Source organism: Shinella daejeonensis, assembly GCF_024281235.1.
In the GTDB taxonomy this organism is placed as follows: domain Bacteria; phylum Pseudomonadota; class Alphaproteobacteria; order Rhizobiales; family Rhizobiaceae; genus Shinella; species Shinella daejeonensis.
In genome coordinates this window covers 284,281-340,519 of record NZ_JAHWXY010000003.1, presented here as the reverse complement: position 1 = coordinate 340,519, position 56,239 = coordinate 284,281, and the positions used below count along the sequence as shown (strand labels likewise).

General features: G+C 65.4%; 50 protein-coding genes and 1 pseudogene (1 of these 51 cut by a window edge). 26 read left to right on the top strand and 25 right to left on the bottom strand.

Annotated features, from left to right (window positions below; genetic code table 11):
- Positions 1-206: 206 nt before the first annotated feature.
- Together KYK29_RS12235 and KYK29_RS12230 are read left to right on the top strand one after the other, a co-directional pair.
- The gene (locus KYK29_RS12235) at positions 207-1,700 is read left to right on the top strand and encodes a leucyl aminopeptidase (RefSeq protein WP_254691170.1); all 1,494 of its coding nucleotides are present in this window, start codon (positions 207-209) and stop codon (positions 1,698-1,700) included.
- Between the two features lie 7 nt (positions 1,701-1,707).
- Positions 1,708-2,157, top strand: coding sequence for a DNA polymerase III subunit chi (locus KYK29_RS12230; protein WP_254691169.1), 450 nt, complete (start codon positions 1,708-1,710; stop codon positions 2,155-2,157).
- Positions 2,158-2,196: 39 nt separating this feature from the next.
- Here KYK29_RS12230 and KYK29_RS12225 read toward each other — a convergent pair whose 3' ends face one another.
- The 3 genes from KYK29_RS12225 to KYK29_RS12215 form a co-directional block, all read right to left on the bottom strand.
- Positions 2,197-3,123 carry a Gfo/Idh/MocA family protein gene (locus KYK29_RS12225; protein WP_254691168.1) on the bottom strand — a complete coding sequence of 309 codons (927 nt, stop codon included), beginning with the start codon at positions 3,121-3,123 and terminating at the stop codon, positions 2,197-2,199.
- 93 nt (positions 3,124-3,216) lie between these two features.
- Positions 3,217-5,115 carry an ABC-F family ATP-binding cassette domain-containing protein gene (locus KYK29_RS12220; RefSeq protein ID WP_254691167.1) on the bottom strand — a complete coding sequence of 633 codons (1,899 nt, stop codon included), beginning with the start codon at positions 5,113-5,115 and terminating at the stop codon, positions 3,217-3,219.
- Between the two features lie 58 nt (positions 5,116-5,173).
- Complete coding sequence (locus tag KYK29_RS12215; RefSeq protein WP_254691166.1) at positions 5,174-6,253, bottom strand: GGDEF domain-containing protein; 1,080 nt, start codon at positions 6,251-6,253, stop codon at positions 5,174-5,176.
- Between the two features lie 260 nt (positions 6,254-6,513).
- On the opposite strand from KYK29_RS12215, the gene ndk reads away from it, so the two are divergent.
- Entirely contained in the window at positions 6,514-6,936 is a 423-nt protein-coding gene (gene ndk / locus KYK29_RS12210) for a nucleoside-diphosphate kinase (protein ID WP_254691165.1), read from the top strand.
- A gap of 83 nt (positions 6,937-7,019) precedes the next feature.
- Here ndk and KYK29_RS12205 read toward each other — a convergent pair whose 3' ends face one another.
- From KYK29_RS12205 to KYK29_RS12185, 5 genes are all read right to left on the bottom strand, one after another.
- Positions 7,020-7,511 (bottom strand): molybdenum cofactor biosynthesis protein MoaE, encoded by a 492-nt coding sequence (locus KYK29_RS12205; protein WP_254691164.1) that lies wholly within the window; start codon positions 7,509-7,511, stop codon positions 7,020-7,022.
- A gap of 1 nt (position 7,512) precedes the next feature.
- The gene (gene moaD, locus KYK29_RS12200; RefSeq protein ID WP_254691163.1) at positions 7,513-7,767 is read right to left on the bottom strand and encodes a molybdopterin converting factor subunit 1; all 255 of its coding nucleotides are present in this window, start codon (positions 7,765-7,767) and stop codon (positions 7,513-7,515) included.
- A 1-nt stretch (position 7,768) separates the two neighbouring features.
- Entirely contained in the window at positions 7,769-8,353 is a 585-nt protein-coding gene (gene pgsA, locus KYK29_RS12195; RefSeq protein ID WP_254691162.1) for a CDP-diacylglycerol--glycerol-3-phosphate 3-phosphatidyltransferase, read from the bottom strand.
- A gap of 259 nt (positions 8,354-8,612) precedes the next feature.
- Complete coding sequence (uvrC, locus tag KYK29_RS12190; protein WP_254691161.1) at positions 8,613-10,655, bottom strand: excinuclease ABC subunit UvrC; 2,043 nt, start codon at positions 10,653-10,655, stop codon at positions 8,613-8,615.
- On the bottom strand, positions 10,652-11,416 hold the full coding sequence (locus KYK29_RS12185) for an SDR family oxidoreductase (RefSeq protein ID WP_254691160.1): 765 nt from the start codon (positions 11,414-11,416) through the stop codon (positions 10,652-10,654). Before KYK29_RS12185 ends, uvrC begins: the two co-directional genes overlap by 4 nt.
- A gap of 361 nt (positions 11,417-11,777) precedes the next feature.
- Here KYK29_RS12185 and KYK29_RS12180 point away from each other — a divergent pair, with 361 nt between their 5' ends.
- The gene (locus KYK29_RS12180) at positions 11,778-12,413 is read left to right on the top strand and encodes an outer membrane protein (protein WP_254691159.1); all 636 of its coding nucleotides are present in this window, start codon (positions 11,778-11,780) and stop codon (positions 12,411-12,413) included.
- A gap of 60 nt (positions 12,414-12,473) precedes the next feature.
- Here KYK29_RS12180 and KYK29_RS12175 read toward each other — a convergent pair whose 3' ends face one another.
- The 3 genes and pseudogenes from KYK29_RS12175 to KYK29_RS12165 all read right to left on the bottom strand — a co-directional run.
- The gene (locus KYK29_RS12175) at positions 12,474-13,064 is read right to left on the bottom strand and encodes a glutathione S-transferase family protein (RefSeq protein WP_254691158.1); all 591 of its coding nucleotides are present in this window, start codon (positions 13,062-13,064) and stop codon (positions 12,474-12,476) included.
- A gap of 65 nt (positions 13,065-13,129) precedes the next feature.
- Positions 13,130-13,864: a ribonuclease T2 family protein gene (locus tag KYK29_RS12170; RefSeq protein ID WP_254691157.1), complete on the bottom strand. Its 735-nt coding sequence runs from the start codon at positions 13,862-13,864 to the stop codon at positions 13,130-13,132.
- Between the two features lie 76 nt (positions 13,865-13,940).
- Positions 13,941-14,690, bottom strand: a pseudogene (locus KYK29_RS12165) (23S rRNA (adenine(2030)-N(6))-methyltransferase RlmJ); the annotation flags it as partial.
- A gap of 169 nt (positions 14,691-14,859) precedes the next feature.
- On the opposite strand from KYK29_RS12165, the gene KYK29_RS12160 reads away from it, so the two are divergent.
- A complete protein-coding gene (locus KYK29_RS12160) occupies positions 14,860-16,974 on the top strand; it encodes a molybdopterin-containing oxidoreductase family protein (RefSeq protein WP_437437249.1) in 2,115 nt (704 codons plus the stop codon).
- 28 nt (positions 16,975-17,002) lie between these two features.
- On the top strand, positions 17,003-17,611 hold the full coding sequence (locus KYK29_RS12155; protein ID WP_254691155.1) for an NUDIX domain-containing protein: 609 nt from the start codon (positions 17,003-17,005) through the stop codon (positions 17,609-17,611).
- Here the strand turns inward: KYK29_RS12155 and purN are convergent.
- Both purN and purM read right to left on the bottom strand, forming a co-directional pair.
- Positions 17,589-18,275, bottom strand: a complete 687-nt coding sequence (gene purN, locus KYK29_RS12150) for a phosphoribosylglycinamide formyltransferase (protein WP_254691154.1) — start codon at positions 18,273-18,275, stop codon at positions 17,589-17,591. The two genes, KYK29_RS12155 and purN, sit on opposite strands and share 23 nt — an antisense overlap.
- Positions 18,272-19,345 carry a phosphoribosylformylglycinamidine cyclo-ligase gene (gene purM, locus KYK29_RS12145; protein WP_254691153.1) on the bottom strand — a complete coding sequence of 358 codons (1,074 nt, stop codon included), beginning with the start codon at positions 19,343-19,345 and terminating at the stop codon, positions 18,272-18,274. Before purM ends, purN begins: the two co-directional genes overlap by 4 nt.
- Positions 19,346-19,556: 211 nt before the next feature.
- Here purM and KYK29_RS12140 point away from each other — a divergent pair, with 211 nt between their 5' ends.
- The 6 genes from KYK29_RS12140 to KYK29_RS22495 all read left to right on the top strand — a co-directional run bounded on the left by KYK29_RS12140 (position 19,557) and on the right by KYK29_RS22495 (position 27,171).
- Positions 19,557-20,693, top strand: coding sequence for an AI-2E family transporter (locus KYK29_RS12140; RefSeq protein ID WP_254691152.1), 1,137 nt, complete (start codon positions 19,557-19,559; stop codon positions 20,691-20,693).
- Positions 20,694-20,724: 31 nt separating this feature from the next.
- Positions 20,725-21,420, top strand: coding sequence for a DnaA regulatory inactivator HdaA (gene hdaA, locus KYK29_RS12135; RefSeq protein WP_254691151.1), 696 nt, complete (start codon positions 20,725-20,727; stop codon positions 21,418-21,420).
- 136 nt (positions 21,421-21,556) lie between these two features.
- The gene (locus KYK29_RS12130; protein WP_254691150.1) at positions 21,557-23,770 is read left to right on the top strand and encodes an RNA degradosome polyphosphate kinase; all 2,214 of its coding nucleotides are present in this window, start codon (positions 21,557-21,559) and stop codon (positions 23,768-23,770) included.
- 10 nt (positions 23,771-23,780) lie between these two features.
- Positions 23,781-25,301: an exopolyphosphatase gene (gene ppx / locus KYK29_RS12125; protein ID WP_254691149.1), complete on the top strand. Its 1,521-nt coding sequence runs from the start codon at positions 23,781-23,783 to the stop codon at positions 25,299-25,301.
- A 7-nt stretch (positions 25,302-25,308) separates the two neighbouring features.
- Positions 25,309-25,908, top strand: coding sequence for a DUF922 domain-containing Zn-dependent protease (locus KYK29_RS12120; protein WP_254691148.1), 600 nt, complete (start codon positions 25,309-25,311; stop codon positions 25,906-25,908).
- A 63-nt stretch (positions 25,909-25,971) separates the two neighbouring features.
- Positions 25,972-27,171 carry a calcium-binding protein gene (locus KYK29_RS22495; protein WP_302795509.1) on the top strand — a complete coding sequence of 400 codons (1,200 nt, stop codon included), beginning with the start codon at positions 25,972-25,974 and terminating at the stop codon, positions 27,169-27,171.
- 158 nt (positions 27,172-27,329) lie between these two features.
- Here KYK29_RS22495 and rnd read toward each other — a convergent pair whose 3' ends face one another.
- The 4 genes from rnd to KYK29_RS12095 all read right to left on the bottom strand — a co-directional run bounded on the left by rnd (position 27,330) and on the right by KYK29_RS12095 (position 32,562).
- Positions 27,330-28,475 (bottom strand): ribonuclease D, encoded by a 1,146-nt coding sequence (gene rnd / locus KYK29_RS12110; protein WP_254691280.1) that lies wholly within the window; start codon positions 28,473-28,475, stop codon positions 27,330-27,332.
- Between the two features lie 159 nt (positions 28,476-28,634).
- Complete coding sequence (locus KYK29_RS12105; protein WP_254691147.1) at positions 28,635-30,017, bottom strand: multicopper oxidase family protein; 1,383 nt, start codon at positions 30,015-30,017, stop codon at positions 28,635-28,637.
- Positions 30,018-30,103: 86 nt separating this feature from the next.
- The gene (locus tag KYK29_RS12100) at positions 30,104-31,348 is read right to left on the bottom strand and encodes an MFS transporter (protein ID WP_254691146.1); all 1,245 of its coding nucleotides are present in this window, start codon (positions 31,346-31,348) and stop codon (positions 30,104-30,106) included.
- Between the two features lie 68 nt (positions 31,349-31,416).
- Complete coding sequence (locus KYK29_RS12095; RefSeq protein ID WP_254691145.1) at positions 31,417-32,562, bottom strand: glycosyltransferase; 1,146 nt, start codon at positions 32,560-32,562, stop codon at positions 31,417-31,419.
- Positions 32,563-32,820: 258 nt separating this feature from the next.
- On the opposite strand from KYK29_RS12095, the gene aspS reads away from it, so the two are divergent.
- Both aspS and KYK29_RS12085 read left to right on the top strand, forming a co-directional pair.
- Positions 32,821-34,611, top strand: a complete 1,791-nt coding sequence (aspS, locus tag KYK29_RS12090; protein WP_254691144.1) for an aspartate--tRNA ligase — start codon at positions 32,821-32,823, stop codon at positions 34,609-34,611.
- Between the two features lie 80 nt (positions 34,612-34,691).
- Positions 34,692-35,018 (top strand): DUF1236 domain-containing protein, encoded by a 327-nt coding sequence (locus tag KYK29_RS12085; protein WP_254691143.1) that lies wholly within the window; start codon positions 34,692-34,694, stop codon positions 35,016-35,018.
- A gap of 22 nt (positions 35,019-35,040) precedes the next feature.
- Here KYK29_RS12085 and KYK29_RS12080 read toward each other — a convergent pair whose 3' ends face one another.
- The 3 genes from KYK29_RS12080 to KYK29_RS12070 form a co-directional block, all read right to left on the bottom strand.
- Positions 35,041-36,045 carry a lysophospholipid acyltransferase family protein gene (locus KYK29_RS12080; RefSeq protein WP_254691142.1) on the bottom strand — a complete coding sequence of 335 codons (1,005 nt, stop codon included), beginning with the start codon at positions 36,043-36,045 and terminating at the stop codon, positions 35,041-35,043.
- Between the two features lie 10 nt (positions 36,046-36,055).
- A complete protein-coding gene (locus KYK29_RS12075; RefSeq protein ID WP_254691141.1) occupies positions 36,056-37,468 on the bottom strand; it encodes a cytochrome P450 in 1,413 nt (470 codons plus the stop codon).
- Positions 37,469-37,593: 125 nt separating this feature from the next.
- Complete coding sequence (locus KYK29_RS12070) at positions 37,594-38,790, bottom strand: aq_1923 C-terminal domain (protein ID WP_254691140.1); 1,197 nt, start codon at positions 38,788-38,790, stop codon at positions 37,594-37,596.
- A gap of 208 nt (positions 38,791-38,998) precedes the next feature.
- Between KYK29_RS12070 and parC the strand changes: the two genes are divergently transcribed.
- Complete coding sequence (parC, locus tag KYK29_RS12065; RefSeq protein ID WP_254691139.1) at positions 38,999-41,251, top strand: DNA topoisomerase IV subunit A; 2,253 nt, start codon at positions 38,999-39,001, stop codon at positions 41,249-41,251.
- A gap of 114 nt (positions 41,252-41,365) precedes the next feature.
- Here parC and KYK29_RS12060 read toward each other — a convergent pair whose 3' ends face one another.
- The 4 genes from KYK29_RS12060 to hemB form a co-directional block, all read right to left on the bottom strand.
- Complete coding sequence (locus KYK29_RS12060; RefSeq protein WP_254691138.1) at positions 41,366-42,280, bottom strand: DMT family transporter; 915 nt, start codon at positions 42,278-42,280, stop codon at positions 41,366-41,368.
- Between the two features lie 41 nt (positions 42,281-42,321).
- A complete protein-coding gene (locus KYK29_RS12055; protein ID WP_254691137.1) occupies positions 42,322-43,074 on the bottom strand; it encodes an arginyltransferase in 753 nt (250 codons plus the stop codon).
- A gap of 94 nt (positions 43,075-43,168) precedes the next feature.
- Complete coding sequence (locus tag KYK29_RS12050; protein ID WP_254691136.1) at positions 43,169-43,636, bottom strand: RDD family protein; 468 nt, start codon at positions 43,634-43,636, stop codon at positions 43,169-43,171.
- Between the two features lie 68 nt (positions 43,637-43,704).
- Positions 43,705-44,721 (bottom strand): porphobilinogen synthase, encoded by a 1,017-nt coding sequence (gene hemB, locus KYK29_RS12045; protein ID WP_254691135.1) that lies wholly within the window; start codon positions 44,719-44,721, stop codon positions 43,705-43,707.
- 200 nt (positions 44,722-44,921) lie between these two features.
- Between hemB and KYK29_RS12040 the strand changes: the two genes are divergently transcribed.
- The 3 genes from KYK29_RS12040 (at position 44,922) to KYK29_RS12030 (ending at position 47,548) form a co-directional block, all read left to right on the top strand.
- Positions 44,922-45,320, top strand: coding sequence for a DUF6163 family protein (locus KYK29_RS12040; protein WP_254691134.1), 399 nt, complete (start codon positions 44,922-44,924; stop codon positions 45,318-45,320).
- Between the two features lie 130 nt (positions 45,321-45,450).
- On the top strand, positions 45,451-45,960 hold the full coding sequence (gene ldtR, locus KYK29_RS12035) for a transcriptional regulator LdtR (protein WP_254691133.1): 510 nt from the start codon (positions 45,451-45,453) through the stop codon (positions 45,958-45,960).
- A 256-nt stretch (positions 45,961-46,216) separates the two neighbouring features.
- Entirely contained in the window at positions 46,217-47,548 is a 1,332-nt protein-coding gene (locus tag KYK29_RS12030; RefSeq protein ID WP_254691132.1) for a L,D-transpeptidase family protein, read from the top strand.
- 69 nt (positions 47,549-47,617) lie between these two features.
- On the opposite strand, the gene chrA is transcribed toward KYK29_RS12030, so the two are convergent.
- Positions 47,618-48,835 carry a chromate efflux transporter gene (chrA, locus tag KYK29_RS12025; RefSeq protein ID WP_254691131.1) on the bottom strand — a complete coding sequence of 406 codons (1,218 nt, stop codon included), beginning with the start codon at positions 48,833-48,835 and terminating at the stop codon, positions 47,618-47,620.
- A gap of 250 nt (positions 48,836-49,085) precedes the next feature.
- Between chrA and glyA the strand changes: the two genes are divergently transcribed.
- From glyA to KYK29_RS11985, 8 genes are all read left to right on the top strand, one after another.
- A complete protein-coding gene (gene glyA, locus KYK29_RS12020) occupies positions 49,086-50,384 on the top strand; it encodes a serine hydroxymethyltransferase (RefSeq protein WP_254691130.1) in 1,299 nt (432 codons plus the stop codon).
- Positions 50,385-50,453: 69 nt separating this feature from the next.
- The gene (gene nrdR / locus KYK29_RS12015; protein WP_254691129.1) at positions 50,454-50,933 is read left to right on the top strand and encodes a transcriptional regulator NrdR; all 480 of its coding nucleotides are present in this window, start codon (positions 50,454-50,456) and stop codon (positions 50,931-50,933) included.
- Complete coding sequence (gene ribD, locus KYK29_RS12010; protein ID WP_254691128.1) at positions 50,934-52,064, top strand: bifunctional diaminohydroxyphosphoribosylaminopyrimidine deaminase/5-amino-6-(5-phosphoribosylamino)uracil reductase RibD; 1,131 nt, start codon at positions 50,934-50,936, stop codon at positions 52,062-52,064.
- Positions 52,049-52,666 carry a riboflavin synthase gene (locus KYK29_RS12005; protein WP_254691127.1) on the top strand — a complete coding sequence of 206 codons (618 nt, stop codon included), beginning with the start codon at positions 52,049-52,051 and terminating at the stop codon, positions 52,664-52,666. The genes ribD and KYK29_RS12005 overlap by 16 nt, the downstream gene beginning before the upstream one ends.
- A gap of 109 nt (positions 52,667-52,775) precedes the next feature.
- Positions 52,776-53,930, top strand: coding sequence for a GGDEF domain-containing protein (locus tag KYK29_RS12000; protein ID WP_254691126.1), 1,155 nt, complete (start codon positions 52,776-52,778; stop codon positions 53,928-53,930).
- A 115-nt stretch (positions 53,931-54,045) separates the two neighbouring features.
- Positions 54,046-54,507, top strand: coding sequence for a 6,7-dimethyl-8-ribityllumazine synthase (gene ribH / locus KYK29_RS11995; RefSeq protein WP_254691125.1), 462 nt, complete (start codon positions 54,046-54,048; stop codon positions 54,505-54,507).
- Positions 54,504-54,989: a transcription antitermination factor NusB gene (gene nusB, locus KYK29_RS11990; RefSeq protein ID WP_254691124.1), complete on the top strand. Its 486-nt coding sequence runs from the start codon at positions 54,504-54,506 to the stop codon at positions 54,987-54,989. The genes ribH and nusB overlap by 4 nt, the downstream gene beginning before the upstream one ends.
- Positions 54,990-55,034: 45 nt before the next feature.
- A protein-coding gene (locus KYK29_RS11985; protein ID WP_254691123.1) for an MFS transporter crosses the window boundary here: on the top strand, positions 55,035-56,239 show its 5' portion. Its footprint extends 28 nt past the window's final position; only the first 1,205 of its 1,233 coding nucleotides appear in the window; the start codon lies at positions 55,035-55,037; the stop codon falls past the right edge of the window.

Here is a 56,239-nt window from a genome sequence, read left to right as displayed (position 1 = left end):
CAACGGCCATATAGGCTTTGCTTCAGGCCGGCGCCATGGCCAGGATGCCGGCCGCATGGAAAAAAACATGGCGTACAGGCTCGAAGGTCATTCTCTATACAAGGGCTCGCATCTTGCCAAGCGTCGTAAAACCGACAAGGAATGGGGCAGACTTGCCGCCGGCATTCGCAGATGCGTTGTCCGGCCGCGCTTTTTTGGAGTAGATCATGGTTTCGAGCCTCGACATCGGTTTTGCGAAAACGGCCCCGTCCAGGGACGGCCTGACGATCCTTCTTCAGGCCGCCGGCCAGCCTGCGGCGGCGCAGGCGGAGGTGGACCCGCAGGGGGTTCTGTCGCAGGCGGCGAAGGTTGCGAAATTTTCGGGCAAGGCGCTGAAGAGCCTCGACGTGCTGGCGCCCCATGGCGCAAGCGCCGACCGGATCATCGTGCTCGGCCTCGGTTCCGCCGACAAGCTGACCGCGCAGGACTGGCTGAAGGCCGGCGGCGCGGCGGTGGCGAAATTGCGCGGGGTTGAAAAGGCGACGATCCATCTCGACGCGCCGGGCGTCGATCCGTCCGCGGAAAACGCCGCCGATTTTGCGCTGGGCATGCGCCTCGGCGCCTATCGGTTCGACAGCTATAAGACGAAGAAGAAAAGCGATGAGGACGAGGAAAAGACCGGAAAATCCGTCAAGGTGACCCTCGTCACCGCCGAGGCTGCGGCTGCGAAAAAGGAAAAGGCGGTCACCGACGCCATCGCCGAGGGCGTGATTCTGGCCCGCAATCTCGTCAACGAGCCGGCCAACGTTCTCGGGCCGGTGGAATTCGCCGACCGCGCGAAGGCGCTGGAAAAGCTCGGCGTCGAGGTGGAGATCCTCGACGAGAAGGATATGCGAAAGCTCGGCATGGGCGCGCTTCTCGGGGTCGCCCAGGGATCGGTGCGGCCGCCGCGCCTTGCCGTGATGCAGTGGAAGGGCGGAAAGGCGAAGGAGCAGCCCATCGCCTTCGTCGGCAAGGGCGTCGTCTTCGATACGGGCGGCATTTCCATCAAGCCTGCGTCGGGCATGGAGGACATGAAGGGCGACATGGGCGGCGCGGCCGCCGTCATCGGCCTCATGCATGCGCTTGCCGCGCGCAAGGCCAAGGCGAATGTCGTCGGTATCCTGGGCCTGGTCGAGAACATGCCGGACGGCAATGCGCAGCGCCCGGGCGATATCGTGACGTCGATGTCGGGCCAGACCATCGAGGTGATCAACACCGACGCCGAGGGCCGCCTCGTGCTCTGCGACGCGCTCTGGTATTGCAACAAGACCTTCAAGCCGCAGTTCATGGTCAACCTTGCGACCCTGACCGGCGCGATCATGGTGGCGCTCGGCAGCCATCACGCCGGCCTGTTTTCCAACGACGACACGCTTGCCGCGCGCCTGACCGCGGCGGGCCTTGTGACCGGCGAACGGGTCTGGCGCATGCCGCTCGGCAGCCAGTACGACAAGATGATCGACAGCAAGTTCGCCGACATGAAGAATACCGGCGGGCGCTATGCGGGATCGATCACCGCCGCGCAGTTCCTGCAACGTTTCGTCGAGGATACGCCCTGGGCGCATCTGGATATCGCCGGAACGGCCATGGGCTCGCCCACCGACGAGATCAGCCGGACCTGGGCGTCGGGCTATGGCGTGCGACTGCTCGACGAACTGGTGCGCGCCAACTACGAGGGCTGAGGAAACGGTGAGCGAGGTCCTCTTCTATCACCTGACCGAATCGAAGCTGGAGGATGCGTTGCCGCCGCTCCTGGACAAGAGCCTGGAGCGCGGCTGGCGCGTCGTCGTGCAGACGGGCGATACGGCGCAGCGCGATGCGCTGGACACCCACCTGTGGACCTATCGGGACGACAGCTTCCTGCCGCACGGAACCGACGAGCAGGCATTTCCGGCCGAACAGCCGATTCTCCTGACGGCGACGCCGGACAACCTGAACGCTGCGACCGTGCGCTTTCTGGTCTATGGCGCCGAACCGCCGGCGCTGGACGCCTACGAGCGCGTGATCTTCATGTTCGATGGGTACGATCAGGCCGAGGTGGAGGCCGCGCGCGAACACTGGAAGCGCCTGAAGACCGGCGGCCACCAGCTCACCTACTGGCAGCAGGACAGCGACAGGCGGTGGACGAAGAAGGCTTGAGCGCCCGAGGGGCAGGGGAGCGGCGTTTCCGCCGCATCCTCAATCGTGGAATGCCGCGACCGGTTTCCGCCGGCCGAGCATGAAGGCGTCGGCGACATGGCGGAGCGGCGCGAGGTCGACGTCGGATATGCCGGCCGCCACGATCTCGGAGAATCGGCGGTAGAGCATCGGATATTCCTGTTCCGGCTCCGCGTGGATCGTCCGGCCGTCCACGGAAAGCTTCGCGCCGCCCTCCGACAGGACCATCTCTCCCGCATCCGTCCGGGCGACGATGTCCCAGCTTTGCCGGCCGGTCTGCCGCCAGTCGAATTCCGCCGAGAGATCGAGTTCGTCCGCATCGGAAAAGCGGATGGAGGCGGCGATGGGGGCATCGCGGTTTTCCGGGAATTCCAGCGTCGCGGCGGTGATGAAGACCGGACGCGGCAGGATATGGGTGACGATGGAAAGCGCGTTGATGCCGGGGTCGAAGACGCCGAGCCCGCCCGGCTGCCAGATCCAGTCCTGATTCGGGTGCCAGTGGCGCACGTCCTCCTTCCAGATCACCTGCATCGAGCGGATGGTCGTGCCGGCGAGAAAGGCCTTGGCGGCCTCGACGGCCGGCGCATAGCGGGAATGCCAGCTTGCGAAAAGCGACAGGCCCCGGCCGGCGGCCAGCGCCTCGAGGTCCGCGACCTCGGAAAGCGTCGCCCCGGGCGGCTTTTCGAGAAAGACGTGCTTGCCGGCCGAAAGCGCCTTTTGCGCCGCCGTGTAGCGATATTGCGGCGGCATGCAGAGCGCCACCGCGTCGATGGCCGGGACGGCCGCGAGCATGGCCTCGATCGACGGGAAATTGTCGATGCCGTCAACCGTGCCGTGACGGCTGGCGGCGGCGATCAGCCGGAAATCCGGGTTCTTCGCGATGGCGGGAAGATGCTGGTCGCGCACGATCTTGCCGACGCCGACGATTGCGAGATTGATCGGTGACATGGCTCCGCCCTTCATTAGTATGATAATTGCGGCCTGTTGTATCAGAACAGATGCGGCGGGCAAGGGCGTTGCGCGAGGGGGTGCGGAACGCGGTCAGGCGTCGAGGGTCATCGCCTCCTCGTATTCGGCCGAAAGCTCCAGCCATTGCTCTTCGGCATCGTTCAGCCGGTCGGCGGCGGCGGCGCGCAGCCGCGCCTTCTCGGCGGCCTTTTCCGGGTTCTTGCCGTAAAGCGCGGGATCTGCAAGTTCTCCGTCAAGAAGCTGAATCTGCTTGTGCAGTTTTGCCGTCAGGGACTCGATTTCATTGATCTTTTTCTTCAGCGGCGCGAGCTGGGCGCGCCGGTCGGCGTTTGCCTTGCGCTGCCCGGCCTTGCTGGCCTGTTCGCCGGCTGCCTGAGCGGTCTTCTCCTTCTCGCCCCTGCCGCGCGCCGATTGCACGATCAGGCCGCGATATTCCTCCATGTCGCCGTCGTAGCTCTTCACCGTGCCGTCGTTGACGAGCCAGAGCCGGTCGACGGTGGCCTCGATTAGGTGACGGTCGTGGGAGATCAGGATGACCGCGCCCTCGTAGTCGTTCAGCGCCTCGATCAGCGCCCGCCGGCTGTCGATGTCGAGATGGTTGGTCGGCTCGTCGAGGATCAGCAGGTTCGGCGCGTCGAAGGCGGCAAGGCCCATCAGCAGGCGCGCCTTCTCGCCTCCCGACAGGTCCCTGGCGGCGGTCGCCATCTTCTCGGTGGCAAGTCCCATCTGCGCCACCCTGGCGCGCACCCTGGCTTCCGGCGCGTCGGGCATCAGCCGGCGGACATGGTCGACCGCCGATTGCTCCGGCACGAGGTCGTCGAGCTGGTGCTGCGCGAAGAAGCCGACCTTCAGGCCGGGCGCGCGCCTGACGGTCCCGGCTTCCGCCTCCAGCCGTCCGGAGATGAACTTGGCGAAGGTCGACTTGCCGTTGCCGTTGGCCCCGAGCAGGGCGATGCGGTCGTCATTGTCGATGCGCAGGTCGATGTTCCGCAGGATCGGCGCGCCCGGTGCATAGCCGACGGCTCCGCGCTCGATCGCCACGATGGGGGAGGCGGGCTGCTTTTCCGGCTTCGGAAAGGTGATCGGCTGCACATGGGCCTCGACGACGGCGGCGACCGTGCCCATGCGCTCCAGCGCCTTGATGCGGCTTTGCGCCTGCCGGGCCTTCGTCGCCTTGGCGCGGAAGCGGTCGATGAAGCTCTGGAGATGCTTTCGGGCGGCTTCGTTCTTGACCTTGGCCTTGGTCTGCAATTCGTCGGCCTCCGCCTTCTGGCGCTCGAACTGGTCGTAGGAGCCGCGATAGAAGGTGAGCTTCTGCTGGTCGAGATGCACGATGGCGTTGACGGCGGTGTTGAGAAGGTCGCGGTCGTGGCTGATGATGATCACCGTATGCGGATAGTGCCGCACGTAATCCTCCAGCCACAAGGTGCCTTCGAGGTCGAGATAGTTGGTCGGCTCGTCGAGCAGCAGCAGGTCCGGCTCCGAGAACAGGACGGCGGCGAGCGCCACCCGCATCCGCCAGCCGCCGGAAAAGCTTTTCGCCGGGCGCTGTTGCGCCTGCTGGTCGAAGCCGAGGCCGGCGAGAATGCCGGCGGCCCGAGCTTCGGCCGAATGCGCGCCGATATCGGCAAGCCGCGTCTGGATCTCGGCGATGCGATGCGGGTCGGTCGCCGTCTCGGCCTCCGCCATCAGGGCCGCGCGCTCCTTGTCGGCGGCCAGCACGATTTCGATCAGCTTTTCGTCGGTGCCCGGCGCCTCCTGCGCCACCTGGCCGATGCGGGCGTTTCTCGGCAGCGTCACCGCGCCCGCCTCCGGCGCAAGCTCGCCGGTGATGATCCGGAACAGCGTCGACTTGCCGGTGCCGTTGCGCCCGACGAGACCCGCCTTGGTGCCGCTCGGCAGCGACAGCGAAGCATTGTCGATGAGAAGACGCCCGGCGATGCGGGCGGTAAGGCCGGAAATCGTGATCATTCCGGGTCTATAGGGCGGTGCGGGCCGCCAACGCAAGGCCCCCACAGGCCTCCATGCATCATCCGGCCCGTCCGGAACGATAGGCGGACGCACGCCGCGCGGCGACCTCGGCGGAATAGAAGCGCATCGCCGCTCCGCTTTCGCGCGCCGCGTCGAGGGCCTGGACGGCCTGATCGTGCAGGGCGCAAGCCGTATCGGCGGCGTCGCTCATGGTGATGCCGGCCGTCAGTGTCAGGAAACCCGCCGGCAATGCGCGATCCTGGAAGGGGAAGGCGGTTTCGGCGACCTTCGCGGCGATCCGGTCCGCAATCGTCGCGGCGATTGCGCGGTCGACGTCCGCCAGCAGCAGGCAGAAGAGGTCCGCGCCGGTGCGGGCGACAAAGTCGTTCTTCTTCACCGACTGGCGGAAGAGGGCGGCCAGCCGCTCCAGCGTGGCGCCCGCCGCGCCGGGCGCATGGGTTCCGGCAAAGTCGTTCAGCCGCTCGACGCGAAAGAGCACGAGCGCCGCCGGATTCGCCGTTTCGTCGCGCAAAAGCGCGTCGATCCGGCCGAGCAGGGCGGCATGATTGCCGAGCCCGGTCGCCGGATCGTGCATCAGCGCGTCGCGGCTTGCCGCAAGGCCGCCGCGCAGGACATCGAGACGCGCCTGAAGATCGCCGATGCGCGCGGTGGCCGCCCGATCGGCGCTGAGCAGGTCGCGGGCGAGCGACAGGAGCCGTCCGGCATCCTGCGCGAAATCGGAAAGACCGAGCACGGGATCCTTGCCCATGCGCGCGGCGACCTCTTCCAGTTCCAGCAGCATCGCGCCCCGGTCCCGATGGCTGGCTGCGCCCACCTGCGCGGCCGTCGCCAGCAATTGTGCCGCCTCCGCCGCCGCCTGTCCGGCGGCAAGCGCGTTGTGGCCCGGCAGACCGTGACGCAGCGCGATGGCGTCGAGCGCGGACTGGGCGGGCGTCCTGCCGAGCGCGCCGATCTCCCGGGCGATGACGCTGTTGCCGGTCAGGGCCTCGAACAGCAGTTCGTAGTTGCGCGGCAGCCCGGCGATGCCGCGATCGGCCATCAACTGACCGATACGCGCCATGACGGACGGCTGCGCGAGGGCGGGATCGTGGGAAGGCAAAGCGGCTTTGCTGGTCATGATGCGCCGTGAAGCAGGCGGCCGCGCACGGCCGACGCCCTGGTTGGAGTGAATGCTGCAACTATCGGCTCCGGCCGTTAATTTTGCGTTCTTGCGGAAAAACCGCCGCAAGGCCCGGAAGTCCGCGTCCCGGAAAGGCCACGGGAGAATGGAAACGGGAGGGCGTGGGGCGCGCCTTTCGTGGCGGTCCCCCTTGTTTTGCAGGACATTGGAAGGTAAGGAACCGCCACTTTCACCGGAAACCAAGGGAAACGGGAAACATGGCGATTGAACGCACATTTTCGATGATCAAGCCGGACGCCACGAAGCGCAATCTCACCGGCGCCATCACCAAGATGCTTGAGGATGCGGGCCTGCGCGTTGTCGCATCCAGGCGCGTCTGGATGAGCCGCCGCGAGGCCGAAGGCTTCTACGCCGTTCACAAGGACCGCCCGTTCTTCGGCGAACTCGTCGAGTTCATGTCCTCCGGCCCGACGGTCGTGCAGGTGCTGGAAGGCGAGAACGCGATCGCCAGGAACCGCGAAGTCATGGGCGCCACCAATCCGGCCAACGCCGACGAGGGCACCATCCGCAAGGTTCACGCCCTGTCGATCGGCGAAAACTCCGTTCACGGCTCCGACGCTCCGGAAACCGCCGCGGAAGAAATCGCCTACTGGTTCTCCGGCACCGAGGTCGTCGGCTGAATCAATTTCTCCGGCGGTTGCCGGAAGCCATTGCGACAGATAGTAAAACCGGGGTTTGCGCCCCGGTTTTTTTTGTCTCCCGGTCAGCCGCCGGACGGCTGGCGGGACCATGCCGCGCGTGCGCGCGCGTCGCTTTCCCGGGCGTCCACCCAGTCGCCTGCGCGCCCGTCCGCCCGATGTTCCTTCTTCCAGAAGGGGGCGGACGTCTTGAGGAAGTCCATGACGAAGGACGCACCGTCGAAGGCGGCGTGGCGATGGGGAGCCGCCGCGATGACGAGCACGATATTGGCGCCCGGCGCGATGCGTCCGATCCGGTGGACCGCCGTTATGCCGGAAAGCCCGAAGCGTTCGATCGCCGTCCGGCAGATGCGGGTGATCTCCGCCTCCGCCATGCCGGGATAGTGCTCCAGTTCGAGGGCGGCGAGCGTTCCGCCTTCGTCGCGGCACAGGCCCGTGAAGGTGACGAGCGCACCGATATCGGCGCGGCCGGCCGTGAGGGCGGCGCATTCCGCCGCCGCATCGAAATCCTGCGTCTGAATGCGGACAGTCAGCGCAACGGCGGCCCCGGCCGGCATCTCAGCCGCCCGTCATCGGCGGGAAGAGGGCGATCTCGCGCGCACTGCCAAGCGGCTCGTCGTGTTCGACATGCTCCTGGTCGACGGCGATGCGGATCGCCGTCTCATGTTCCAGCGCATAGGCATATTCGTCGCCGAGCGACTTCAGATGCGAAAGCAGGTCGCTCCCGGTGCGCACGCCGGCCGGCAGTTCGATCTGCTCCTCGTTCTTGCCGATACGCTCGCGAACCCAGGCGAAATAGACGATCCGGGTCATGTCACTCCCCCACGATGTGTTTCAGGCCGCTGCGGAAATAGTCGTAGCCGGTATACATGGTGATGATCGCCGCGATCCACAAAAGGCCGATGCCGATTTCCGTCGTATAGGGAAGGATCTTGTCGCCGGCCGGCCCCGCCAGCAGGAAGCCGATGGCCAGCATCTGGATCGTCGTCTTCCATTTGGCGATGCGGGTCACCGGAACGCTGACCTTCAGGTCGGCGAGATATTCGCGCAGGCCCGAAACGAGGATTTCCCGGCACAGGATGATGATGGCGGCCCAGATCGACCAGCCGCCGATGGTGCCGTCGGCCGCCATCAGCAGCAGCACCGAGGCGACGAGAAGCTTGTCGGCGATCGGATCGAGCATCCGGCCGATATTGGAGGTCTGGTTCCAGATGCGGGCGAGATAGCCATCCAGATAGTCGGTGATGGAGGCGGCGACGAAGATCCAGAAGGCCGCCCAGCGCGCGAAGTCCGAGGGCTCCAGCCGTCCTTCCACGAAGAAGCAGAGCACGATCAGCGGAACGGCGAGAATCCGGCCGTAGGTGAGGAGGTTGGGGATGCTGTATGTGCGGGAGGCCATGGTATCTTCAGTCTCGATTGTTTGGGGTAGATGAGGTCTTTGCTGACGCGCCGTCAACCTTTGTTTCCGGCAATTTCGGTTGAATTTACGGTATGCCGCCGAATGCCGCCGCCGGGAGGCTGCTTCTTGCGGTGAACATCGAAAACCTCGCGCATCGACGGAAGGACAATGCGGGCATGCTAGCCCATAACCGCCGGGATCGGAACCGCCGCGAGGACCGGCCGGGCCGTCGCGGCCGGATCGGCGCGGGAGCGACGCTCTACGAGCCGGCATCCTCGTGGAAATGGTTGTAGACCAGACGGGCGACGCTTTCCGAAATGCCGTCGACGGCGGTGAGGTCCGCCATGGCGGCGCGCGAGACCGCCTTGGCGGTGCCGAAATGCTGGAGCAGGGCGCGTTTCCTCGCCGGGCCGACACCGGCGATCTCGTCGAGAGGGTTGCGGACCATTTCCTTCTTGCGGCGTGCACGGTGCGAGCCGATGGCGAAGCGATGGGCCTCGTCGCGCAGGCGCTGTACGAAATAGAGCACGGGGTCGCGCGGCGGCAGCGAGAAGTCCGCCAGCCCCCGCATGAAGAAGCGTTCGCGCCCGGCCTCGCGGTCGGCCCCCTTGGCGACGCCGATGGCGATGACCTGGTCGGTGATGCCGAGGTCCTCGAGGATGGCGCGCACCGCCGTCATCTGCCCCTGTCCGCCGTCGATCAGGATCACGTCCGGCCAGGCGGGGAAGGGCAGGTCGTCCGCCTCCGCGCCTGCCTCCGCGCTCCTGTCCGGCAGGCCTTCCTCCCTGATCAGGCGCGTGAAGCGCCGGGTCATCACTTCCTTCATCATGCCGAAGTCGTCGCCGGGCGTGATGTCGGTCGATTTGATGTTGAACTTGCGGTACTGGCCCTTCACGAAGCCGTCCGGCCCCGCCACCACCATGCCGCCGACGGCATTGGTGCCCATGATGTGGGAGTTGTCGTAGATCTCGATGCGGCGCGGCACGTAAGGCAGCTTGAACGTCGCGGCGAAACCCTCCAGCAGACGCGATTGCGACGCCGTTTCCGCCAGCTTGCGTCCGTGCGCCTCGCGGGCGTTCGCCACCACATGGTCGACGAGGTCCTTCTTCTCGCCGCGCTGCGGCACGGCGATGGTGACCTTGTACCCCGATCGCTCGGTAAGCGCCCGTGACAGCAGATCGATCTCCTCCACCGTTTCGGAGAGCAGGATCTGCCGGGGACAGGGCTTGTCGTCGTAGAACTGGGTGAGGAAGGCGTTCAGCACCTCCGCTCCGGAAAGCTGGGGATCGGCCTTCGGGAAATAGGCCCGGTTGCCCCAGTTCTGCCCGGTGCGGAAGAAGAACACCTGGATGCAGGAGATGCCGCCCTCGTGGTGGATGGCGAAGGCGTCGGCCTCTTCCACGCCCGCCGGATTGATGCCCTGATGGCTCTGGACATGCGACAGGGCGGCCAGCCGGTCGCGATAGACCGCGGCCCGCTCGAAATCGAGGTCTTCGGCCGCCGCATTCATCGCCTCGGCGATGCGGGCCTTCACGTTCCGGCTCCGGCCGGAGAGGAAGTCCCTGGCCTCCTGCACCAGCACGGCATAGTCGGCGTCGCTGATCTCATGGGTGCAAGGGGCCGAGCAGCGCTTGATCTGGTAGAGCAGGCAGGGCCGCGTGCGCGTCTCGAACACGCTGTCGGTGCAGGTGCGCAGCAGGAAGGCGCGTTGCAGCGAGTTGATGGTGCGTCCCACCGCGCCGGCCGAGGCGAAAGGGCCGAAATAGTCACCCTTGCGGCTTCGCGCGCCGCGATGCTTGAAGATCGCCGGCGCCCGGCTGTCGCCGGTGAGAAGGATATAGGGAAAGGACTTGTCGTCGCGCAGAAGCACGTTGAAGCGCGGGCGCAGCCGCTTGATGAGGTTCGCCTCCAGCAGCAGCGCCTCGGTCTCCGTGCGCGTGGTGACGAACTCCATGTTCGCCGTCTCGCGGATCATCCGCGTGATGCGGTTGGAATGGCCGCGCCCCTGTGCGTAGTTCGTCACGCGTTTCTTCAGGCTGCGGGCCTTGCCGACATAGAGCACGTCGCCCTCGGCGTTGAACATGCGGTAGACGCCGGGGCTGTTCGGCAGGCGCTTGACGAAGCCCTGGATCAGTTCCGCGCCGGTGAGCCCTTCCGGCGGCGCGCCGCCCTCGTTCCAGTCGATCCCGGGCGTGGCGGAGGTTGCGCTCTCCACCGCGCTTTCAGGGGCGAATTCGTCTTCCTCGTCCGTCTCGTTCTCGTCGTAGAGGATGCCGCCGTCCTTGACCTTCTGTCCGTTCATTCCGCGATCCCCGCCACATCCGGCGTTTCCCAGGCAAGATGCTGTCCGCCGTCGAGCGCGATCATCTGTCCGGTGATCGAGGGACTGTCGAACAGGAAGCGCACCGTCCGGCCGAATTCGGCAAGCTCCGGCCCGCGCCTGAGGATAAGCCCGCCGACCTGCGCCTGGAAGGCCGCATCGTCCTGCCGCTCGTTGGGAAGCGACGGGCCGGGGCCGACGGCGTTGACGCGCACCCGCGGCGCGAAGCTCTGCGCCATGGTGCGCGTGGCCATCCATAGGGCCGATTTCGACAGTGTATAGGAATAGTAGCGCGGTGTCGGGTTCCAGACCCGCTGGTCGATGATATTGACGATCGACCCGCCGTGCTCTCCCGGCAACTGGCGCAGGAAGTCCCGCGCCAGGATGGAGGGAGCCTTGACGTGGATGGCGAAATGCCGGTCCCACAGCGCATCGGAGAAATCCGCGGCGGTATCGGGCTTGAAGAGCGAGGCGTTGTTGACGAGGAGATCGATGGGACCGAGCGCCGCGTTCACCTCGCCCATCAGCCGTGCCGTTGCCGCGCCGTCGGAAAGATCGCATTGCACCGCGACCGCCTCGACGCCGTCGGCGGCAAGGGCGGCGGCCATCTCCTCGGCCTCCGCGAGCGACCGGTTGGCGTGGATCGCCACGGCGAAGCCGTTTTGCGCGAGATCCATCGCGATGGCCCGTCCGATGCGTTTCGCGCCGCCCGTCACAAGGGCTTTTTTCAGGGGCGTCTTCAAGAAATGTCCATCCTGCCGAATCTGTCGTTCAACCAACCTGAATATAGTCTGGAACGCGGCGGCTTGAACTCCCCATGGCGGTGGATTGCCAAAAAGTTAACAGGGAAAGGATATTTGAAGTATTTTTGAGTATTACTTTCATTGAATTGGCCGTTATTGAATTTATGGTTAACGAATTGCCTGTTGCTCAAAAGACGCATCCAATTTGTGACACGTCGCCGCCACGAATATTTCACAATTTGGCTCTTCCATCTCCTCAATCTTTATTCAAGTTCGCCTCAATCGGATGGGGCACGAAACTCATAACGCTGTTCCGGCCAGCCTCCCAGCGCCGGCATCGTTTAGCACCAAGGAGAACAACATGCGCAACGTCATCATCACCGCTCTGGCCGCTTCGGCCGTTACCCTCTTCGCCTTCCAGGGCGCGCAGGCCGCCGACGCGGTCATGGACATCCCGGAAGCGCCGGCTGCGGACTATTCCGCGCCGGTCGTGAAGGACTGGTCGGGCGCCTATCTCGGCGGCACCGCTTCCTGGCAGAAGGGCAAGTTCAATCGCCAGGGCAACAAGCACGCCAACGGCTTCGGCGGCGGCGTCTACGGCGGCTACAACATTCAGGATGGCCAGATGGTCTATGGCGGTGAAGCCGACGTGAACTACTCGGGCGTCGACGCCACGGCCAACGGCTTCAAGGCGCAGCAGGGCGTCAACGGCTCGATCCGTGGCCGCGTCGGTGTCGACCTGAACCCGGTTCTTCTCTACGGCACGGCCGGCATCGCCGCCTCGGGCGTCGAGGTCAAGAGCCCCGTGGGCAAGGACGACGCGACGCTTCTCGGCTGGACGGCCGGTGTCGGCGCCGAGACCTTCGTCACGGACAATGTCACCGCCCGCCTCGAATATCGCTACAGCGACTACGGCACGAAGAACTTCCGCGGCGCCGGCGTCACCAGCGGCTTCGAGGACCACAGCGTCCGTCTCGGCCTCGGCGTCAAGTTCTGAGCCGATCGCCTGCAAGCTTTAGGAAGGGCCGGGGAAACCCGGCCCTTTCGCGTTTCCGTGTCAGTCCCTGAACAGCGCATAGTCCGGGAATATCGTTTCGAAACGGCCGGGGAAGCGTTTCAGCTTCGGGCGGCCGCGTTGCCACTGGCCGGGAAAGCGCAGCTCGATATAGCGCAGCATCGCCGCCAGCGCGAAATGACCGGCATGGGGCTTCCTGCCGAGGCGGGGCATATTGGCCTCCAGATGGTCGAGCGCGCGCTCCACCTTCGCCCACTGGCGGTCGATCCACGGCTGATGCACTTTTTCTTCCGGCCGCAGGCGGCGCTCGTAGACGATGGAGAGCAGGCAGTCGCAGACCCCGTCGGCCGTCGCCTCCAGGATGTCGACTTCCGTGCGCTTCGCCGCATTGCGCGGATAGAGCGCGCCCCGCGTCTGGCGGTCCATGTAATGCATGATGGCGCGGCTGTCGTAGACGGCGAGCCCGTCGTCGGTCACGAGCGTCGGGATCTTGCCGAGCGGATTGGCGGCCAGAAGCCCGGCGGGATCGCTGGCCGTGTCGGTCGGTATGCTCTCGGCCGCAAGGCCCGCATAATGGGCCGCCATGCGGACCTTTACGGAATAGGGGGAGGCGTCGGCGTAGAAGATCTTCATGTCGGATAGCTCCTGTTCCTTGATGGTGTCTGGCGTTGAGGGGCCGGCCTTGTCCTGCCGGAACGTCACTGGACGGGTGGCTGCCCGATCTCCTTTGCGCGGCAGGCGGCGCGGTCGACTTCGGCGCAGGGCCGGAAGGACAGGCCGGCGGTGAGGCAGATGCGGACTTCCGCCAGCCGGCCGGCCTCGCAGGTGACGGCGATGCCCTGCCGGGACAGCCCGGGGTTGGCGGCGATGAAGGCCTGCTCCACCGCCTCCGCGCTGATCCGGCGCGGATTGCGCGGCTGCGCCAGCCCGGCGGGAATGGAAATCCCTTCATAGGCCCGGCGCACGGTCTGGAAATAATCCTTCTGGCCAAGACCCGAACAGCTTCCATGCTTGCGCCATTGATGGCCGATGAGCCCCATCGACGGGATGATGTCGAGATAGGCGCGGCCGAGGTCGGCGGGAACGCGCTCCGGCTGGCGGGAGGGGCAGAATTCCGGATAGCCGCGCTCGTACTGCGGCCAGAGCCCGTGCACGATGAAACCGTGGCCGGCGCCGCGCCGGCATTGGGCGCCGTCGCCGCCGGGATCGTTTTCCGCGCACCAGCTGGGCGACCACGACAGCGACAACACGTAGAAATCGAAGCCGCTGCCGGCCGGAACGGGGGCGGCGTTTTCCGACGAGATGCTGCCTGTCGTGCTGCGGCTGCCCGTGGGCGTCTTCTCCTCGCAGCCGGCTGCCGCCAGCAGCGCGAGGGCCGAAAAGCCGGCAATGGCCAGCTTGCGGATTGCCGGAAGAGGGGAATGTCGCGTCATGGTCTTCTCCGGTGGCCCTTCGTTGCCCGGACGGGGCTGCGAAGGATCAGGCGGCCTTGTCTTCGGTGGCGATCCAGAAGGCGCGCGCCGAGGCGAAGCGATCCTGCGCCAGCCGTCCCTTGAGGAAGGGAAGCAGCGTGTCGAGGTCCGCCTTCAGCGTATAGGGCGGATTGACCACGATCAGGCCCGAGCCGGCAAGTCCCGTCGTGTGGCGATCGCTTCGCACGGAAAGCTCCGCGCAGAGGATCTTGGGGATGCCCGTCTGCTTCAGCGCCTTGTGGAAAGCAGAGACGGGCGCGCCTTTCTTCAGCGGATACCACAGGCAGTAGACGCCGCCGGAAAAGCGGCGCCAGGCCTTTTCCAGCCCCTCGGCCAGCCGCTCGAATTCACCCTCGATCTCGAAGGGCGGATCGACGAGAACGATGCCGCGCTTCTCCTTGGGCGGCAGATGCGCGCCGAGCGCCAGCCAGCCGTCGAGTTGGGTCACCCGGCTCTGGAAGTCGCCGTCGAACAGCCGCCGCAGCGTCTCGTGGTCATCCGGGTGCAGTTCCATCGCCGACAGCCGGTCCTGCGGGCGAAAGAGCAGGCGCGCCAGTTTTGGCGAGCCCGGATAATAGGTTAGGCCGCCTTGCGGATTCAGTGTGCGAACCGCTTCGAGATAAGGTGCAAGCAGGGCGGCGGCATCGGCCGGCATGTCGCCGTCAAGAAGACGGCCGATCCCCTCGCGCCATTCGCCGGTCTTCTGCGCCTCTTCGCTGGAAAGGTCGTAGAGGCCGGTGCCGGCATGGGTGTCGAGGACGCGGAACGCCTTGTCCTTGCCCTGCATATAGGTGATCAGGCGGGCGAAGACGGCGTGCTTGAGGACGTCGGCAAAATTGCCGGCGTGATAGATGTGGCGATAGTTCATGCCTTCTCCGCTCTGGCCGGCGATCGATTCCCGCCGTGGCGGCAATATAGGGCTTTTGGCCGCTTGCGCACTGCCATATAGAAAACCCATGAACGTTGCGACCCCGAATCCCGCAAAAGCCCGGATCGGCCATTCGGCCTGTCCGCATGATTGCCCCTCCACCTGCGCGCTGGATATCGAGATCGATGCGGACGGACGGATCGGCCGGGTGAAGGGCGATCCGGAAAACAGCTACACCTCGGGCGTCGTCTGCGCCAAGGTCGCCCGCTACGCCGAGCGGCTCTATCATCCCGCCCGGCTTCTCAAGCCGCGGGTGCGCCGGGGCGGCAAGGGCGAGGGAGGCTGGGGCGAGATTTCCTGGGAGGCGGCGCTCGACGCCATCGCCGAGGCCTTCGTCCGGGCCGAGCAGGCCCATGGCAGCGAGGCGGTCTGGCCCTATTACTACGCCGGCACGATGGGGCTGGTGCAGCGCGATTCCATCGATCGCCTGCGCCATGCGCGGCGCTATTCCGGCTTCTTCGGCTCGATCTGCACCAATACAGCCTGGACCGGCTATACCATGGGGGCCGGGACGCTGCGCGGCTCCGACCCGCGCGAAATGGCGAAATCGGACTGTATCGTCATCTGGGGCACCAATCCGGTCTCGACCCAGGTCAACGTGATGACCCACGCGATCCGGGCGCGCAAGGAGCGGGGCGCGAAGATCGTCGTCGTCGACGTCTATGACAACCCGACCATGAAGCAGGCCGACATGGCCCTGAAGCTGCGGCCCGGCACGGATGCGGCCCTTGCCTGCGCCGCCATGCATGTCGCCTTCCGCGACGGCCATGCCGACCGCGCCTATATGGCGGCCTTCACCGACGATCCGGCCGGGCTCGAAGCGCATCTGGCGACGCGCGACCCCGCCTGGGCGGCGGAGATCACCGGGCTTTCCATCGCGGAGATCGAGGCCTTCGCGGCGCTGGTCGGGCGCACGAAGCGCAGCTTCTTCCGCCTCGGCTACGGGTTCACGCGCGGACGTAACGGCGCCGTCTCCATGCATGCGGCGCTCTGCGTCCCGACCGTGCTCGGCTCGTGGCAATATGAAGGCGGCGGGGCGTTCCACAGCAATTCGGATATCTTCCGCCTGCGCAAGAGCGAACTGACCGGCGAAACGCTCGCCGATCCCGATATCCGCATGCTCGACCAGTCGCAGATCGGCCGGGTGCTGACCGGCGACGCCGTTGCCCTGCGCCATCGCGGCCCGGTCACCGCCATGCTGATCCAGAATACCAATCCGGCCAATGTCGCGCCCGAGCAGCGGCTGGTGAAAAGGGGCTTCCTGCGCGACGACCTGTTCGTCGCCGTCCACGAGCATTTCATGACCGATACGGCGAAGCTTGCCGATATCGTCCTGCCGGCCACGATGTTCGTGGAACATGACGACATCTATCGCGGCGGCGGGCAGCAGCACATCGTTCTCGGCCCCCGGCTGGTCGAGCCGCCGCCGCTCGTGCGCAGCAATCTCTTCGTCATCGAGGAGCTTGCGCGCCGGCTGGGCGTCGGCCACCTGCCGGGATTCGGGCTGACGGAGCGCGAGCATATCACCCGTATGCTGCCGTTCTACGAGATCGACTTCGACGGCCTGAGGCAAGAGAAGTGGATCGACTGCCAGCCGGATTTCGAGACGGCGCATTTCCTGAAGGGGTTCGGTTTTCCGGACGGCCGGTTCCGCTTCCGCCCGGACTGGACCAATACGCCCGCGCCCAACAAGCCGCCGAAACCGCTCGGCGCGTTTGGTCCCCACGCGGCCCTGCCGGTCTTTCCCGACTATGTGGCGGTGATCGAGACTGCTGACGCGGACCATCCGTTCCGGCTGGCGACATCGCCCGCCCGCAACTTCCTCAATTCGTCCTTCACGGAAACCCGGGGCTCGCGCCAGCGGGAAGGCCGGCCGGAGGTGATGATCCATCCCGAGGACGCCGCCGCCTGCGGCGTCGATGACGGCGAGATCGTGCGCCTCGGCAACGGGCGCGGCGATATCCGCCTGCATGCGAAGGTCACGGATGCGGCGAAAGCCGGCGTCCTCATCGCCGAAGGGGTCTGGCCGAACGACGCCCATCTCGACGGCGAGGGCATCAATGTGCTGACCGGGGCCGACCCGATCGCGCCCTATGGCGGGGCGGCCTTTCACGACAATCGCGTCTGGCTCCGCAAGGGCTGACGCCGCGTCACAGGCAGGAACTTCCATCATGGCCGAGACATCCTCCACGATCCGCATCCTCGACCGCAAGACGGTCTGGAAGCGCTTCATCCATCTCCAGACGCTGGTGCTGGAACAGAGGCGCGCGGACGGCCGTATCGAGCGTCTCGACCGGGAGGTGCACGATCACGGCCACGCCGCGGCCGTTCTCCTGGTCGATCCGGCCCGCCGGTCGGTGGTGCTGGTGCGCCAGTTCCGCCCCGGCGCGTTCCTCGGCGGCCATCCGGACGGTTATCTGCTCGAGGTTCCGGCGGGACTGCTCGATGGCGACAGCCCGGAGGCGGCGGTGAGCCGCGAGGCGATGGAGGAGACCGGCTATGCCGTTTCCGGCGTCCGCTTCCTGTTCGACACCTATGTCAGTCCGGGCACGCTCACCGAGCGGGTGAGCTGCTTCGTGGCGACGGTCGATGCCGGCCGGCCGGACGGAGCGGGCGGGGGCGTGGAAGGCGAGGGTGAGGATATCGAAATCGTCGAAATGCCGGTCGACGAGGCCTGCGCCCTGATTGCCTCCGGCGGTATCGTCGACGCCAAGACGATCCTGCTGCTGCAATGGCTGATGCTCGAGCGCGCCGGTCTTATGCCGGCCGGTCCGGCGTGAGGATTTCGGGCGAGATCAATCGCGCGCCGTCGGCGATCGGCAGGGGTGTCGCGAAAATCGCCTTGCCCTCCTGCATCCGCACCTTGCCGCCGGCGACCAGATCGAGCGCCAGCGGATAGCTGCGATGCTCGACCGCAAGCACCCGCAAGGCGAGCGTATCGGCGGTATCGGCGGGCAGGATCGGCACGGCTGCCTGCACGATGGCCGGCCCTTCGTCCATGCCTTCCGTCACGAAATGCACGGTGCAGCCGGCGATCCGCATGCCGGCGTCGATGGCGCGCTGGTGGGTGTGGAGGCCGGGAAACAGCGGCAGCAGCGAGGGGTGGATATTGAGGATGCGGCCCTCGTAAGGGCGGATGAAGGTTGCGCTGAGCAGCCGCATGTAGCCGGCAAGGCAGATGAGGTCCGGCGAAAAGTCGGAAAGCGCCTCGACGATTGCCGCCTCATGGGCTTCCTTGCTGACGAAATTCCGGCGCGCGAAGACACGGGTCGGAATGCCGAGGGCTTCGGCCTTCGCAAGCCCGCCGGCATCGGCTCTGTCGGAGAAGACCGCGACGATTTCCGCCGGATAGTCCGGCGCGGCGGCAGCCCCGGCCAGCGTCAGCATGTTGGATCCGCCGCCGGAGATGAAGACGACGACCCGCTTGCGCGCTGCTCCGCTCATAGGGCGAGGCTGCCCTTGTAGAGGGTGCCGGCATCGCTTTGCGCGCGCGCGACGATGCGGCCGAGACGGAAGACGCGCTCGCCTTCGTCCGCAAGGACGGCGCAGACCGTGTCGACCTTGTCGGCCGGCACGACGGCGATCATGCCGACGCCGCAATTGAAGGTGCGCAGCATTTCCGTCGCCTCGACGCCGCCGGTGCGGGCAAGCCAGGAGAAGACGGCCGGCGGCTTTACCGCGGCAAGGTCGATTTCGGCCGCCAGATGCTTCGGCAGCACGCGCGGAATGTTTTCCGGGAAGCCGCCGCCGGTGATATGCGCCAGCGCCTTGATCGCACCCGTCTCGCGGATCGCCTTGAGAAGCGGCTTCACATAGATCCGTGTCGGCGTCAGCAGCGCTTCGCCGAGGCTCTTTTGCGGCTCGAACGGCGCCGGCGCGTCCCAGCCGAGGCCGGAGAGCGCGACGATCCTGCGCACCAGCGAATAGCCGTTGGAATGAACGCCGGAGGAGGCGAGGCCGAGGATCACGTCGCCCTCGACGAGATCGCCGGAGGGAAGCAGGCGGCCGCGTTCGGCCGCACCCACCGCGAAACCGGCAAGATCGTAATCGCCGCCGGCATACATGCCGGGCATTTCCGCCGTCTCGCCGCCGATCAGCGCCGCGCCGGCCTGTCGGCAGCCTTCCGCGATCCCCTCGACGATGGCCGCGCCCTGTTCGGGATCGAGCTTGCCGGTCGCAAAATAGTCGAGGAAGAACAGCGGCTCGGCGCCCTGCACCACGAGGTCGTTGACGCACATGGCGACGAGATCGATGCCGACGGTATCATGGCGGTCGGCGTCGATGGCGATCTTCAGCTTGGTGCCGACGCCGTCGTTGGCGGCGACCAGCACCGGATCGGTGAAGCCGGCGGCGCGAAGGTCGAACAGGCCGCCGAAACCGCCGATCTCGCCATCGGCGCCCGGCCGGCGCGTGGAACGGACGGCGGGCTTGATCTTCTCGACCATCAGGTTGCCCGCGTCGATGTCGACGCCTGCTTGGCTATAGGTCAGGCCGTTCCCGTCAGACTGGCTCATGATCGCATCTCCGCTCCGGATTGTCCGCGCCCGATTGGCACGCCGGGGCCGCAAGCGCAAGCGCAATGCCGGGAAACCCGGGATTTTTTCACCGATTTGCCCGCTGTCCGTAACCGCCCGGCCGCGCAGCCTTGACCCGTCCCGTCCCCCGTCATATCTCCTGCGGATGACGAGCGACGGACCGGCCGGGCCGGAAGACGGGAAAAATCGCATGACAGGTTACGTCAGCGGCGCGGGGCTGAAGCGGCAGATCGTCTTCTGGCTGCTGGCGCTTACGGCCTTCATCCTTTTCCTGTTCGTTTTCAGCAACATCCTGCTGCCGTTCATCGCGGGGCTGGCGCTGGCCTATTTCCTCGATCCGGTGGCCGACCGGCTGGAACGGCTGGGCCTCAGCCGCACCATGGCGACGGTGTTCATCCTGTTCGCATTCCTCGTGGTCTTCGCCCTGTCGCTGATGATCGTCATCCCGCTTCTGGCGACGCAGGCGGCGGATTTTTTCGCCAACCTGCCGGGTTACATCACCCAGTTGCAGCAGCTCGTCACCAGTTTCGACCCGTCGCTGCTTCCGGGCTGGATCAGCGGCCAGATGGACACGATCAAGCAGAGCTTTTCGACCATCCTCGGCGAAGGGGCGGGCTTCCTCGGCACGCTGCTCAAGCAGATCTGGAATTCGGGCATGGCGCTGGTCAATGTCGCCTCCCTGCTCGTCATCACGCCGGTCGTCGCCTTCTACATGCTGCTCGACTGGGACCGGATGGTGCTGCGGGTCGACGACATGATCCCGCGGGACCACCTCGACACCGTGCGGCGCCTTGCGCGCGAGATAAACGACGCCATTGCCGGCTTCGTGCGCGGGCAGGGGTCGATCTGTATCATCCTCGGGCTGTTCTACGGCGTGAGCCTGTCTTTCGCGGGGCTCAACTTCGGCCTGCTGATCGGCCTTTTCGCCGGCCTCATCAGTTTCATCCCCTATGTCGGGTCGCTGGTCGGCCTGCTGTTGTCGATCGGCGTCGCGGTCGTGCAGTTCTGGCCCGATTACATCTCCATCGGCATCGTCGTCGCCATCTTCTTCGCCGGGCAGTTCCTGGAGGGCAACATCCTCCAGCCGAAACTGGTCGGCTCCCGGGTCGGCCTGCATCCGGTCTGGCTGATGTTCGCGCTGTTCGCCTTCGGCGCGCTCTTCGGCTTCGTCGGGCTGCTGGTCGCGGTGCCGGCGGCGGCGGCCGTCGGCGTGCTTGTCCGCTTCGGGGTGGAGCGATACCTTGACAGCGATCTCTATCATGGCCACAGCCAGGCCGGGCCGCTTCTTCGGGGTCGGCCCGCCCCGCGCGACGATGGCGATGCGTGAGGCGATCCGTGAAGACCACGAGTAGAGTTCAATGACATCGCGCAAGTCCGCCGAACAGTTGCCGCTGGCCTTCGGGCACGACCCCGCGACGGGGCGTGACGACCTTCTGGTCGCCGGACCGGTCAACGCCGCGGTGTCGCTGGTCGACGCCTGGCCGCACTGGCCGTCGCCGGTCGCGGTGATCGCCGGTCCCGCGGGGTCGGGAAAGTCGCATATCGCCGCCGTCTGGCGGGAAAGGTCGACCGCCGCGCTGGTGACGGCGCGCCCGGGCGTCGGCGCCGAGGAGGCGGCGGCGCGCGGGCCGGTGCTGGTCGAGGACGCCGATCGCGACGGTTTCGACGACCACACGCTTTTCCACATGATCAACAATATCCGCCAGAACGGTCACACCATGCTGCTCACCGGCCGGCTCTGGCCGATGTCCTGGCCGGTCGACCTGCCGGACCTGCGCTCGCGCCTCAAGGCCGCGACGGTGGCGGAAATCGGCGAGCCGGACGACGGGTTGCTGTCGCAGGTGATCGTGAAGCTGTTCTCCGACCGGCAGCTCCAGGTGGACGATCGGCTGGTCGCCTATATGGTTGCGCGTATGGAGCGCTCGATGGAGGCGGCGCAGACGCTGGTGGAGCGGCTCGACCGGCTGGCGCTTGCCCGCGGCAGCCGCATCACCCGCCGGCTCGCGCAGGAAGTTCTCGGCGAGATGGTGGATGGCGAGGAATCCGCGCCTTAGGTCTCGCAACGGCATTGACTGTCACAGTTCCGTCGTCAAACTGCGCTAAGCGGTTCCAGGTAAAGCGGAAAGCGGATTTCCGCCCGGAGCCGGGCAAACGCAGGGCGACCGGAAACCGAATGGCGGGCGGGACGACATGGACACAGTGACTTCGCAGGATTCGACCGGGACGGTGGAGACGGCCGAGACGGTCGTGGAGGCCCAGCCCGATGTCGAAGGGCTGATGGCGAGCCCCGAGCGTTTCGTTAACCGCGAGTTCTCCTGGCTGCAATTCAACCGGCGTGTCCTTGAGGAAACGCTGAACACCGCGCATCCGCTCCTGGAGCGCATCCGCTTCCTGTCGATCTCGGCGGCCAATCTCGACGAATTCTTCATGGTGCGGGTCGCCGGCCTTGAAGGCCAGGTGCGTCAGGGGATCGCCATCCGCAGTCCCGACGGCAAGACCTCGGCCGAACAGCTCGACGAGATCCTGAAGGAGATCGACAATCTTCAGATGGAACAGCAGGCCTCGCTTGCCGTTCTCCAGCAGTATCTGGCGAAGGAAGACATCCTCATCGTGCGTCCGACGGCCCTGTCCAACGAGGACAAGGTCTGGCTGCAACAGGAGTTCACCCAGTCGATCTTCCCGGTGCTGACGCCGCTGTCGATCGATCCGGCCCATCCGTTCCCCTTCATCCCGAACCTCGGTTTTTCCATCGGCCTCCAGCTCGACAGCACCATGGGCAAGGAGCCGATGACGGCGCTCCTGCGCCTGCCGGTCGCGCTCGACCGGTTCATCCGCCTGCCGGATGCCGGGCGGACTATCCGTTACATCACGCTGGAAGATGCGGTGGGGCTTTTCATCGGTAAGCTCTTCCCGGGTTATATCGTGCGCGGTCTGGGGACGTTCCGCATCATTCGCGACAGCGACATCGAAGTGGAGGAGGAGGCCGAGGATCTTGTCCGCTTCTTCGAGACCGCCCTGAAGCGCCGCCGCCGCGGCTCGGTGATCCGCATCGAGACCGATTCGGAAATGCCGGATTCGCTGCGCCGTTTCGTGGTGCAGGAACTCGGCGTGCCGGACGACCGCGTCGCCGTCCTTCCCGGCCTGCTCGCTCTCAACACGCTGGCGGAGATCACCAAGGCGCCGCGCGACGACCTGAGGTTCACGCCCTACAACGCCCGATTTCCCGAGCGCGTGCGCGAACACGCCGGAGACTGCTTCGCCGCCATCCGCGAGAAGGACATGGTGGTCCACCATCCCTACGAAAGCTTCGACGTGGTGGTGCAGTTTCTTCTCCAGGCTGCGCGCGACCCTGACGTTCTGGCGATAAAACAGACGCTTTACCGCACATCGAACGACAGCCCCATCGTGCGTGCGCTGATCGACGCGGCGGAGGCCGGCAAGTCGGTGACGGCGCTGGTGGAACTGAAGGCCCGTTTCGACGAGGAGGCCAATATCCGCTGGGCGCGCGACCTTGAGCGCGCCGGCGTGCAGGTCGTCTTCGGCTTCATCGAACTGAAGACCCATGCCAAGATGTCGATGGTGGTGCGCCGGGAGGAGAACCGGCTTCGCACCTACTGCCACCTCGGCACCGGCAACTATCATCCGGTCACGGCGAAGATCTACACCGACCTGTCCTTCTTCACCTGCAACCCGACGATCGCCAGCGACATGGCGAACATCTTCAACTTCATCACGGGCTACGGCGAGCCGGAAGCGGGCATGAAGCTCGCCTTCTCGCCCTATACGATGCGCCCGCGCATCCTGCGTCACATCGACGAGGAGATCGCGCACGCCGGGAACGGCGCGCCGGCGGCGATCTGGATGAAGATGAATTCGCTGGTCGACCCGGACATCATCGACGCGCTTTACCGGGCGAGCCAGGCGGGTGTGGAAATCGATCTGGTGGTGCGCGGCATCTGCTGCCTGCGTCCGCAGGTCCCGGGGCTTTCCGACAATATCCGCGTGAAGTCGATCGTCGGGCGCTTCCTCGAACATTCCCGTATCTTCTGTTTTGGCAACGGCCATGGGCTTCCATCGGACAAGGCGCTGGTTTATATAGGCTCCGCGGACATGATGCCGCGTAACCTGGACCGGCGGGTCGAGACACTCGTGCCTCTGATCAACCGGACTGTGCATGAGCAGGTTCTTTCGCAGATCATGTTGGGCAATCTCATCGATAACCAGCAGAGCTACGAGATTCTTCCGGACGGAACGTCCCGGCGCATGGAAGTGCAGTCCGGGGCCGAGCCGTTCAACGCTCAGCACTACTTCATGACCAACCCCAGCCTGTCCGGCCGGGGCGAGGCCCTGAAGTCCAGCGCACCGAAGGCGATCGCGGGCTGGCAAGGCCGCCGGAAGAAGTAACTGGACCTGCATGGTTGAATCAGAAGCGCAGGGGCGTTTGCCTGGAATTGCCCCCGTGTCTGTCGTGGATATAGGGTCGAACTCGATTCGGCTGGTTATCTACGAAGGCATGAACCGCACCCCCGCCATCCTTTTCAACGAGAAGGTGATGTGCGGTCTCGGCAAGGGGCTCGCCAGAACCGGCCGTATGGACGAGGCGAGCGTCGCCCGGGCGCTGGCCGCGCTGCACCGGTTCAGGGCGCTGTCGCATCAGGCCCGCGCCTCGACGGTCTATGCGCTTGCGACCGCCGCCGCCCGCGAGGCGGAAAACGGCCCCGATTTCATCCACCGCGCGGAAATGATCCTCGAACGCAAGATACGCGTGCTGACCGGCGAGGAGGAAGCCCATTTCTCGGCGCTCGGCGTCGTCAGCGGCTTTCACGATCCCCGGGGCGTCGTCGGCGATCTCGGCGGCGGCTCGCTCGAACTGGTCGATATTGCCGGAGACCGGATCGGCCGGGGCGTCACGCTGCCGCTCGGCGGCATCCGGCTTTCGGAAACCTCCGGCGGCTCGGCCGCCCAGGCGCGCCTCGTCGCCCGCCGCCACCTGCATCGGGCGGACGTGTTGCGGGCGGGGAGCGGCCATCCGTTCTATGCGGTCGGCGGAACCTGGCGCGCGCTTGCCAAGCTGCATATGGAGATGCGCGGCTATCCGCTGCACATGCTGCAAGGCTACGAAATCGATTATGCCGAAGCGATGGAATTCCTGACGGACGTGGTGACGGCCAAGGATACGAAGGATTCCGCCTATTCGGCGATCTCCAAGGTGCGGCGCAACCTGCTGCCCTTCGGAGCGGTGGCGATGCAGGAGGTGATCGCCCTCATGAAGCCGTCGCGCATCTTCTTTTCGGCGCAGGGCGTGCGCGAGGGCTATCTCTATTCGTTGCTGCCGGAGCGGGAGAAGGGGCGCGACCCGCTGCTGGCGGCGGCAGGCGAACTGGCGATCCTTCGCGCCCGTTCACCCGAGCATGCTCGCGAGACGGCCGCCTGGACCGGCCGCATGATGCCCTGCTTCGGCATCGAGGAGAGCGAGGAGGAGGCCCGCTATCGGCAGGCCGCCTGTCTGCTGGCCGACATCAGCTGGCGCGCGCATCCGGATTACCGCGGCCTTCAGGCGTTGAACATCATCGCCCACGGCACGTTCACCGGTATCAGCCATCCGGGCCGCGCCTATATTGCGCTTGCCAATTATTATCGCTTCGAGGGGCTGAACGACGATGGCGAGACCGGCGCTCTCGCCGGCGTCGCCACGCCGCGCCTGCGGGCGCTGGCCAAGCTTCTGGGCGGCCTGCTGCGCATCGCCTATCTGTTTTCGGCCTCCATGCCGGGCGTCGTGCCGAAACTTGCCTTCCGCCCGTCCGCCGAGCCGGATATCGATCTGGAACTCACCGTGCCGTCGGAATTTTCGGAACTGGCCGGCGAACGTCTCAACGGGCGCTTGCAGCAGCTTGCCAAGCTGACCGGCAAGAAGCTCGCCTTCCGGTTTCTCTGAGGGCGGCATGGCGGGCGTGCGGCTGCTTCTCCTCGTTCTCGCCCTGACGGGCGCGGCGCCTGCGGCCGCATCGGCATCCGACTGGCAGGCGGTCGAGGAGGTGCGGACCTATACGGTGGAGGGGACGAGCGGCCTGGAGCTTTATCGCTCGATCGGCGCGCGCGGACCGAAGCTCGGGCCGGTGCGGGCTATCGCGCACACCGCGTTCAAGCTCACCTGGACGCGCAAGTATGAAAAGCGCGGCGCCGCCTGCGTCATCGCCGTCAACCGGCCGAAGCTCGTCATCACCTATATGTTGCCGGCCGTGAAAAAGACGCTCGCCGAGCCCCTGAAGACGCGCTGGGAAACCTTTCTCGCCGGCGTCGCGGCGCACGAGAAGGTTCATGGCGATTTCATCCGGGACATGGTGCGCGAGATCGAGGCCGCAAGCGTCGGTCTCACCGTCGACGACGATCCCGATTGCGGCAAGACCCGCCGGGAGCTCCAGACCCGCCTCGGCGCGTTGTCGCAGGCCCAGCGGGCGCGCAGCCGCGAGTTCGACCGGGTCGAAATGGGCGATGGCGGCAATGTTCATCGGTTGATCCTCGCGCTGGTCAATCCTGAGTAACCGACACTTTTCTTTTCTCATAACCCAAGGTAGTATTTCCCGTCCGTTTCCGGGCACTCGGTGATGACAGGGGAGAGTTTCACCATGGCGATCTTCAAGACGAAGCCGGTCGGCACGACGGGGGTGGATTTTTCCTCGCTCGACATCACCGCGCTCGCAGACTATGACTATATGACGGGGAACAGAACCTCGGTTAAATTCTACGATAACAATCGGGACTATACGCTCTTCCAGGGCTCGGGCTTTGTCTTCAAGACCAAAGGTGACGAGGTCACCGATGTCACCGCAGGCACGGTCACGAAGCTCAAGGTCTCGATCGACGGCGTCATCTATGCCGATGTGTCAGGGCTCAATCTTTCGGCAGCGAAGATCTTCGACTTCTACGTCGCCGGAAACTCCAAGGGCGCGCTGGCCTATCTTCTTTCGGGCAACGATACGATCACCGGGACGAAATATGCCGACAATATCAACGGCGGGGCGGGGAACGATACGCTGAACGGCGGCGCCGGCAACGACACGCTCAGGGGGGAGGGCGGCCACGACAGGCTGAACGGCGGCGCCGGAAACGATACGCTGGACGGCGGCGCTGGCAACGACACGCTGATCGGCGGGGCGGGGGCGGACAAGCTCTATGGCGGCGCGGGACACGATACGCTGAACGGCGGTGCCGGCAACGATACGTTGAATGGCGGCGGCGGTAACGACACGCTGCAAGGTGGCGCTGGTCACGACACGCTGAACGGCGGGGCAGGTGCCGACAAGCTCTACGGCGGCGTCGGCAACGATACGCTGAACGGCGGCGGTGGTCACGACCTGCTCGAAGGCGGCGCCGGTCAGGACACGCTACGGGGCGGCGCCGGCAACGACACGCTTTACGGGGGAGCGGGGGCGGACAGTCTCTACGGCGGCGCGGGCGCCGACACTTTCATCTTCAAGTCGGTTTCCGATTCCCCCGCCACCATCACGCCGGCGACCCCTGCCACTCCCGTTACCATAGGCTACGATACGATCCATGACTTCAATCGTGGCCAGGGCGACAAGATCGATCTCGGCGCGATCGACGCCAATACCACTGCGGCCGGAAATCAGGCCTTCAAGTTCATCGGCCTCAAGGACTTCCGCAAGCAGGCCGGCGAGCTTCGCTATGAGAAGATCGGGTCGGAAACGTTCATCCACGCCGATGTCGATGGCGACGGAAACGCTGATCTCACGATCAAGCTCGATTCGCTGATCAACCTCAAGGCGACCGATTTCATCCTCTGAACCGCGCGGGCCGGCAGGCGCTGCTTGCCGGCCCGTTGCCCAGCATGAATACGGCAGCCGAGCCGGCGCGCCGGCTCGGGAAAATATCGTCGGTAAAGCGCCGGGCCTTGTTGAGGGGAACCCGCAGCGCCCGATGAACGTCGGCTTTCCGGAGGCGCTTAAAGCGCGATGGCCTCGATCTTGCGGTCGACGAAGCGAAGCGCGACCTTGCCGCCGATCAGATCGAGCGCGGTATTGCCGAAAAGCTCGCGACGCCAGCCATGCAGCGCCGGAACGTCGGCGCTTTCGCCATCGATGGCGATCTTCTCCAGATCGTCGGAATTGGCGATGATCTTCGCCGCCACGCCCTGTTTTTCCGAAACCAGCTTGAGGAGAACCTTCAGCATCTCGGTGGCCGCCGCGGCACCTTCGGGCACATGCTGCTGGCGCGGCAGGCGGGGCAGTTCCGCCTTCGGTATGGCCAGCGCCTCCCGGACGGCCTCCAGCAGGGCCGCGCCGGATTGCGAGCGTTCCCAGCCCTTGGGGATGGTGCGCAGCCGGCCCAGCGCTTCGGCGTCCGCCGGCTGCTGCTGGGCGATCTCGTAGATCGTGTCGTCCTTCAGGACGCGGGAGCGCGGAACGTTGCGTCCTCGCGCCTCGCGCTCGCGCCAGGCGGCGACTTTTTGCAGGATGGCAAGCTCGATCGGCTTCTTGACGCGCAGCTTGAGGCGCTTCCAGGCGTCGTCGGGATGCAGGTCGTAGGTCGCGCGGGATTCGAGGATCGCCATTTCCCCGGTAAGCCACAGCGAGCGGCCGGCCTGTTCCAGGTTTTCCTTGAGCGAGAGATAGACGTCGCGCAGATGGGTGACGTCGGCCAGCGCATACTCGAGCTGCTTTTCGGAAAGCGGCCTGCGGCTCCAGTCGGTGAAGCGCGAGGATTTGTCGATCTGCACGCCCTTGATCTTCTGTACGAGCTGGTCATAGGAGACGCTGTCGCCGAAGCCGCAGACCATGGCGGCGACCTGCGTATCGAAGATCGGCTGCGGCACCAGATCGCCCCGGTTGACGATGATCTCGATATCCTGCCGTGCGGCGTGGAACACCTTCAGCACCGCCGGATCGGCCATCAGTTCGAAGAAGGGCGCAAGATCGATGCCGGGGGCAAGAGGATCGACGATCAGTTCGGTTTCCGGGCCGGCGAGCTGGATCAGGCACAGCTCGGGCCAGAAGGTGGTTTCCCGCAGGAACTCCGTGTCGATGGTGAGGAAGTCGGAACGGGCGAGTGTCTGGCAGGCTGCGGCAAGGGCTTCTGTAGTTTCGATGATCTGCATGGCCGGCTCGGCGGAACTTTCGGTTTTTTCGTTGCGGTTGGTTTAAACGTTCCACTCTTTCGTCACAATCGAAAATTTCCCCTTTTGCAACCGTAAGGCGGATTTGGCGGCAGGCGGCCGCACGAACCGGTTCCCGTTTTTTCCGGAATTGCTCTATACCACGCGGATATAGCTGGTCATGCCGGTCTTCTGGTGCTCGATGATATGGCAATGGAAGACCCAGTCGCCGGGATTGTCCGCCACCAGTGCCAGTTGCACCTTCTCGTCGGGCAGGATGAGATAGGTATCGGTGACATGCGGCCGGATCGCCTGCTTGTTGGAGTTCATCGGCCGGAACACGAGCCCGTGCAGATGCAGCGGGTGAAGCTGTGGCGTCGGGTTCTCGACGTTGAAGACATAGGTCCTGCCGGCCTTCATCTCCGCCAGCGGCGCGGTCGGATCGCCGGTGTCGTCGGCCCATGGCACCTTGTTGATGGCCCAGAAGTTATAGCCGAGCGAGCCGCAGATCCCGTCCTTGGGCCGCTCTTCCGCCGAGGCGCTGAGGATGAAGGGGATTTCGGTCGCCGAGGAAAGGTCGGGATCCGGCAGGGGATTGGCGGCAAGCGGCGGCAGGTCGCCGATCTCCCGCTTCAGCGAGCGTCCGACGGACCGGAAGGTGGCGAGCACGGCCGGCCGGGTGCCGCGGCGGTCGCGCAGTTCGGCAACGGACCCTTCGCCGTCGGGCATGCGCAGGGCGAGATCGAGCCGCTGGCCGGGGCCGATCGTCAGCCCGTCGAGCGCAAAGCGCGCCTCGACCGGATTGCCGTCGCGGGCGATCACCTGCGCCTCCGCGCCATCGACGACGAGATCGAGAATGCGCGTCACGTCGGTTGCGGCAAGCCGCAGGCGGACGAGGCCGCCGGCCGGCGCGTCATGCTGCGGCGCCTGCCGCCAGTTGGCGGTGCGCACGGTGCCGAACGTGCCGGCGCGCGCCGCGTCGCGCGGACGGAACTGGGCGATGAACTGGCCGTCGCCGCCGAGCCGCCAGTCGCGCAGGTTGAGCGTGATCTCCGCGTCGAAGACCGGATCGTCCGGATCCTCCACCACCAGGACGCCGGCCAGTCCGCGGCCTATCTGTTCCAGCGTGTTGCAATGGGGATGATACCAGAAGGTGCCGGCGTCCGGCGGGGTGAAGGCGTAATCGAAACCATCGCCGGGATAGACATAGGGCTGGGTCAGGAAGGGGACGCCGTCCATGCGGTTTTCGATCCTCAGTCCGTGCCAGTGGATCGTCGTCGGCTCGTCGAGCCGGTTGTCGAGCCTGAGCGAGAATGCCTTGCCGCGGCGAAGCCGCAAGACCGGCGGCACTTCGCCGTCGCCATAGGTCATGGCGCCTCTGGTCACGCCGGCGTCGGTGAGATGGGCCTCCGTCGGCCGGGCTGAAAGGTGGAGCGCCGGGGCGGCGCTGGCGCCGGAATGGCGCGCCGCAAGCCCGATCCCGCCGGCGTAGGCTCCGGCCACCAGAGCCCCCTTGAGCAATGCGCGTCTCTTCAGCATGGACGATCTCCCCGACTGTCCTTCGCGTTCTAAACCTGACTGCCATATTCAGCAATACGCGCGGAAGAGACATGTTGGCGCGCCCGTCAGCGCGGCGGCTTGCGATCCTCGTCGGGTCCGGCGAGCTTGTTGAAGAACAGCGAGGTCCGCAGCAGGTTTCGGAAACGGCTGCGCCGGGTGTCGTCGGCGGGAACGGCCGGCCGGGCTCCCATGCGCAACGCCGTATAGATCATGAAGGCGATGAGCACGACGGCGGTATAGAGGAAGAGCGCCGAAGGGCCGAACAGATCGAGCAGGATCGAGGCGAAGAGCGGGCCGATGATCGCCCCGCAGGACCAGAAGAACAACAGGCCAGCCGAAACCAGCGCATGCTCGCCTTCGGCGGCGTGGTCGTTGGCATGGGCCGAGCACAGCGAATAGAGCGGCATGGCGAAGGCCCCGAAGATGAAGATGCCGATGAGGTTCGTCCACTCGTTGCTGCCGGCGAGAAAGGCCAGATAGAGCGCGGCGAGCGCCGAACCGAGGGTGGAGACGAGAATGACCAGGCGCCGGTCGAGCCGGTCGGAATAATGTCCGAGCGGATATTGCAGCACCACGCCGCCGATGATGCCGGCGCTCATGAAGCTGGCGATGGCGGTGATGGAAAGTCCGATCTCCTGCCCGTAGATCGGCCCGAGATTGCGGAAGGCGGCGTTGGTGAGGCCGACGACGACGCAGCCGATGGTGGCCAGCGGCGAGATGTTCCAGAGTTTGGCGATGTCGAAGCGGATCGCCTCCGGCACCATCGGGCCCGAGCGGTCGGCAAGCGAGATCGGCACCAGCGAGAGGGTCAGCGCCATCGAAATGATCGCGAAGAGCTGGAATCCCCCGAGCCCCACGCCCGGAATGAGATATTGCGCGGCGGTCACCGAGCCGAGGTCGATGACCCGGTAGATGGAAAGGGTGCGCGCCCGGTTGCCGTTGGTCACGGCGGCGTTCAGCCAGCTTTCCACCGTGGCGAAGAGGCCGGCAAAACAGAGGCCGGAGAGAACCCGCATCAGGAACCAGAACAGCGGGTCGATGAAGAGCACCATGGCCAGCGAGGCGGATGCGGCGATCGCCGCCATGGCGGAAAAGGCGCGGATATGGCCGATCTCGCGCAGCACGCGGGTCACATAGATGCAGCCGATGGCGAAGCCGAGGCTGTAGCCCGCGCCGACCAGCCCGATGAGCGAGGTCGAGAACCCTTCCTCTGCGGCGCGCAGCGAGATGAAGGTGCCCTGCAATCCGTTGCCGCCGATCAGGATGCCGGCGGTGACGAGCAGGGGGATGAGCGGGCGAATCGTCGACATGACGTCACTATGACCGAGGCGCTGCGGAATGCGAGCGGGTCGGCGTCGAAATTCCCGCCGCCCGGCGTCTATCGCAGCGCAGGCGCCTCTTCCAGTTCGCAGGCGTCCGTGCCGATGGTCATCCGGTTGCCGCGCCAGGCGAGGCTCGCGCCGCTCCAGGCCCGGATCCAGATCGCCGGCATCATCATGTCCCGGACGATCATCGCCGGCAGGGACCAGAGGGAAAGACGCCAGCCCTTGGCCGCCGCGAGCGCGATTTCCGGCAGATAGATCCCGGCAAGCACGCCGCCGACGAGGGGGAGCGGTCCGACGCCCCCGATGAGGGCGACCGCCGTGGCGGTCAGCGCCGGCGGAAGCGCGCCGAGCAGGATTTCCGGAACGAAGAGGGCGGGGAAAGTGACGCGGCGCAGCCGCGCCCAGCGGCACTGGCGCGCCCATACGTCCTGCGCCTTGCGGCGGCCGAGCGGCTGCTCGAAGGGCAGGGCGACGAGGTGCACCTTGCGTCCGATCCGGTTGACGAGCTTGGTGGCGGCCGCGTCCTCGGCGATCTCCGCGCTCAGCGCCTGGATACCGCCATGGGCATTGAGCAGCGGTTTGTGCCAGAGCATGGTCTTGCCCTGCGCGAACCCCTGGCCGACGGCTTCGCCGGCATATTGCCAGCGCGCCTGATGGGTGTTGAGGAACATGCATTCCAGTTCCGCCCAGAAGCCCTCGGGCCGCGCGCCGATGGGCATCGAGCAGACGAGGCCGCTGTCGTGCCGCCATGCGGATAGAAGCGACCGGATATAATCGGGCGGCATCAGCACGTTGGAATCGGCAAGCACGACCCAGTCGTGCCGGGCGGCCCGCCAGCCCTTGACGCAGTTGTTGAGTTTGGGATTGGCGCTGATGCGGTCATCGCCGGTCAGGATCCGAACCGGGATTTCCGGGTGGAGAGCCGCGGCCTTCTCGATTTCCGCAATGATCGGATCGTCCGTATCGGCGACACAGAAAATCAGTTCGTAGTCCGGCCAGTCGATCCGCAGGGCATGGCGGACCGTTTCCGGCGTGAAGGCCTCGACGCCGCGCGCCGGCACGATGATGGAAACGGGCGGCGTGGCGGCAAGCGGCGGAGCCTTGCTGCGGCGCGCGGCGATGCGCCGGCCGGCAAGCAGGATACTGATAAGATTGGCCGCGACGAGCGCACCCGCAACGAGAGCCAGGGCCGTTTGCATGCATCACACCTCCGCTTGGACATCGCCTGCCGATTCGCCACCGGCGACGCCCTGTTTCTTCGCGTAAGCAACATCACCGCCCGGTGACACGCGGATGACAGGCCGGCGGCCGGCATCGGCGGAAAACCGCGCTGCTCCTGCCGAAAGGCGTCGAAGCCTTGACAAATCTGCCGGTCCATGCGCTTTTCCGCGCGAATTTTCGCGACGTTGCCGCGCGGGTTATCCCGGCGCGGCCATCAGCATTTCAGGAATGAGACGATGCATCGCTACCGCAGCCACACCTGCGCCGCCCTCCGCAAGTCCGATGTCGGCCAGACCGTCCGCCTCTCGGGCTGGGTCCACCGCGTCCGCGACCATGGCGGCGTGCTCTTCATCGACCTGCGCGATCACTACGGCGTCACGCAGGTCGTGGCCGATCCGGATTCGCCGGCGTTCAAACTGGCTGAAACGGTTCGCGGCGAGTGGGTGATCCGCGTCGACGGCCACGTCAAGGCGCGTACGGAAGACACCGTCAACAAGACCATGCCGACCGGCGAGGTCGAGCTTTACGCGCAGGAGATCGAGGTCCTGTCGGCGGCGAAGGAGCTGCCGCTGCCGGTCTTCGGCGAGCCGGACTATCCCGAGGACGTGCGGCTAAAATACCGCTTCCTCGATCTTCGCCGCGAGACGCTGCACCGCAATATCGTCAAGCGCACGCAGATCATCTCGGCCATGCGCAAGGGCATGGGGGAGGCGGGTTTTGCCGAATACGCCACGCCGATCCTCACGGCTTCCTCTCCCGAGGGCGCGCGCGACTTCCTCGTTCCCTCGCGCATCCACGAAGGCACGTTCTTCGCCCTGCCGCAGGCGCCGCAACAGTACAAGCAGCTTCTCATGGTCGCCGGCTTCGACCGGTATTTCCAGATCGCGCCCTGCTTCCGCGACGAAGATCCGCGGGCTGATCGCCTGCCGGGCGAATTCTACCAGCTCGACGTCGAAATGAGCTTCGTCACCCAGGAAGACATCTGGCAGACCATGGAGCCGATGATGACGGCCGTCTTCGAGGAATTTTCCGAAGGCAAGCCGGTGACGAAGGCCTGGCCGCGCATTCCCTATGACGAGGCGATCCGTAAATACGGCACCGACAAGCCGGACCTGCGCAACCCGATCGTCATGGAGGCGGTCACCGAGCATTTCGCCGGTTCCGGCTTCAAGGTCTTCGCCAATATGATCGCCTCGAACCCCAAGGTTCAGGTCTGGGCCATTCCGGCGAAGACCGGCGGATCGCGCGCCTTCTGCGACCGCATGAACGCCTGGGCGCAGAGCCAGGGCCAGCCCGGGCTCGGCTATATCTTCTGGCGCAAGGAAGCCGAGAAGCTCGAAGGCGCAGGCCCGCTCGCCAAGAACATCGGCGAGGAGCGCACGGACGCCATCCGCACCCAGCTCGGCCTCGACGACGGCGACGCCTGCTTCTTCGTCGCCGGCGATCCGGCGAAATTCCATAGGTTTGCCGGCGAGGCCCGCGCGCGCGCCGGCGAGGAACTGAACCTCGTCGACCGCGACCGTTTCGAACTCTGCTGGATCGTCGATTTCCCCTTCTACGAGTGGAACGAGGACGAGAAGAAGGTCGATTTCGCCCATAACCCCTTCTCCATGCCGCAGGGCGGGATGGAGGCTCTGGCGGGCGACGATCCGCTTGCCATCAAGGCGTATCAGTACGATGCCGTTTGCAACGGCTTCGAGATCGCCTCCGGTTCGATCCGTAACCAGTCGCCGGAGCTGATGGTCAAGGCCTTCGAGAAGGTCGGCCTCAGCCAGGCGGATGTCGAGGAACGGTTCGGCGGTCTCTATCGCGCCTTCCAGTATGGCGCGCCTCCGCATGGCGGCTGCGCCTTCGGCATCGACCGCGTCGTCATGCTGCTCGTCGGCGAGAAGAACCTTCGCGAAATCTCGCTGTTCCCGATGAACCAGCAGGCGCAGGACCTGCTGATGGGCGCGCCGAGCCCGGCCACGCCGACGCAGCTGCGCGAACTGGCCTTGCGCGTCATTCCGTCCCCGAAAAAGGACTGAGCGGGCGCAGCCGTCCGGCGCGCGACGGAACCCTTCCTCTGCTTGACCGTTTCCGACACTTCAAGCAGAGGAGAACCATCATGCGCAAGCTATGCATCGCTACAGCGGCCGCGGCCTTGACGCTGTCGGCATCCGCACTGGCCCAGGAAGGGGTCATCATCGAGCCAGCCGATCCGATGGTCACCGGGTCCACGGTCGTGGTGCCCGGAGCCGTCCGTCTCTACGTGCTGGAGCAGCGGGTGCCTTCGGTCGTCTACGAAGGGGATGTCGTCGTTGGCGAACCGCTTCCCGAAATCGTCGAGATCCACCGGATCGACGGTTACGACGACTATGCCTACACCGTGGTCAACGAACAGCGGGTGATCGTCGATCCGCAGACCCGCGCGATCGTCCAGATCGTCGAATAGGGCGCGACGCCCTGTAACCGCTTCACGAAGGCCGGAGGGAGTTGTCCAGGAAATACCACTGGTCGAGATGCGCCCGGACGACCGGCTCGATCACCGAATTGAGCAGCAGCATGTCCGCCAGCGCGCGCTCGCCCGGCGTGGTTTCCGGCGGCAGCTTGATCGCGGGAAGCGCATGGGCTTCGAAGCGGAACCCCTCGGTGCGGATATTATACCAAGGGCAGATGGTGGCGCCGGTCATGCGGGCGAGACGGACGGCAAGCGCGATATTGCCTTCCATATGCGCCGGCCGTCCGAAGAACGGCCCGCGAATGACAGTGCCGAAACCTTCGTCGCAAAAGATGCTGACGGCCTCGCCTTCCCGCAGGGCTTTGACGGCCGGCCGTATGCCATGCAGGCCGGGCGGCAGGAATTGCAGGCCCGCCTTGCGGCGCACGCGCTCGGCGATCCATTCCTTGGCCCGGCCATGTGGCGGCACGTAGAAGGAATGCGGCGAAACGCCGATGCGTTTCAGGATGATCGGCCCGATTTCCCAGTTGCCGAGATGAAGGCCGACGATGATCGTCGGACCTTCGGCTATCGCCTGCTCGATGATCTCCAGTCCGTGGAGCGACAGGCGGTCTGGATGCCTGGCAATCCGGTTGACGACCGAAAATTCGGTCATCAGCCGCCCCTGGGCCTTGCAGTTTTCGATCAACAGCGCCTCGCGCGCCGCCTCGCTCAGATGCGGGCAGAGTTCGGCGATGGTGGCGCGCGCGCGCCTTTCGGCCTTGGGGTAAAAACGCGGGATGGCGAAGACGCCGAGCCGGGCGCCGAAAGCCGAGCACATGTCCATCGGCAGGAGCTTGAGCGAAAAATGACCGAGAAGATCGAGAGCGTTCCCGATATTGTCGCGCAGCCAGTAATTCACGAAGGCCTTGCGCCGCGTCCCGCCTGAAAAGAGGTCACGCAGGCCTGGCCGGTCGCGGCCGGCATAGACCCAGGCCCGGCGACGTCCGGGGGAGGGTGATTTTACACGATCCTCGGTCACCAGCCTCTCCTCAGCGTGGTTCGATCGTTATCGGCAGGCCGCCGCGCGGGCGCAGCGTCAGGCGGCACATCGGCTCGACCTTGTGGGCTTCCGGCACCTTGACGCGGAACCGCTGGGCAATCACCGCCAGGCACAGGATCGCCTCCGTGAGGCCGAAATGCAGGCCCGGGCAGACGCGCGGCCCGCTGGCGAAGGGGATATAGCTATAGGGGGTCGGCCGCCGGCCGGCCATGAAGCGTTGCGGCCGGAATTCGTGCGGCGCTTCGAAGAGGCTCGGCGTGCGGTGCAATAGCCAGGGGACGATGAGGATCAGCGAGGCCGGCGCGATATCGACGTCGCCGATCGTGTCGGCCTTGCGGTTCTGCCGGGCGAGGATCGGCACCGGAGGATAGAGGCGCAGGGTCTCCTCGATCACCGCCTTGCACCATTCGAGCTTCGGCACGTCGTCGATGGTCGGCGCGCGGTCGCCGCAGGTGCGGTCGAGTTCCGCATGCACCTGCCGTTCGACCTGCGGTGCGCGGGAAAGCAGATACCAGGCCCAGGTGAGCGTTGCCGCGGTCGTCTCGTGGCCGGCCATGAAGATCGTCGCCGCCTCGTTGCGCAGGGCGACGACGTCGAGCTTCAGCTCGGGATTGCGTTGCTGCCTGCGAATCAGCAGCTCGACCATGGAATTGTGATCGCCGCGGCCGGCGAGGTGATCCTCCACCACGGTGTCGATGATGCCGTGCAGCCGTTTCACCGAACGGCGCAGCGACGGCGTGCGCCAAACGGGCAGGCCCTCGTCGAAACCGAGAAAATAGCCGAGGTTGATGGAATCGATCAGCGATTGGTAGCTGGTGAAACTATCGGTGACGGCGTTGGCGCTGTCCTCGCCGAGCTGGTTGCCGAAGACGCTGCGGGCGATGATTTCCGCCGTCAGGCCCGCCATTTCGTGCAGGGCGTTGAGCGTCGTGCCGGCCGGCATGCGGCTCCAGCGCTCGACCAGTTCGCCCGCCGTCTTCTCCATGATCGGGCCGAAGGCCGGCACGCGGTTCATATGCACGATATCGGCCACCAGCGCCCGCCGCTGCCGCCATGTCTCGCCATCGGAAATGAACAGGCCGTCGCCGAGCAGATATTCGAGCGCACGGCGCATCTGCGGGCTCTTGCGCTCGAAATTCTCCTGCCGTTTCACCACCACCTGCCGGATCAGCTCCGGCGAATTGACCAGAACGACCTGACGCCCGAGGATGCGGATCTGCGAGACCTTCTCGGCATAGTCGGAGGCCCGCCAGATGGACAGGAAATCGCTGCGGGCCTGCAACAGGAGCCGCAGCGGCTTGCCGGGCGGCCCGTCGTAATATTCGGCATGCGCCGGTTCGAAGATGTCGTCCGAGATGACTTCCCGGATCTTCACCGGTTGTTGCAGCCATGATGAAAGCATGGGTATCGGCCCGCCTCGTTGCGTCTTCAGGTTTAGCGACCGCCGGCGTACTGTCAACCGGCCGTCCGCGCTGCGGCGAGGGCCCCCGCCCGCCGCGGATTTCGCCGGCGGCGGGTGGGTGGCGTTCAGTCGTTTGCGGAAACGGTGACGCCGAGAACCTGCGGGATGGTGTTCGGCGCGCCCATCGCCGCGCCCATGATCATCGGGAAGGGAACGGGCTTTGCCGGCCGGGCGCTGATCGTCAGGCTCTTCGGGTCGTCGAGATAGGTGGTGACGGCCTCGGAAATCTGGTTCTGCAATTCGGGCAGGTTGAGCTGCGCGATCATGATCGGCACGAGGCCCTTCAGCGACTGGGCCATCTGGTCTCCGCTGACGCCCTGCTGCGAGCCGGCGTAGTCGAGCAGCTTGCGGGTGAGCGACGCGTCGTTGAAGGAGATGGAAGCGCTGTTGAAGGTGAGTTGCTGGATCAGCCCCATCATCGACATGCCGAGCGCCGCATTGGCCTGATCCTTGTCGTCGTTATTCTCCACGGCTTTCAGCGCGTCCTGCATGCCCTTCAGGAATTCGAGCGTGTAGCCGGAAAACTCCAGCGAAAGATCGAGGCGGCCGAGATCGACGAAATCGATAGCGTATTCATCGAAGGAGAATTTGCCGCTGGCCAGTTCCCAGCTTCCCGACATGGTGATTTCGCCATTCAGCGAGCGGATCCCCATCGTGTCGAGCGCGGCCCTGGTCTGCGGGTCCTCGACCTCCGTGAGGTCTGCCTTGAGGTCGCGTGCCACGGCGTCGAACGTCAGGCCGGCGTCATTGTCCATGCGGGCGATATCGGCTTTCGCGCCCGACATCGAAAACAGCTCCTTGCCGCCCTTGGCGACCGAAATCGGCCCGGCGCTGGCGGATTCGTACATCAATACCGAATCGAGCGTGCCGGCGGCAGCCTCGGCATCGGACGGAATGGTGACGCCGGAAAGCGCAAGATCGCTCGCCCTGAATGTCGTTCCTTCCGCGGTGAGGTCGATGTCGTCGAAGGAGACCGTCTCGATCCTGTAGCCGCCCGTGCCGTCCTCCTCGACGCCCTTCATGGCGACGGTGCCGATCTTCGCAGGGCTTTCGGCGCCGGTCGTCTTCAGTTCGGCCCCTTCCAGGGTGACCGTGGAGCCGTCGACCCTGACGTCGGAATAGCCGATGGTGACGCCGCTCGTCGCATAGGCGGCATTCAGCTTGGTCATCAGGTCCGCCCCGTCGAGGGCGAAGGCCGGGCCGGCCAGGAAGGCCAGCGCGACGCCGGCGGAAAGGGAGCGGAAGCGGGAGGTTCGGATCATGGTCTGTATCTTTCTCATTGGTCCTGGCGACGTGCCTTGCCGTTACGGCTCCCGGGACGGGCGGCGAGGCGACTATATTCGCTCGCGCAATGGATTTCACCGGCTTTGTGAGGCGTGAAAGAGGACAAGCCTGTCGCGGCGCTTTCTTTCCACAGCCGCCTTGCGCGGATTTCTTGCCGCGAATCGGCTGAAAGGTTAGTCAAGGCCCATGGGACAGAATAGCTTGCCGCCTGATGGCGGAGACGACCACATTCAGCCGATCGACCTCAAGGCGGCGCTGGAAGAGCGCTATCTTGCTTATGCCTTGTCGACCATCACCCAACGCGCCCTGCCGGACGTTCGCGACGGACTGAAGCCGGTTCATCGCCGGATCATCCATGCGATGAGCGAGATGGGCCTTCGCTCGAATTCCTCCTTCAAGAAATGCGCCCGCATCGTCGGCGACGTGATCGGTAAATTCCACCCCCACGGCGACCAGTCCGTCTACGATGCGCTGGTGCGGCTGGCGCAGGATTTCTCCCAGCGCTATCCGATCGTCGACGGTCAGGGCAATTTCGGCAATATCGATGGCGACAATGCGGCCGCCTATCGCTACACCGAAGCGCGGATGACCGAGGTCGCCTCGCTGCTGCTCGAAGGCATCGATCAGGACGCGGTGGATTTCCGCCCGACCTACAACGAGGAAGACGAGGAACCCGTCGTCCTGCCGGGAGCCTTCCCGAACCTGCTGGCGAACGGCTCCTCCGGCATCGCCGTCGGCATGGCGACATCGATCCCCTCCCACAACGTCCACGAGATCTGCGACGCGGCCCTGCATCTCATCCGCCATCCCGACGCGGATGTGGAAAAGCTCGTCGAATTCGTGCAGGGGCCGGACCTGCCGACCGGCGGCGTCATCATCGACGACCGCGAGAGCATCATCGACGCCTACAGGACGGGGCGGGGTGGTTTCCGCATCCGGGCGAAATGGGAGACGGAGGATCTCGGGCGCGGCGGCTATCAGATCGTCGTCACCGAAATTCCCTATCAGGTGCAGAAGGCGCGGCTGATCGAGAAGATCGCCGAACTGCTGCTGGCCCGCAAGCTGCCGCTTCTGGAGGATGTGCGTGACGAATCGGCGGAGGACGTCCGCCTCGTTCTGGTCCCGAAAAGCCGCACCGTCGATCCGACGATCCTGATGGAATCGCTGTTCAAGCTCTCCGATCTGGAAAGCCGCTTCCCGCTCAATATGAACGTGCTCTCCATGGGTCGCGTGCCGCGCGTCATGGGGCTGAAGGACGTTCTGGTCGAGTGGCTCGACCACCGGCGCGAGGTCCTCCAGCGCCGGTCGCGCCACCGGCTGGCGGCCATCGAGCGGCGGCTGGAAATTCTCGGCGGCTATCTCGTCGCCTATCTCAACCTCGATGAGGTGATCCGGATCATCCGTGAAGAGGATGAACCGAAACCGACCCTGATGCGGACCTTTTCGCTGACCGATGTGCAGGCCGAGGCGATCCTCAACATGCGCCTGCGTTCACTGCGCAAGCTGGAAGAATTCGAGATCCGCACCGAATTCGACAATCTGACGAAGGAAAAAGCGGAAATCGAGGGGCTGCTGGCGTCGGACGAGCAGCAGTGGAAGACCGTCGCCTGGGAAATCGGCGAAGTGCGCAAGAAGTTCGCCAAGGCCACCGAGATCGGTCGCCGCCGCACCCAGTTCGCCTCCGCGCCCGAGGCCGACATGGAGGCCATCCAGCAGGCGATGATCGAGAAGGAACCGGTGACGGTGGTCATCTCGGAAAAAGGCTGGGTGCGCGCGCTGAAGGGCCATATGTCCGATACCTCCGGCCTCCAGTTCAAGGAGGGAGACGGGCTCAAGGTGGCGTTCCCCGCGCAGACGACGGACCGGGTCCTCATCGTCACCACCGGCGGCAAGGTCTATACGCTCGGCGCCGACAAGCTGCCGGGCGGGCGCGGCCACGGCGAGCCGCTGCGTCTCATGGTCGACATGGAGAACGATCAGGATGTGCTCACCGCCTTCCCGCACGATCCGGCGCAGAAGTTCGTGATCGTCTCGCAGTCCGGCAACGGCTTCGTCGTCGCCGAGACCGACATGGTCGCCAATACGCGCAAGGGCAAGCAGGTGATGAACGTCTCCATGCCCGACGAGGCCAAGCTGGTGGTTCCCGTGCGCGGCGATCATGTCGCCATCGTCGGCGAGAACCGCAAGCTATTGATCTTCGCCCTGTCGCAGCTTCCGGAAATGACGCGCGGCAAGGGCGTTCGCCTGCAACGCTATAAGGATGGCGGTGTCTCCGACATCCGCTGCTTCGCCATGAGCGAAGGGCTTTCGTGGGACGACAGCGCCGGCCGCACCTTCGTGCGCAGCGAGGCCGAACTGGCCGAATGGATCGGCGACCGGGCCAGCGCCGGCCGCACCGTGCCGAAGGGATTCCCGCGCAGCGGCAAGTTCGGCGGATAACGGCGGAACCTAGCGCGGCTCCGGTGTCCACGAAATCGCCAGGGCCGCTCACTCTCTTTGTCTGAGCCGCATTTCGGGTCGCAAAACCGCTTCGCACTTTTGCTGGAAATGCTCTTATCCGGAGAAGGGGAACTCCGCCGCCACATCGGCGCGGGCGGCGCGCGCCTTCGAGCGCATCTGCCAGAGCGAATGGCCGAGCAGCGCGAGGATCAGGATGGTTCCGCCGACGAGGGTCTGGACGGTCGGCGTTTCGAAAAAGACGATCCACACCCAGATGGGCGCCAGCACGGTCTCCAGCAGATAGAACATGCCGACTTCGGGCGCCGAGAGGTAGCGCGGTCCCGTCGCCAGACACCAGAAGGCCAGCGGGATCATGATGAGGCCGTCGAAGAGGATGAAGCCCGGATTGGCGATCGCAAGGCCGCCTGCCGGCAACAGCAGGAGCGCGGCGATGCCGGGAACGACGGATGTGGCCAGCGGCACGAGACCGAGGTCGCCGCCGTGGGCCCGGCTCATGGTGATGGCGCAGGCGACCATGAAGGCCGCGCAGACCGCCATGGCGTCGCCGAAGAAGTTCCCGCTTTGCAGGCCGTCATGAACGATGAGGCCGATGCCGCCGACCATGACCAGCATGGTGACCAGCGTTGCATTGGAGGGGCGTTCGCGCAGGAATATCCAGGAGAGCAACGCCGCGAACATCGAGGTGAAGGCGTAGATGAAGACGACATTGGCGGTCGCCGTATTGAAGACCGCCAGCATGAAGGCCAGCGAGTTTCCGCCGTAGCACAGGCCGATCAGCAGGCCCGTCCAGCCGGGAATGAGCGCGATGCGCTTGCCGAGTGCGAAGCGCAGCACGCCCCAGGCGAGGATGGCCACGGCGAAGGTCGAGAAGCAGCGTACGGCGAGCACCGACCAGACCTCGCCGTCGGCGGAGCGCACGAGCGGAATGTCGAAGGAGAGCGAGAGCCCGCCGATGGCGGTGATGAGGAGGCCTTTGCGATGAAGGGCCGGATTGATTGTCCTGGACACGGGGAGCGCTTACTCGAATCATGCCTTGCGGGCGGTTTGGACTATTCCGCCTTATAGCGTTCCCAGCCGCGCGGCATCAGGTGCTCCTGCGGCAAAAACTTTGTTTTATAGTCCATCTTGCGCGATCCCTTGACCCAATAGCCGAGATAGACATGCGGCAGGCCGAGCGCCCGGGCGCGGCGGATGTGGTCGAGAATCATGAAGGTGCCGAACGAGCGGCCGGTCTTGTCCGGATCGTAGAAGGAATAGACCATCGACAGGCCGTCGCCCATCCGGTCGGTCAGCGCGACGGCGAGCAGTTCGCCCTGCGGCCGGTCCTTGAGGCCGGCCCCTTCCTCCCGCAGGCGATATTCGATGACCTTCGTCTGGACGTGGGTGTCTTCCACCATCATGGCATAATCGAGAACGGACATGTCCGACATGCCGCCCTTCTGGTGGCGGGCGTCGAGATAGCGGCGGAAGAGCGAATATTGCTCGCTCGACGGCTCGGCCGGATACTCGCTGGAGATCAGATCGGCGTTGGCCGCAAGCACGCGGCGCATGGAGCGGCTCGCCTCGAACTCGTTGACGAGGATGCGCACCGAGATGCAGGCGCGGCAGGTCTCGCAGGCCGGCCGGTAGGCGATGTTCTGGGACCGCCGGAAGCCGCCTTGCGTCAGAAGGTCGTTCAGTTCCGGCGCGCGCTCGCCGACGAGATGGGTGAAGACCTTCCGCTCCATCTCCTGCGGCAGATAGGGGCAGGCCGCAGGAGCGGTAAGATAGAATTGGGGTGAGGGGGATACCTGCGTATTCATCGGGCGTCGGGCGACTCCATCGGTTTGCCGTTTCGCATTCACCTAGAATCGGCGGACTTCGCGTAAAGGTCAATCGGGTGCGACGCCCGTCCGCTCATAAGACGTCGCGCCGCATCATGACGGTGCCGAGCAGCAGGTCGTGCAGCAGGCGCCCGCGATCGGTGAAAAGGCCGATGAGCACGATGAACGGCGTCAGCAGCGCGTTGCCGATCCAGAAGAGCACGAGATGCACGACCGCCGTCAGGATGTCGATCGGCCGGCCGTCGACCCGCGCCAGCTTCAATCCCATGACATTCATCCCCACGCTCGCCTGGCTCGGCCCGCCCATGGTCAGCCCGAAATAGGCCATGGCGACGATGGCGAAGAGCGCCGGATAGAGGAAGAAGCCGAGGCCGAGCGTCAGGATGCCGAGGAAGAACACCACGACAGCCGCCGGGATCCAGAGCAGGGCGATGATCGCATAGTCGATCAGGAAGGCGAAGATCCGCCGCGAAAGCACGCCGCGATAGGCGCGCCAGTCCGTGGACGGAATCCGCGTCGTATCGTTGAAATCAGCATTCATCGAGCGGTCTCCCGTGTGGTTCATGGCCTTGATATGGGAACGGCGCGATGAAAAACAACGGCCGGATCTCAGCCGTCGCGGGCGAGCCGTCGCGCGGCGTCCATCGCGAAATAGGTGAGGATGCCGTCGCAGCCGGCGCGCTTGAAGGAGAGCAGCGTTTCCATCATCACGTTCTCGCCGTCGATCCAGCCGTTTAGGGCGGCGGCCTTGATCTGGGCATATTCGCCGGAGACCTGATAGGCGAAGACCGGCAGGCCGAAGGCTTCCTTGATGCGCCAACAGATGTCGAGATAGGGCAGCCCCGGCTTGACCATGAGCATGTCGGCGCCTTCCTCCACGTCGAGCGCCGCCTCGCGCACCGACTCGGTGCCGTTGGCGGGATCGATGTAATAGGTCTTCTTGTCGCCCTTCAGCAGGCCGCCGGTCCCGATCGCGTCGCGATAGGGGCCATAGAAGGCCGAGGCGAATTTCGTCGCATAGGACATGATACCGACATTCTGGTGGCCGGCGGCGTCGAGGGCGCGGCGGATCGCGCCGATCCGGCCGTCCATCATCTCCGAGGGCGCGATGATGTCCGAGCCCGCATCGGCCTGGATGACGGCGGCGCGCGCCACCTGCTCGACCGTCTCGTCGTTGACGATCTCGCCGCCGCGCAGGATCCCGTCGTGGCCGTGGCTCGTGAAGGGGTCGAGCGCGACGTCGGTGATGACGCCGATGCCGGGAACCGCCTTCTTGACGGCGCGGGTCGCCGCATTGATCAGGTTGTCCGCGGCAAGGCTGTGGGAGCCGGTTTCATCGCGCAGCCCGATATCGACGTTGGGGAAGGTGGCGATGGCCGGAATGCCGAGATCGGCGGCCTGCCGTGCCGCCTCCACCAGCTTGTCGACGCTCATGCGGTCGACGCCCGGCATGGCGGAGACGGGCTCGACGATATTCGAGCCGGGAACGATGAAGACCGGCCAGATGAGATCGTCGACCGTCAGGCGGTTTTCCTGCACCAGCCGTCGCGTCCAGTCGGCCTTGCGGTTGCGGCGCATGCGGCGATGGCCGGTAATTTCATCGACGATATTCGTGCGGGCGGTCATGAGGCGTCTTCCTTGCGCTGTCGGTAGGCGCCTATTATCACGCAGGCGCGGCCGATCAAACCATGTTGCGGCCGGCAGGCGCTGCGGCATTCTGCGGCAGAAGGAGGGCCTCGCCCGTTTACGGCTTTATGCGGCTTCGCCTTGCCCTTACTGTTCGCACCATGGTTGCTGATTCTGCGAAAGCTCCGAAAGCGGGGCTGTTGGAAAGATCGTTTGCGCTGTTCCTGCGGCTCGTGGCGGTCGTGGGCCTGTGGTACGCGCTGCAATACTGGGCGATGGTCACCGGGTTCAGCCTGGAGGGGAGGGGGCGGTTCGACCTGTTGCCGCCGGCCTGGAAGGCGGCTTCAACGGCCCTTGCCGTGCTCTTCCCGGTCGCGGCCGTCGGCCTGTGGCTTCTCGTGTCCTGGGGGCCGGTCGTCTGGCTCATCGCCGCCGCCACCGAAATCGTCATGCATGAGGTCTTCCCGTCGATCTTCGGCGCCAACCGGGGCGTCGTCTTCCTGCACATCGCGGTGGTGGTGGTTTTCGTCCTGTTCCGGGCGGCAATCTTCGTCATGCGCCGCAAGCAGGCGAGAGCGGTAAGGTCTGATTCACCCTGAAACAGGATCGATTTCCGGTAAGGTGCTGTTAAGGCTGCGGTTTAAGTAGAATTTTAGATGCATTCGATAGGGTCTCACTCAAGGCGGGAAACCAAACCAACGCCGCCAAACGAAACAGTGAGGCAGTACGATGAACACCAAGATGAAGCCGCAGGCCGTCGCCGTTGAACCGCAGGAAGAGGCGATCCGTTCCCTCTATCTGGAATCCCTCCATCTCGTCGAGCGCCTGCATCGCCGTCTGCTCGACGTGGTCAAGGACGAATTCGACCGCGCCGGTCGCTCCGACGTCAACGCCATCCAGGCGCTGCTGCTGTTCAACATCGGAAATTCCGAACTGACGGCCGGCGAACTGCGCTCGCGCGGCTACTATCTCGGTTCGAACGTGTCCTATAACGTGAAGAAGCTGGTCGATCTCGGCTTCATCAACCATCAGCGCTCGCGCATCGATCGTCGCTCGGTCCGCATCAGCCTGACCGAGGCCGGCCAGGAGATCGCCGAGACCGTGGCGCAGCTCTATGAACGACACATCGGTTCGATCGAGCAGGTCGGCGGCATCGGCGAGAGCGAATTCTCGCAGATGAACAAGCTGTTGCAGCGTCTCGACCGCTTCTGGAACGACTCGATCCTCTATCGCCTGTAAGAAGGCGTTCCGGCCGGCCTCCAGCAAGACCGGGTGCGTCCCTGCGCATCCGGTCCGGTCGTTTTCGCGGCTTGAACGGCGACATTGTCCGGACCACGAATTGGCCATATTACTGTGACATCCGGCAGTGCAGTCTAGAAGCGGCAGGGCCGGTTTGCGTTTGTTAACCCTATCCGTGATAGCTGCATGGGAACGACCGCATGGTGCGCCATGCCCCCTGGCCTCCCGAAGGCGCCTTCTGGATATGGTAGGATAGATGTCTCGCAAAACCGGATTTGATGTGTTCTCGCGCCGTAAATTCCTGCGCTCCGCTGTGACGCTCGGCGCCGCCGCGGTGGCCGGCTCGGCCTCCGCGCAGTCGGCGATCGATGAGATTCTCGGCTCGTCGCGCCGCGGCAACTGGGACGACCAGTTCGACGCCAGGGCGTCGCGCAGCGCCACCGCCGTGGTTTCCAACAATCCGATCTTCGGCGCGGACAGCGCGGCCAATCTCCAGCAGGCGATCGTGGAGTATCAGGACATTGTCGCCAATGGCGGCTGGCCGATGGTCAACGCCCAGCAGAAGCTCCAGATCGGTGTTAACGATCCCGCCGTCCAGCAGCTTCGCCAGCGCCTGATCATCTCCGGCGACCTGTCGCGTTCGGCCGGCATTTCCAGCGCTTTCGATTCTTATGTCGATGGCGCGGTGAAGCGCTTCCAGGCCCGCCACGGGCTTCCGGCCGATGGGGCGGTCGGCGAATATACGCTGAAGGCGCTGAACGTTTCCGCCAATATCCGTCTCGGCCAGTTGCGGACGAACCTCGTGCGCCTGCAATCGATGTCGGGCGATCTCGGCCGCCGCTACGTTGTGGTGAATATTCCCGCCGCCTATATCGAGGCTGTGGAAAACGGCCGCGTCGCGCTGCGCCACACCGCGATCGTCGGCAAGATCGACCGTCAGTCGCCGGTCCTCAACTCGAAGATCTACGAGGTCATCCTCAATCCTTACTGGACGGCGCCGCGCTCGATCATCCAGAAGGATATCATGCCGCTGATGCGCAAGGATCCGACCTATCTGTCGCGAAACGCGATCCGCCTTTTCGACGCCTCGGGCAACGAGGTCGCACCGGAAACGATCGACTGGAACGCCGAGAAGGCGCCGAACCTGATGTTCCGCCAGGATCCGGGCAAGATCAACGCCATGTCCTCGACGAAGATCAACTTCCACAACGAGCATGCGGTCTATATGCATGACACCCCGCAGCAGGGCATGTTCAACAAGTTGATGCGGTTTGAATCGTCCGGTTGCGTGCGCGTGCAGAACGTGCGCGATCTTTCCGTCTGGCTGCTCAAGGAAACGCCCGACTGGTCGCGCCAGCAGATGGAGGCGACGATCAAGAGCGGGGTCAACACGCCGATCCGGCTCGCTGAGGAAGTGCCGGTCTATTTCACCTATATCACCGCCTGGGCGGCGTCGGACCGGGCGATCCAGTTCCGCGACGACATCTACCACAAGGACGGCGCGACGGAACTGGCGCTGCAAACTGGCTACGGCCAGGAAGGCGGCGTCGCCGTCGGGGCCGTCGAAAGCGATTTCCTGCCGCAATAAGGCATCGTCGTCACCAATGAAAAAGGCCGCGTCTTCTTGCGGGAAGGCGCGGCCTTCGCGTTTGCGTCGTCAGCCGATCAACGCCAGAGCCGCGCCGCCGAGGGCCGAAAGGCCGACCACGGTCCATGGCGGCGCGTTCCAGGCGGTCAGCGCCACGAAACCCGCAGCCGCCAGGGCGAAATCGCGGGGGTTGCCGATCGCGGTGGTGAAAACCGGCGAATAGAGCGCGGCCGCGAGGATGCCGACGACGGCGGCGTTTGCGCCCTGCATCAGGGATCGCACCTTCGCCATGGTCCGGAACCGGTCCCAGAAGGGCAGGGCGCCGACCAGCAGGAGGAAACCCGGCAGGAAGATCGCCGCGAGTGCGAGGCCGGCGCCGATCACGCCGTTCGGCTGCAAACCGGACACCGCGCCGAGATAGGCGGCGAAGGTGAAGAGCGGTCCCGGCACCGCCTGGGCGGCTCCATAGCCGGCGAGGAAGACGTCGGACGAGATCTGCCCGCTTTGGACGACCTCGGCGTCGAGAAGCGGCAGCACGACGTGGCCGCCGCCGAACACCAGCGCGCCCGCCCGATAGAAACTGTCGAAAACGGCCAGCGCCCGCGATTGCTCCGCCAGGAGCGGCAGGAGGATCAACAGGGCGCAAAAGGCGACGATGGCCGCGACGGCCACGCTTCGGGAAACGGGGAGCGCAAGGCGGTTGTCCGCCGGCCGCGGCATTGCCCGGCCGAGGAGGAGCCCGAGCGCCGCGCCGGCCGCGATGGCGCCGACCATGCCGAAAGCCCCCGGCGCGAAGGCTACGATCGCGACGGCTAGAACCGCGATGGCGGCGCGCGCGCGGTCCGGACAGAGGTTCCTCGCCATGCCCCATACCGCCTGCGCCACGATGGCGACGGCCACGATCTTGAGGCCGTGCAGCGCGCCGCCGCCCGGCCCGGCGGCGGCCGTGGCGGCGGTCAGTGCGAAAGCCATAAGGACGAGCGCGGACGGCAGGGTGAAGGCCGTAAAGGCCGCAAGCGCTCCCGGCCATCCCGCCCGCATCATGCCGAGGGCGAAGCCGACCTGGCTCGACGCCGGACCCGGCAGGAACTGGCAGAGCGCGACGAGATCGGCATAGGCGCGATCGTCAAGCCAGCGCCGCCGCACCACCAGTTCGTCCCGGAAATATCCGAGATGGGCGATAGGGCCGCCGAAGGACGTCAGGCCGAGCTTGAGGAAGACGGCAAAAACTTCCGTCGCGCTTCCCCGGCCGGAGGCGGCCTTCCGGTCTGCGGCATGGTCGGTCATCGGCTGCTCCTGAACTGTCGGTCCCGACCGGATTATCAGCCGGAGATGACGACCGGAAGATGCCGCCCGGATGGGGGCGGGTTTGACGGGCCGGCGTCGCCGGTGAAGAGCGCGCCCGAAGCCGCCGGCGGCCTCTGTCGTTTTTGTTCCATAAGGCGTGCGCAAATGGCGCAAACCGTGGAGCGTGTCTTGCCCTGCCCATGCGAGGACGATAAACACCGTGTCACTTGGACCTTAAGGAGCCTCGAGGATGAGCCAGTCTTCCGCCACCGATGTTTTCTTCACCCGTACGCTTGCCGATGCCGATCCGGATATCTTCGGCGCCATCCAGAAGGAACTCGGTCGCCAGCGTCACGAGATCGAACTGATCGCTTCGGAGAATATCGTCTCGCGCGCCGTGCTTGAGGCGCAGGGCTCGATCATGACGAACAAATATGCCGAAGGTTATCCGGGCAAGCGCTACTATGGCGGCTGCCAGTTCGTCGATATCGCCGAGGAACTCGCCATCGAGCGCGCCAAGAAGCTCTTCGGCGTCAATTTCGCCAACGTGCAGCCGAACTCCGGCAGCCAAATGAACCAGGCCGTCTTCCTCGCGTTGCTCCAGCCCGGCGACACCTTCATGGGACTGGACCTGAATTCCGGCGGCCATCTGACGCACGGTTCGCCGGTCAACATGTCCGGCAAATGGTTCAACGTCGTTTCCTACGGCGTGCGTGAGGGCGACAACCTGCTCGACATGGACGACGTCGCCGAGAAGGCGCGCCAGAACAAGCCGAAGCTCATCATCGCCGGCGGCACCGCCTATTCCCGCATCTGGGACTGGAAGCGCTTCCGCGAGATCGCGGATGAGGTCGGCGCCTATCTGATGGTCGACATGGCCCATATCGCCGGCCTCGTCGCCGGCGGCCAGCATCCCTCGCCGTTCCCGCATTGCCACGTCGCCACGACGACGACCCACAAGTCGCTGCGCGGCCCGCGCGGCGGCGTCGTGCTGACCAACGACGAGGACATCGCCAAGAAGATCAACTCGGCCGTGTTCCCGGGGCTTCAGGGTGGCCCGCTGATGCATATCATCGCCGCCAAGGCTGTCGCCTTCGGCGAGGCGCTTCAGCCGGAATTCAAGGATTATGCCGCTCAGGTCGTCAAGAACGCGAAGGCGCTTGCCGAGACGCTGAAGGCCGGCGGCCTCGACATCGTTTCGGGCGGCACGGACAACCACCTGATGCTGGTCGACCTGCGCAAGAAGAACGCGACCGGCAAGCGCGCCGAAGCAGCCCTCGGCCGCGGCTATATCACCTGCAACAAGAACGGCATTCCGTTCGACCCCGAGAAGCCCTTCGTTACGTCCGGTGTCCGCCTCGGCACCCCGGCCGGCACGACCCGCGGCTTCAAGGAGGCCGAGTTCCAGGAAATCGGCAACCTGATCGTCGAGGTCCTGGACGGTCTCAAGGCCGCCAATTCCGACGAGGGCAATGCGGCGGTCGAGACGGCCGTGCGGGAAAAGGTGGTGAAACTCACCGACCGCTTCCCCATGTACCCCTATATGTGAGCGGCCTGCGGGAAATCGCCTGGCGGTTTCCCGCTCCCGCTTGCCTGAAGACGAGGAGACAGAGCCGGCATGCGCTGCCCCTATTGTGGTTCGGAAGATACGCAGGTGAAGGACTCCCGCCCGGCCGAGGACGGAGTGGCCATTCGCCGCCGCCGTATCTGCCCGGATTGCGGCGGTCGTTTCACGACGTTCGAACGGGTGCAGTTGCGCGAGCTGATGGTCGCCAAGAAGACGGGCCGCAAGGCCCGTTTCGACCGTGACAAGCTCTCCCGGTCCTTCGAGATTGCGCTTCGCAAGCGCCCCGTCGACCGGGACCGCATCGAACGCGCGGTCTCGGGCATCGTCCGCCGGCTGGAAAGCTCCGGCGAGACGGAGATTTCCTCCGAGGAAATCGGCCTTCAGGTTCTGGAGGCGCTAAAGGCGCTCGATGACGTCGGCTTCGTTCGATATGCTTCCGTTTATCGCGATTTCTCCCATGTCGACGACTTCGAGAAGATCCTTGCCGAAGTCGCCGCCAAGATCGCCCGCGATCCGGGCGTGGAAGGCTAGATGCCGGCGGCCGGGGAAGATGCGCGCTTCATGGCGGCGGCGCTCCGCCTCGGCCGCCGCAATCTCGGCCTGACCGCCACCAATCCGTCCGTCGCCTGCCTGATCGTTCGTGACGGCGTCGTGCTCGCTTCCGCCGTGACCGCGCCGGGAGGGCGGCCGCATGCCGAGACGCAGGCGCTGGCCGAAGCCGGCGCCGCCGCGCGCGGCGCAACCGCCTATGTGACGCTGGAACCCTGTTCCCATCACGGCAAGACGCCGCCCTGCGCGGAGGCGCTGGTCGCCGCCGGCATCGCGCGCGTCGTCGTGTCCGTCACCGATCCGGACGAGCGGGTCGCGGGCAGGGGGCTGTCGATCCTCGAAAATGCCGGCATCGTCGTCAGGACCGGCGTCCTGGAGGCGGAAGGCCGCGATGCGCTCGCCGCCTATCTCATCCGCCAGACAAGGAAACGGCCGCATGTGACTCTGAAGCTTGCGGTTTCGGCCGACGGCATGATCGGGCGGGCGGGAACGGGGCAGGTGGCGATCACCGGACCGGTCTCGCGCGGACAGGTGCATGTCCTGCGGGCGGAGACGGACGCGATCCTCGTCGGCATCGGCACGGCGCTTGCCGACGATCCGGAGCTGACATGCCGCCTGCCGGGGCTTCAGGACCGTTCGCCGGCGCGCATCGTGCTCGATCCGCGGCTCGAGCTTTCACCGGCGTCGAGACTGGCGCGGACCGCGAAAGACGTGCCGGTCATGGTGGTGACGACGGAAGCGCAGGACGGGCTCGTCGGGGACGTGGACCCCGGCACCCGCGCTGCCCGCGCCGCCGCCCTGGAGGCCATGGGCGTCGAAATCCTGCGCTGCGATCCGCGCCGGCTCGACGACCTGCTGATGGCGCTCGCTACGCGCGGAATGTCCTCGCTGCTCGTCGAAGGCGGCGCACGGACGGCCGGATCCTTCCTCGACGCGGGCCTTGTCGATCGCATTCTCCTGTTCACGGGGCCTGTGGTCCTTGGCAAGGACGGGATCGAATCCCCATGTGTATCCGGCCGGATGCCGGAAGGCTTCACACTTCGTCGCACAGCCGGCTACGGTGCGGACAATCTGGAAGAATATGAAAGAGGCGATGGATGTTTACGGGCATAGTCACGGATATCGGAACGGTCGAGACGGTCGAGCCCATGAACGAGGGCGTGCGTCTGCGCCTGCGCACCGGCTATGATCCGGCCACCATCGCGATGGGCGCTTCCATCGCCCATTCCGGGACCTGCCTGACGGTGACGGCCCTGCCGGAGAAGGGTTCGAACGAGCGCTGGTTCGAGGTCGAGGCCTGGGAAGAGGCCTTGCGTCTCACCACCATCGCCGGCTGGAAGGCCGGCACCCGGGTCAACCTCGAACGCTCGCTGAAGATCGGCGACGAACTCGGCGGCCATATCGTCTCCGGTCATGTCGACGGCAAGGCGGAAATCCTCTCGGTCGAGGCGGAGGGAGACGCGACCCGCTTCCGCATTCGCGCGCCGGAGGGGCTCGAACGTTTCGTTGCGCCGAAGGGCTCGGTTGCCCTCGACGGCACGTCGCTGACGGTCAATGCCGTGGACGGGACGGTCTTCGATGTCCTGCTCATCCGCCATACGCTGGAGGTCACGACCTGGGGAGATCGCAAGGCCGGCGATTTCGTCAATTTCGAGGTCGACACGATGGCGCGTTATGCCGCGCGGCTTGCGGAATTTCCCGCCGCTGGCGCGTGAACCGGCCAGCAAGCGAAAATTCCCGCGCCGCTCTGCGCCGCTGTAACGATAATGATACCTCTTGCAGTTTAGGTTGCCCCCGCAAGGGCCTCCTGGAGATTGCGGCCGAATGGCTCCCGACTATCATACGTTACTGCTGGCGATCGGTCTGTCGGGCTTCTGCCTGGCGGGAACCCTGTTCGCCTCCTGGCTTTCCTCCCGGCTTGAGCGGTTCCTTCTGTCCTGGGCCATCGGTATCGGCCTGACGGTCCCGGCCGTTGCGGTCTATAATGCTTATGTGACCCGGCCGGATGTGTTGCTGGGGTGCCTCTGCTTCGCCCTGCAACTGGCAAGCTTCTCCTTTATTTACGGCGCGGCCTGGCGCTTTCGCACCGGTCGCCCGGGACGCTACCGCATCCTCGCCGCTTTCGCCGTTTCGACGGCATTCACGTTGCCTTTCATGGTCGCCGGCTACAGCGGCCTCGGTTTCATCGCCTTCAATGTGCTACTGGCCGCGCTTCTTGCGATGACGGCCTGGGAATACTGGCGCAGCCGCGCGGAAGCGCCCCTCCCGCTCACCGGCATCTCGCTGCTCTACGTCCTGACGACGATCTCCTTTCTGCTCTGCGCGCTGGTTCTTATCCACGATGGCGCCTGGGTTCTGGAAGGTGCGCCGGACAATTGGGCGGAGGATCTCAATCTGATCGTGGCCATCGTCGGCATTACCGGTATCGGGGCGATGTCGCTGGCGCTCAACCAGTGGCGTGTCGCCGCCAGCAACCGCCGCGAAGCCATGACGGATGCGCTGACCGGCCTCCTGAACCGTCGGGCCCTGTTCGACCGCTACGGTGAGAAGGGCGTCGAAGCGCATGCCGCGGTGATCGCCTTCGACCTCGATCATTTCAAGGCGGTCAACGACCGCCACGGTCACGCTGTCGGCGATGCGGTGCTTTGCGCTTTCGCCCGTGTCATGACCGGTCATGCACCGGCCGCCGCCGTCGCCGCCCGCCTGGGCGGCGAGGAATTCGCCCTTGTCCTGGAGCGCGTCGCCCCGGACCGGGCGATGCTGCTTGCCGAACTCATCCGCACCGATTTCTCCATGCAGACCATCCCGGCGGATGGCGATGCGGTCTCCTGCACCGTCAGCGCCGGCGTCGCCTTCGCCGAGCATGAGCGGTTTTCCTTCGACGTGCTTCTCAACGCCGCCGACAAGGCGCTCTATCTGTCGAAACAGGAAGGCCGCAACCGGATCTCGCAGGCCCGGGAGCGATTGCGCATCGCCTGAGCCGCCGGCGATATGGCGGCATGCTGTGGAAAGCACTTGCCAAGGCGGCGCGGGCATGGTTTGACCCCCGTTCCGCCCGCGATCGATGCGGCACGTCCAGTTTTTCAGGTGAACCATGGCCAACCCCGATAATCCTCATCTTCTTATCGTCGAGGCGCGCTTTTACGACGACATGGCCGATGCGATGCTCGATGGCGCCAGGCAGGCGCTCGATGCGGCCGGCGCGACCTATGATGTCGTGACGGTGATGGGCGCGCTGGAAGTTCCCGCCGCCATCGCCATGGCGCTCGACGGCATGGAGAACGGCGGAACGTGGTACGACGGTTTCGTCGCCCTCGGCATGGTGATCCGCGGCGAGACCTATCATTTCGACATTGTCGCCAACGAATCGAGCCGCGCCCTCATGGATCTCGCGGTCAGTGAAAGCCTGCCCATCGGCAACGGCATCCTGACGGTGGAAAATGACGAGCAGGGCTGGGCGCGCGCCCGCCGCTCGGAGGGCGACAAGGGCGGATTTGCGGCGCGCGCGGCGCTGACGATGATCGCGCTGAAACAGAAACTGGGCGGTGAACAGTGAACGCGGACCGGGATCAGCAGCCGCCGGTCAGACTGGCCAATCAGCGGGGGGCAGCGCGCCTTGCCGCCGTGCAGGCGCTCTATCAGATGGACGTCGGCGGCACCGGCCTGCTCGAGATCGTCGCGGAATATGAAGCGCACCGCCTGGGCCAGGAACTGGACGGCGACACCTACCTGAAGGCCGACGCCGGCTGGTTCCGCTCGATCGTGTCGGGGGTGGTGCGCGACCAGCGTCTGCTCGACCCGCTGATCGGCACCGCGCTCCAGGACGACTGGGCGCTGTCGAGGCTCGATTCCACCGTCCGGGCGATCCTGCGCGCCGGAACCTTCGAGTTGAAGGAACGCAAGGACATTCCCATTGCGGTCATCGTCACGGAGTATGTCGAGATCGCCAAGGCCTTCTTCGAGGACGAGGAACCGAAGCTGGTGAACGCGGTCCTCGACCGCATCGCCCGCCAGCTTCGCCCGGATGCGCGCAAATAGGCGCGTCAACGCGAAAATCCAGCGACGATAAGGAGCGGTGTCACGATGAGTACGATCGCGGTCGATGGGCTCGGGCGGGAACTCTCCGCCGCGCGCCGTAACGTCTTCCTGCTGACGGCCGCGCAGGCACTCCTGTCTTCCGCCGGGCCGATCGCATTTTCGATCGGCGGCCTGGCCGGCTACGATCTGCTCGGCGACGACAAGTCGCTCGCCACCGCGCCGCTGACCGGCTTCAACGTCGGCGTGGCGCTCGGCGCGGTCTTCGTCGCCATCGCCGCCCGTCTTCTCGGCCGCGCCTTCGGCTTCATCGTGGGGGCGCTTCTCGGCGCGGGAGGCGGCATCCTTGCCGCCATCGCGCTGTTTCGCGGCGATTTCTGGCTTTTCGCTACCGGCTTCGTGCTGATCGGCATTTCGGGGGGCTTTACGCAGAAGATCCGCTTTGCGGCGGCCGATGCGTCTCCGTCCTTCTACAAGCCGCGCGCCATATCGTGGATCCTGGCCGGTGGGGTCGTTTCCGCCATCCTCGGCCCGCAGGTGGTGATCTTCACCAAGGACCTGTTCTTCCCGGTGCTTTTCGCGGGCGCTTTCCTCGCCTTCGCGCCGATCTGCCTTGCCGCCATCGTGCTCTTCCTCCTGCTGCGCCTGCCCGACCGCAAGGCGGAGGCGGTCGCCGCCGGCGAGACGGCGCGACCGTTGCGGGAGATCGTCCTGACCCAGCGCTTCATGACCGGCATGGTCTGCGGCATTTCCTCCTATGCGCTGATGACCTTCATGATGACCGGCGCGCCGCTCGCCATGGTGATCGGCTGCGGCTTTTCCACGGAGCTTGCGACCCTCGGCATCCAGTGGCATGTGCTCGCCATGTTCGCCCCGAGCTTCTTCACCGGCATGCTGATCCAGCGGTTCGGAACGGAGAAGGTGGTCGCCGCCGGCCTCATCATCCTCATGGCCTGCGCCGGTGTCGCCCATATGGGCATCGAACTCTGGAATTTCTGGGGGGCGCTGATCCTGCTCGGCGTCGGCTGGAATTTCGGCTTCATCGGCGCGACGGCCATCGTCGCCTCCAGCTATCGCCCGCACGAGGCCGACAAGGTGCAGGGTTTCCATGACATCGTTCTGTTCGGCACGGTGGCGCTCGCCTCCTTCGCGTCCGGCAAGGTGTTCAACGCCTATGGCTGGCAGACGATCAATCTGGTGTTCTGGCCGGTGACGGGCGTCAGCCTTCTCCTGATCGTTCTTCTGCTGCTGCG

What these genes read in the sequence shown, in the direction of transcription:
- KYK29_RS12180 (WP_254691159.1), top strand. Translation starts at nt 11,778, where the DNA reads ATGCGCAACGTCATCATCACCGCTCTGGCCGCTTCGGCCGTTACCCTC.
- KYK29_RS12085 (WP_254691143.1), top strand. Translation starts at nt 34,692, where the DNA reads ATGCGCAAGCTATGCATCGCTACAGCGGCCGCGGCCTTGACGCTGTCG.
- KYK29_RS12170 (WP_254691157.1), bottom strand. Translation starts at nt 13,864, where the DNA reads ATGACGCGACATTCCCCTCTTCCGGCAATCCGCAAGCTGGCCATTGCC.
- KYK29_RS12070 (WP_254691140.1), bottom strand. Translation starts at nt 38,790, where the DNA reads ATGATCCGAACCTCCCGCTTCCGCTCCCTTTCCGCCGGCGTCGCGCTG.
- parC (WP_254691139.1), top strand. Translation starts at nt 38,999, where the DNA reads ATGGGACAGAATAGCTTGCCGCCTGATGGCGGAGACGACCACATTCAG.
- glyA (WP_254691130.1), top strand. Translation starts at nt 49,086, where the DNA reads ATGAGCCAGTCTTCCGCCACCGATGTTTTCTTCACCCGTACGCTTGCC.
- purN (WP_254691154.1), bottom strand. Translation starts at nt 18,275, where the DNA reads ATGAGCGGAGCAGCGCGCAAGCGGGTCGTCGTCTTCATCTCCGGCGGC.
- KYK29_RS12100 (WP_254691146.1), bottom strand. Translation starts at nt 31,348, where the DNA reads ATGTCGACGATTCGCCCGCTCATCCCCCTGCTCGTCACCGCCGGCATC.
- KYK29_RS12075 (WP_254691141.1), bottom strand. Translation starts at nt 37,468, where the DNA reads ATGCTTTCATCATGGCTGCAACAACCGGTGAAGATCCGGGAAGTCATC.
- hdaA (WP_254691151.1), top strand. Translation starts at nt 20,725, where the DNA reads ATGACATCGCGCAAGTCCGCCGAACAGTTGCCGCTGGCCTTCGGGCAC.
- KYK29_RS12050 (WP_254691136.1), bottom strand. Translation starts at nt 43,636, where the DNA reads ATGAATGCTGATTTCAACGATACGACGCGGATTCCGTCCACGGACTGG.
- KYK29_RS12155 (WP_254691155.1), top strand. Translation starts at nt 17,003, where the DNA reads ATGGCCGAGACATCCTCCACGATCCGCATCCTCGACCGCAAGACGGTC.
- chrA (WP_254691131.1), bottom strand. Translation starts at nt 48,835, where the DNA reads ATGACCGACCATGCCGCAGACCGGAAGGCCGCCTCCGGCCGGGGAAGC.
- KYK29_RS12205 (WP_254691164.1), bottom strand. Translation starts at nt 7,511, where the DNA reads ATGCCGGCCGGGGCCGCCGTTGCGCTGACTGTCCGCATTCAGACGCAG.
- nrdR (WP_254691129.1), top strand. Translation starts at nt 50,454, where the DNA reads ATGCGCTGCCCCTATTGTGGTTCGGAAGATACGCAGGTGAAGGACTCC.
- ribH (WP_254691125.1), top strand. Translation starts at nt 54,046, where the DNA reads ATGGCCAACCCCGATAATCCTCATCTTCTTATCGTCGAGGCGCGCTTT.
- KYK29_RS12175 (WP_254691158.1), bottom strand. Translation starts at nt 13,064, where the DNA reads ATGAAGATCTTCTACGCCGACGCCTCCCCCTATTCCGTAAAGGTCCGC.
- purM (WP_254691153.1), bottom strand. Translation starts at nt 19,345, where the DNA reads ATGAGCCAGTCTGACGGGAACGGCCTGACCTATAGCCAAGCAGGCGTC.
- KYK29_RS12225 (WP_254691168.1), bottom strand. Translation starts at nt 3,123, where the DNA reads ATGTCACCGATCAATCTCGCAATCGTCGGCGTCGGCAAGATCGTGCGC.
- KYK29_RS12140 (WP_254691152.1), top strand. Translation starts at nt 19,557, where the DNA reads ATGACAGGTTACGTCAGCGGCGCGGGGCTGAAGCGGCAGATCGTCTTC.
- aspS (WP_254691144.1), top strand. Translation starts at nt 32,821, where the DNA reads ATGCATCGCTACCGCAGCCACACCTGCGCCGCCCTCCGCAAGTCCGAT.
- KYK29_RS12160 (WP_437437249.1), top strand. Translation starts at nt 14,860, where the DNA reads ATGAACGTTGCGACCCCGAATCCCGCAAAAGCCCGGATCGGCCATTCG.
- moaD (WP_254691163.1), bottom strand. Translation starts at nt 7,767, where the DNA reads ATGACCCGGATCGTCTATTTCGCCTGGGTTCGCGAGCGTATCGGCAAG.
- KYK29_RS12005 (WP_254691127.1), top strand. Translation starts at nt 52,049, where the DNA reads ATGTTTACGGGCATAGTCACGGATATCGGAACGGTCGAGACGGTCGAG.
- KYK29_RS12130 (WP_254691150.1), top strand. Translation starts at nt 21,557, where the DNA reads ATGGACACAGTGACTTCGCAGGATTCGACCGGGACGGTGGAGACGGCC.
- KYK29_RS12105 (WP_254691147.1), bottom strand. Translation starts at nt 30,017, where the DNA reads ATGCTGAAGAGACGCGCATTGCTCAAGGGGGCTCTGGTGGCCGGAGCC.
- ribD (WP_254691128.1), top strand. Translation starts at nt 50,934, where the DNA reads ATGCCGGCGGCCGGGGAAGATGCGCGCTTCATGGCGGCGGCGCTCCGC.
- ppx (WP_254691149.1), top strand. Translation starts at nt 23,781, where the DNA reads ATGGTTGAATCAGAAGCGCAGGGGCGTTTGCCTGGAATTGCCCCCGTG.
- uvrC (WP_254691161.1), bottom strand. Translation starts at nt 10,655, where the DNA reads ATGAACGGACAGAAGGTCAAGGACGGCGGCATCCTCTACGACGAGAAC.
- KYK29_RS12120 (WP_254691148.1), top strand. Translation starts at nt 25,309, where the DNA reads ATGGCGGGCGTGCGGCTGCTTCTCCTCGTTCTCGCCCTGACGGGCGCG.
- KYK29_RS12215 (WP_254691166.1), bottom strand. Translation starts at nt 6,253, where the DNA reads ATGACCAGCAAAGCCGCTTTGCCTTCCCACGATCCCGCCCTCGCGCAG.
- hemB (WP_254691135.1), bottom strand. Translation starts at nt 44,721, where the DNA reads ATGACCGCCCGCACGAATATCGTCGATGAAATTACCGGCCATCGCCGC.
- KYK29_RS12055 (WP_254691137.1), bottom strand. Translation starts at nt 43,074, where the DNA reads ATGAATACGCAGGTATCCCCCTCACCCCAATTCTATCTTACCGCTCCT.
- KYK29_RS12235 (WP_254691170.1), top strand. Translation starts at nt 207, where the DNA reads ATGGTTTCGAGCCTCGACATCGGTTTTGCGAAAACGGCCCCGTCCAGG.
- pgsA (WP_254691162.1), bottom strand. Translation starts at nt 8,353, where the DNA reads ATGGCCTCCCGCACATACAGCATCCCCAACCTCCTCACCTACGGCCGG.
- KYK29_RS12000 (WP_254691126.1), top strand. Translation starts at nt 52,776, where the DNA reads ATGGCTCCCGACTATCATACGTTACTGCTGGCGATCGGTCTGTCGGGC.
- KYK29_RS12030 (WP_254691132.1), top strand. Translation starts at nt 46,217, where the DNA reads ATGTCTCGCAAAACCGGATTTGATGTGTTCTCGCGCCGTAAATTCCTG.
- ndk (WP_254691165.1), top strand. Translation starts at nt 6,514, where the DNA reads ATGGCGATTGAACGCACATTTTCGATGATCAAGCCGGACGCCACGAAG.
- KYK29_RS12095 (WP_254691145.1), bottom strand. Translation starts at nt 32,562, where the DNA reads ATGCAAACGGCCCTGGCTCTCGTTGCGGGTGCGCTCGTCGCGGCCAAT.
- ldtR (WP_254691133.1), top strand. Translation starts at nt 45,451, where the DNA reads ATGAACACCAAGATGAAGCCGCAGGCCGTCGCCGTTGAACCGCAGGAA.
- KYK29_RS22495 (WP_302795509.1), top strand. Translation starts at nt 25,972, where the DNA reads ATGACAGGGGAGAGTTTCACCATGGCGATCTTCAAGACGAAGCCGGTC.
- KYK29_RS12220 (WP_254691167.1), bottom strand. Translation starts at nt 5,115, where the DNA reads ATGATCACGATTTCCGGCCTTACCGCCCGCATCGCCGGGCGTCTTCTC.